The organism is Leptotrichia sp. OH3620_COT-345, from assembly GCF_003932895.1.
Lineage (GTDB): Bacteria > Fusobacteriota > Fusobacteriia > Fusobacteriales > Leptotrichiaceae > Pseudoleptotrichia.
The window spans coordinates 57,672-115,342 of sequence record NZ_RQYW01000005.1; the positions used below are offsets into that span (position 1 = coordinate 57,672).

Here is a 57,671-nt window from a genome sequence, read left to right on the forward strand (position 1 = left end):
GAGTCAGGTGAACCGTTAGAAGCAAAAACTGAAGTGACAGAAGCTGTAGAAGCAAATTAATTAAAAATAAAAAACATGAATAAATTATTAGGAGGATAGAAATAATGGCATTTAATAAAGAACAATTTATAGAAGATTTAAAAAGCATGTCTGTACTTGAATTAAAAGAAGTAGTAGAGGCAATCGAAGAAACGTTTGGAGTTTCTGCACAACCTGTAGCTGTCGCGGGAGGAGCTGCAGCAGGAGGAGCAGGAGCTGCTGAAGAAAAAACAGAATTTGATGTAATTCTTGTATCTGCAGGAGCTGCGAAACTTGCAGTTATTAAAGAAGTAAGAGGAATAACTGGATTAGGTCTGAAAGAAGCTAAAGAATTAGTTGAAGCCGGAGGAAAAGCAGTGAAAGAAGGGGTTTCCAAAGATGAAGCTGAAGCTTTAAAAGCACAGCTTGAAGGTGCAGGAGCAACTATAGAATTAAAATAGCAATAAACAATTTATAGTAAAGACACTCTTCTTAGAGAGAGTGTCTTTTTCCACTATAAAATTGAGTAGATTACCATAAAAGGCGGAAAGCCTTTGTTTATAAGTTGTTAAGATGTCGGAATTTATTCTTTGTTGTATTAATTTTTAAGTTAAAATTAAATTAATTCGAGGATATGTTCTTTAATATAGGGAGGAATTTTTTAAATGAACAAACTTATTGAAAGATATAGTTTTGGGAAAATAATAGATAGAGGAGAAATGCCTCATTTTTTGGAATTTCAAATAAACTCTTATGAAGATTTTTTACAAGCTAAAGTAATACCGCAAAAAAGAGAAAATAAAGGCTTAGAGGGAATTTTCAATGAAATTTTTCCAATTGAATCAAGTAACGGTTTATTAAAACTGGAGTATTTATGGTATGAAATACATGATAACGACGAACCTCTGAATGACGAACTGGAATGTAAAAAAAGAGGAAAAACATATTCAGGACAGTTAAAAGTAAGACTAAAACTGACAAATAAAAGAACTCAGGAAATACAGGAAACATTAGTACATTTTGGAGATATACCGTTAATGACTGAGCAAGCTACATTTGTGATTAACGGAGCTGAAAGAGTCGTTGTTTCACAATTACATAGATCGCCGGGTGTCACTTTTAATAAAGAGTTAAATATTCAAACTGGTAAAGATGTGTTTATTGGGAAAATAATTCCGTATAAAGGAACATGGCTGGAGTTTGAAACTGATAAAAACGATATTTTAAATGTAAAAATTGATAGAAGAAAGAAAGTATTAGCTACAGTGTTTTTAAAAGCTGTGGATTTTTTCAATGATAATGCGGAAATAATGGATGAATTTTTTGAAGTGAAGGAAATAGAATTGACTCCTCTTTATAAAAAATATAAAGGTGAGGAGCTTGAAGATATACTTAGAAGCAAGCTTGAAGGAAGCTTTAATAAGGAAGACATTTTAGATGAAGAAACCGGGGAATTTATTTCTGAAGCTGAAGAACTTATAGATAGTGTAGTTGTTGAAAAATTGATTGAAAATAAAGTCGAAAAAATAAAAATGTGGGAAGTAAAACCTGAAGACAGAGTAATAGCTAATTCACTAATACATGATAGCACAAAGACTAATGATGAGGCAGTTATAGAAGTATTCAGAAAATTGAGACCGGGAGATTTGGTAACTGTAGAAAGTGCCAGATCACTTGTAAAACAGATGTTCTTTAATCCTCAAAGATATGATTTGGCAAACGTGGGAAGATATAAAATAAACAAGCGCCTTAAACTTGACTTACCCGAAGATGAAATAGTACTGACGAAAGAGGATGTACTTCAGACAATAAATTATGTAAGAAACCTTGCAAACGGAGAAGGATATACAGATGATATTGACAATCTTTCCAACAGAAGGGTGAGAGGAGTTGGAGAATTGCTCTCTATACAGGTTAAGGGTGGAATGATGAAAATGGCTAAAATGGTTAAGGAAAAAATGACTATTCAGGACATTACGACTCTAACACCTCAAAGTTTGCTAAACACAAAACCTTTAAATGCTCTAATTCTTGAATTTTTTGGAAGCGGACAATTGTCTCAATTTATGGATCAATCGAATCCTCTTGCCGAACTGACACATAAAAGAAGAATATCAGCATTGGGACCAGGGGGACTTTCAAGAGAAAGAGCGGGATTTGAAGTTCGTGACGTTCACAATTCACACTATGGAAGAATTTGTCCTATAGAAACACCGGAAGGACCAAACATAGGTCTTATAGGGTCTCTTTCCACATATGGGAAAGTGAATAAATACGGATTTATAGAAACTCCGTTTGTAAAAATAGAAAATGGAAAAGCAAATTTTAATGACATAGAATATTTAGGTGCGGATGAAGAAGAAGGGCTTTTTATTGCACAGGCTGATACACTTATTGATGAGGACGGGAATTTTTTGACTGATGAAGTTGTATGTAGATATGGTGAAGAAATAGTTCATATTGAAAAATCAAAGGTAGATCTTCTGGATGTTTCGCCTAAGCAGCTTGTATCAGTATCGGCAGGATTAATACCATTTCTTGAACATGATGATGCCAACAGGGCACTAATGGGATCAAATATGCAACGACAGGCTGTGCCTCTATTAAAAACCGAAGCACCTTATGTAGGAACGGGGCTTGAAAGAAAAGTGGCAATAGATTCGGGAGCGGTAATAACTTCAAAAGCTACAGGAAAAGTTACATATGTCGATGCAAATAAAATTATAGTGACTGATAAAACGGGTAAAGAATATACTCACAGATTACTGAACTTTGAAAAGTCAAATCAATCAATGTGTTTACATCAAAAGCCTATTACTGATGTAGGTGTAAAAGTAAAAAAAGGTGATATTATTGCAGACGGACCTTCAACAGCCGGAGGAGATTTGGCTCTCGGAAAAAATATACTTTTGGCATTTATGCCTTGGGAAGGGTATAATTTCGAGGATGCGATTTTAATATCTGAAAGACTGAGAAAAGATGATGTATTTACGTCACTCCACATAGAAGAATTTGATATTGAAGCGAGAACTACAAAACTTGGAGATGAAGAAATAACAAGGGAAATTCCTAACGTTTCTGAAGAAGCATTGAGAAACCTTGACGAAAATGGAATAATAAGAATAGGTGCTCATGTAACTCCTGATGATATTCTTGTGGGAAAAGTAACACCTAAAGGTGAAAGTGAACCTCCTGCAGAAGAAAAACTTTTAAGGGCTATTTTCGGAGAAAAGGCAAAAGATGTTAGAGATACATCATTAAGATTGCCTCACGGAGTAAAAGGAACAGTTGTAGATGTCCTTGAATTATCTAAAGAAAATGGAGATGATTTAAAGGCAGGAGTAAATAAACTTGTAAGAGTATATATAGCAGAAAAAAGAAAAATAATGGTTGGAGATAAAATGTCCGGACGTCATGGAAATAAAGGGGTTGTTTCAAGAGTATTGCCTATCGAAGATATGCCGCATTTGGAAAATGGAACTCCGATAGATGTATGTATAAATCCTCTTGGAGTACCGTCACGTATGAATATAGGGCAGGTATTGGAAGTGCATTTGGGGCTTGCCATAGGAGATATTGATAAATATGTAGCGACACCTGTATTTGACGGAGCGGGAGAAGAAGATGTGAAAGACTATCTGGAAGAAGCGGGATACAGCCGAACGGGTAAAGTAAAGCTTATAGACGGAAGAACGGGAGAACCTTTTGATAATCCCGTAACAGTTGGAAGAATGTATATGCTGAAACTTCATCACCTTGTTGAAGATAAAATGCATGCAAGAGCAATAGGACCTTATTCACTGGTAACTCAACAACCTTTGGGAGGAAAAGCACAGTTTGGAGGACAAAGATTGGGAGAAATGGAAGTATGGGCTCTTGAGGCATACGGAGCTTCAAATATACTTCAGGAAATGCTTACTGTAAAATCTGACGATATAAGCGGAAGAACAAAAACATATGAAGCAATAGTAAAAGGACAATCGATGCCTGAAGCCGATGCACCTGAATCATTTAAAGTATTAATAAAGGAATTTCAGTCTTTAGGACTTGATGTAACTCTTTACGATAAAGAAGGAGAAGCAATAGAACTGGATAAAAATACAGAACTGTAATTGCATTTAGGATAGAAATTGTAAATTTTAAAATTGATTTATAAGGTATATTAAAGTTTAAATTAGTATAAATTATAACTGAAATATTTTAAAAATAATTCGGAGAAAAATGAAAAGACGGATATTAATTTATGCAGATGAAGGAACAAGTGAAATCGGTGTTTCTTCTCTGCTTACGGCATGTAAAACTAAATTGGGACTGGAAGCAAAGAGAGTCAGTTCAGAAGATATAAAAAACGGAATTTTAAAAACAACAGATATATTTGTAATCCCGGGAGGAGCAGACATACCTTACTGTAAAAAATTGAACGGTGAAGGAAATCGGAAAATAATCGAGTATGTAGATGCAGGAGGTCTATATATAGGTATTTGTGCAGGAGCTTATTATGCTTGCCGAAGAATAAATTTCAAAGGTGAGGAGTATACTATTAAAGGTGAAAGGGAACTCGGATTTTTTCAAGGAACTGCAAAAGGTTCTCTGGCTTCATTGACAAATGGGAATTATTTTAATGAAAAAAGCAATTCCAAGAAAATGGTTTCATTAAAATTCAAAGGAAAATCTGAAATATATAAAAACGAAGTGTATTATTATCATGGCGGACCTACATTTATTCCGGATAAGGAAGGGAAAATTGATAATAAATATAGCGAGAGAAATTATCAAATAATAGCCCGATTCAGAAATGGAATGCCTGCAATAATAGCAGGTACAAAAGGTAAAGGAAAATATTTTTTATCAAGTATACATTTCGAATTACAGAAAAATATCTATGAGGAACTGGTTGTAAAAAAAACAGGTAAAGCTGACTATCCCATAGAAAAAGAAATATGCAAATATATGAAGAGTAACTACGGAGACAGAATTTGGGAAGAAATAAGAAAAATAATCTGATAAAAATTTAAAAATTATCAATTTTATAAAAAATATATCGAAAACATACTGTAAATAACAAATTCAAAATTATAAATTATTTAAAATTTACAAAAATTATTCAAACTTTAAAGATATAGTTTTGCCGTTTTTAATTAAAAAACGGAAAATAAAGAATTGAGGAGGCTCTTATTAATGAGTATAAGAGATTTTGACAGTATTCAAATCAAATTGGCATCACCTGAGAAAATTTTGGAATGGTCTTATGGTGAAATAACAAAAGCCGAAACAATAAACTATAGAACTTTGAAACCTGAAATGGATGGACTGTTCTGTGAAAGAATATTCGGACCGTCAAAGGACTATGAATGTTCATGTGGAAAATACAAAAGAATGAGATACAAAGGAATGACTTGTGAAAAATGCGGTGTTGAAGTTACAACTTCAAAAGTGAGAAGAGAAAGAATGGGTCACATCAAACTTGCTACACCTATTGCACATATATGGTACTCCAAGGGAACTCCAAACAAAATGAGCCTTTTATTGGGTATAAGTACAAAAGAGCTTGAATCGGTTCTCTATTTTTCAAGATATATTGTAACGGACAAAGGAGATACTGAACTTGAAAAAGGTCAAATATTGACTGACAGAGAATATAAGATGTATGAAAGTCAGTATAAAAACGGATTTACTGCAAAAATGGGAGCAGAAGGTATATTAAAACTTCTTGAAGAAATAAATTTACAGGAACTTGAAAAAGAACTTGAAAAAGAAATGGAAATTGTAAATTCTTCCCAAAAAAGAAAGAAAATAATAAAGAGATTAAAAATAGTAAGAGATTTAATACTGGCAGAAAACAGACCTGAATGGATGATTTTAACAGTTCTACCGGTTATACCTGCAGACTTGAGACCCATGGTACAGCTTGATGGAGGAAGATTTGCAACATCAGATTTGAATGATTTGTACAGAAGAGTTATAAATAGAAATATAAGATTAAAGAAACTGATGTCCATTAAAGCACCTGAAATAGTAATAAAAAATGAGAAAAGAATGCTTCAGGAAGCTGTTGATGCACTCATAGATAACGGGAGAAGAGGAAAACCTGTAGTTACACAAAATAATAGAGAGTTGAAATCACTTTCAGATATGCTTAAAGGAAAACAGGGAAGATTTAGACAGAATCTTTTGGGAAAAAGGGTGGATTATTCAGGAAGATCGGTTATAGTAGTGGGACCTAACTTGAAAATGAATCAATGTGGACTTCCTAAAAAGATGGCACTTGAGCTTTATAAGCCATTTTTAATGAGAGAACTTGTTAAAAGAGAATTGGCCACAAATATAAAAACTGCAAAGAAAATGGTTGAAGAAGAAGATGAAAATGTATGGGAACTCATAGAAGAAATTATAAAAAATCATCCTGTACTTTTAAATCGAGCTCCGACACTTCACAGACTTTCAATACAGGCATTTGAACCTACATTGATTGAAGGAAAAGCCATAAGACTCCATCCTTTAGTATGTTCTGCATTCAATGCTGACTTTGATGGTGATCAGATGGCGGTTCACCTTGTATTGTCCAATGAAGCGCAAATGGAAGCCAAACTTCTGATGCTTGCTACAAACAATATACTTGCTCCGTCAAGCGGGAAACCTATTGCCGTGCCGTCACAGGATATGGTTATGGGGTGTTACTATATGACAAAAGAAAGAAAAGGGGAAAAAGGGGAAGGAAAATCATTTTCCAATAAAAATCAGCTAATTACCGCATATCAGAGTAAACAGGTAGACACTCATGCTCTGGTTAAAGTAAGAATAGACGGGGAAATTATAGAAACAACTCCCGGAAGACTTATATTCAATACAATGCTTCCGAAAGAAGTAAGAGATTATTCAAAAACTTTCGGAAAAGGAGAACTTGGGAAGCTGATAGCCGATTTATATAAAAAGTTTGGGTTTGAAAAAACATCTGAGCTAATAGATAAAATTAAAAACTTCGGATTCCATCATGGAACTCTTGCAGGAATTACAGTAGGAATAGAAGACCTTGAGATACCTGAATCCAAAAAGGGAATTTTGGAACAGGCAGAAAAAGATGTTGCTGAAGTTGAGGAACAGTACAAATCGGGAGAAATCATAGATGCTGAAAGATACAGAAGAACAGTCGCCATATGGTCTGAAGCGGTAGATAAGGTTACTCACGAAATGATGGACAACCTTGATGAATTTAACCCTGTGTATATGATGGCAAATTCAGGAGCCAGAGGTTCAGTAGCTCAGATGAGACAGCTCGGAGGGATGAGAGGACTTATGGCGGATACTCAAGGACGAATAATAGAAATACCTATAAAAGCCAACTTCAGGGAAGGACTGAATATACTGGAATTTTTCATGTCATCTCACGGAGCGAGAAAAGGTCTGGCAGATACAGCATTAAGAACTGCCGATTCGGGATATCTTACAAGAAGACTTGTAGATATTTCTCACGAAGTTATAGTAAATCATGATGATTGCGGATGTGAAGAGGGTATTCTAGTTTCGGATCTGATTGATGCAGGGAATGTTATTGAAAGATTAAGCGAAAGAATATATGGAAGAACTCTAGCAGAAGATCTTGTACATGAAGGTGAAGTTATAGCGGAAAGAAATACAATGATAATGGAAGATCTTATTAAGAAAATAGAAGAGCTTGAAATAAGAGAAGTAAAAATAAGAACACCGTTGACATGTAAGCTGGAAAAAGGAGTATGTAAAAAATGTTACGGCCTTGATTTATCTAATCATAAGGAAATTCTTAAAGGAGAAGCGGTAGGAGTTATTGCCGCTCAGTCAATAGGAGAACCGGGAACGCAGCTTACAATGCGTACTTTCCATACAGGAGGAGTTGCAACTGCGGCGGCAGTACAATCTAATTATAAAGCTGATGTGTCAGGAAAAGTAAAACTGAAAGATATTACAACCCTTGAAAATGAAAAAGGAGTAGAAGTGGTAGTATCTCAGACAGGAAGAATAATAATAGGAAAACATAGATATGAAATACCGTCAGGAGCTGTTTTAAAAGTGAAAGATGGAGAAAATGTGAAAAAAGGTCAAATTTTAGTGGAATTTGATCCGTATCAGGTTCCTATAATTACATCTGAAGCAGGAAAAATAGAATTCAGAGATATTTATGTAAGAGAAAATATAGATGTGAAATACGGAGTTACAGAAAGAATTGCTATAAAACCTGTAGAAAGTAACGATGTAAACCCGAGAATAATAATATATAATAAAAATAAGAAAGTTGCTGAATACAACATACCTTACGGAGCGTATCTTATGGTAAAAGAAGGAGATAGTGTAAAAAAGGGTCAAATAATAACAAAAATACTTAAAACGGGAGAAGGAAATAAAGATATTACAGGAGGTCTGCCAAGAGTACAGGAATTATTTGAAGCAAGAAATCCTAAAGGAAAAGCGACTTTATCCGAAGTATCGGGACGTGTTATTTTTTCTGACAAGAAGAAAAAAGGGATGAGACTTATTACAATAGAAGATCCTGAAAACGGGAAAGTAATAAAAGAATACACTGTTCCCGTAGGAGAGCATCTTGTAGTGACAAATGAAATGCTGATTGAGAAAGGAGCAAAAATAACGGACGGTCCTGTATCTCCTCACGATATACTTAAAATAAAAGGTCTCGTTGCAGCCCAGCAATTTATCCTTGAATCAGTACAACAGGTATATAGAGAGCAAGGCGTACCTATAAATGATAAACATATAGAAATAATAGTAAAACAGATGTTTCAGAAAGTAAAAATAAAAGAAGCGGGAGATTCCCTTTTTCTTGAAGATGAATTAATTGACAAAAAAATTGTGGAAAGAGAAAATGAAACTTTGGTTTCTAAAGGGAAAAATCCTGCAACTTATGAACCTGTGATACAGGGGATAACTAAAGCCGCTGTAAATACGGAAAGCTTTATTTCCGCAGCTTCTTTCCAAGAAACAACAAAAGTTCTTGCAAATGCTGCAATTGAAGGAAAGATAGATAGACTTGAAGGGATGAAAGAAAACGTAATTATCGGTAAGAGAATGCCGGGAGGAACAGGCTTTAAAGATTATAAACATATTAAAGTGGAACTGAAAAATGGAGATTCCGGTAACATTGATATTGAAAATATTAGAGAAGAAAAAAATGGAAATATTTCAAATGCGGAAATTATAGAGGAATAATATGAAAACTTTAAATATAGGATTTAATAATTTTGTTATTGATGAACATGTTATAAGTATAATTGTTCCTGATACAGCACCGGCTAGAAGATTGAGAGAAGATGCCAAAAACCGTGATTCTCTTATAGATGCCACAGCAGGAAGAAAAACAAGGGCAATAATAATAATGGATAACGGTTTTGTCATCTTATCTGCAGTAAATGTTGATACATTGATCCAGAGAATAGAGCAGAATAATAAATAATGTTTGTCAGAGGCGGTTCAAGTTATGAAAAAAGGTAAACTTATTATAGTGTCGGGACCAAGCGGTTCGGGCAAATCTACAGTAACGAAAATAGTAAAAGACAGACTGAATGTTCCTTTGTCGGTTTCGGCAACTACAAGAAAACCGAGAACGGGAGAAATTAATGGAAAAGATTATTTTTTCCTGACAGAAGAGGAATTTAAGAAAAAAATTGAAAATGATGAATTTTATGAATATGCTAACGTTCACGGAAATTATTACGGTACATTAAAAGAAACTGTACAAGAAAATCTTAATAAAGGTCTTGATGTAATATTGGAAATAGATGTTCAGGGTGCATTGATTGCGAAAGAAAAAAAGAAAGATGCGGTTCTTGTATTTTTTAAGACAAAAGATATACACGTATTGGAAGACAGACTCAGAAAACGTAAAACAGATTCTGAAGAAATTATAAAAGTAAGGTTGAAAAATGCCTTGAAAGAATTGAAATATGAAAGCAGATATGATTTTACTATAATAAATGAAGATATAGAAAATTCCTGCCAGGAACTTATTGACATAATTAATAGATAAAATGGAGGAAAAAATGAAAAAAGATAAAATAACTATTGATGATTTGCTGACAAAAATACCTAATAAATATGAACTTGCAATAGTTGCAGGTAAAGTTGCAAAAGAAGAGTTTATAAAGGGTCATGATAAATTTAAAATAATGGATAATGTATTCCGTGATATTATGGATGATGAAATTGAAGTGAAAAAATAAATAAATTTGAATTAAAGACATTGACTATTAAAAAATATAAAATATACTTATAGTGAAAAGTTTAATGTTTGGGAGATCTTAAATGTATAAAGATACCGAAATACAGAAACTTATAGATAATTTGGATATAGTTCAAGTTATCGGGGAATACGTCACATTAAAAAAAACAGGTGCAAATTATAAGGGGTTATCTCCTTTTAAAGAAGAAAGAACGCCTTCATTTGTAGTAAGTCCCACAAAAAATATATTTAAAGACTTCAGTACTAATATAGGAGGAAATGTAATTTCTTTCTATATGAAAATTAATAATATCAGTTTCTATGAAGCAATAGAAGAGTTGTCCAGAAAATATAACATTTCATTAAATAAAATAAATAACGATCGAAAAAAAGAAGACCATGATTTTCGTTATTATGAAATAATGAAAGAAGCTCATCTATTTTTCAAGAAGAATATATTCGATTCTGATAAAGCCATGGAATATATGAATAATCGAGACTTTTCCAAAGAAGAGATACAAAAATTTGAAATAGGATTTTCACCTGATTCATGGGACAGCTTATTTACTTACCTTAAAGAAAAAGGGTATAATGAAAAGGAACTTTTAGAATTGGGATTAATACGGAAAAATGATAAAGGGAATGTATTTGATTATTTCAGGAATAGAATAATATTCCCTATTTACAACAATATGATGAAATTAACAGGATTCGGAGGAAGGACTATAGAAAATAGTTCAGACATTCCTAAATATCTTAATTCTCCTGATTCAAAAATATTCAAAAAAGGAAAGGAACTTTTTGGATTATATAATAGGGGAGAAAATATAAAGAAAAAGGGACTTGCTATTTTAATGGAAGGTTATCTCGATGTATTAACTGCTCAAAAAAACGGTTTCATAAATTCTGTTGCTAGCCTTGGTACGGCGTTTACTCAAGAACAGGCACAGCTATTAAAAAAATATACGAATAATGTTATAATAGCCTATGATAATGATAACGCAGGAAAAGAAGCAGTAATAAAAGCAGGAAATATACTTAAAAAATACGATTTTAATGTGAGATGTCTTCAAATTGAAGGAGAAGTAAAAGATCCTGATGAATATTTAAGGAAATATGGTAGAAAAAATTTTCTTGAAATACTGAAAACATCAAAAAATATTTTTGAGTTTCTATATGATTATTTTTCAGAAAATCTTAACCTAAATGACATATCAGGAAAAAAAGAAATCATTAAAAAATTTAAGGAATTTTTTTCAAATATAACCAATAAAACCGAAAGCAATTTATATTTGAATAAACTGTCCATAGAATTAAGTGTGGATAGGGAAATTCTTTCAGAGGAACTTTCCGGTAATCTGTTAAAAAAATATAGATATAAAAATTCAGCATTAAAAAGAAAAAAGGAAACAGTCATGACAAAGCTTCCTAAAGAGGAAAAATACGATAAACTTGAAAAGGAAACTTTGAAATTTATGCTGAAATATAAAAATGACAGCGGATTAAAAAGTAAAATATATTGTGAACAGTTTGAAAAAAAAATTTTTTCAAATATTATTTATGGAGAAATTTTTGAAAAATTAAAGGAAATAGAATTTAATATAGGAAGTTTGAATAATTTGATGTTGGAAGAAGAAGAAAAAGAACTTATAACAACGCTTAAATTACAAGCAGAAATTGAAATGTTTAATGAAGAAAGACAATATAAAGATATTTTCGTGGGATGGTTTTTGAGGGAAGTTGATTTCATGAAAGAAATTATTGAAAAAAAAGATAAATCTTATATAGTACTCCAACGATTAAAATCCGAATTAAAAACAATTCATAACATTAATGAAATTGAAGAAATGTATAAAGAATTTAAATTGATAAGGAGATCAGATTATGTCTGAGAAAAAAGAAAATCTAAAAAATAGTCTCGCAAATTTAATAAAACAGGCAAGAGAAAAAAAAGTAGTCAGCTATGAAGAGATTAATTCAATCTTATCGGTCGGATTTTCAACACAGAAAATAGATCAGTTAATAAAAAAACTTCAAGATGACGGAGTAAACATTGTCGATACCTTAAAGGAGAAGGAAGAGCTTGTAAAAGTTTTAGAAATTCCTGAAAATTCTCAAAAAATTGGAGTTATAGCTCTTGAAGATACTGAAGATGAATTTATTGAAAGTGAAATAGATGATTCTGAAGTTGATAAATTATTACAGACTGATTTACTTAAAATAGCTGAAAGTATGGACGTAGATGAGCCTATAAAAATGTATTTAAGAGAAATAGGACAGATACCTCTGCTCAGTTATGAAGAAGAGATAGAATATGCTCAGAGAGTTCTTAACGGGGACGAAGAAGCGAAACAGAAGTTAATTGAATCTAACCTTAGGCTTGTTGTAAGTATTGCTAAAAAGCATACAAATAGAGGTCTTAAAATGTTGGATCTCATACAAGAAGGAAATATGGGACTGATGAAGGCTGTAGAAAAATTTGAATATGAAAAAGGATTCAAGTTTTCAACATATGCTACATGGTGGATAAGACAGGCAATTACTCGTGCTATAGCTGATCAGGGAAGGACTATAAGAATTCCTGTACATATGATAGAAACAATAAATAAAATAAAAAAAGAAAGCAGGATTATTTTACAGGAAACAGGGAAAGAGCCTACTGCCGAAGAATTGGCTAAAAAACTTGAAATACCTGTAGATAAAGTAAAAAATATACTTGAAATGAATCAAGATCCCATATCTCTTGAAACTCCTGTAGGAAGTGAAGAAGACAGTGAACTTGGAGATTTTGTAGAAGACGATAAATTTTTAAATCCTTATGATGCAACAACACGTGTATTACTTAAAGAACAACTTGATGAAATTTTAAAAACTTTAAATGAAAGAGAAGAAATGGTTCTCAGATATAGATATGGTTTAGATGACGGTTCTCAGAAAACATTGGAGGAAGTAGGGAAAATATTTAATGTTACAAGGGAACGTATCAGACAGATTGAAGTAAAGGCATTAAGAAAATTAAGACATCCAAGCAGAAGAAAAAAATTGGAAGATTATAGGAGCTGAGTATTTACAAGGCTCCTTTAATAATAAGCGTTTTTAAATTATAACATAGGACAAGGGGAGAAAATGTTAAGAAGAATAATAGATGATATAAAGAAAAAGGGAAATTTCAGTTTTGAAAAAATAATAGAAGATAATAATTTGTCAGATGATGATTTTTTTGAGATATTAAAGTATATTTATGTCGAAAACATACCGGAAATAAGAACTTCTGTTGATAATAATGATTTTATAGTTCTGGAAAATGAAAATTTCTATATTGAGGAAAAAGACATTATAAAGTCATATTTGGAAGATATAAAAGAAAAATATAAAAAATGTAATAAATCAGAAAATAAAAAAGAAAACAGTAAAATTGAAAATGAGGAATTAATAGACAAATATCTGAAGGTAGCTGTAAAAGAAAGTCTACTTTATTCAAAATTCGGATTTTCCTTTTTAGACACTGTACAGGAAGCTACTTTGGGTATAATGTCGGGAATTAATTATTATGATAGGATAATGGAAATATCAAAAGAACCTGAATTTTTTGTGAAAAATTTTGCAGTAAAGTATATTCTTGAATTTCAGAAAAATTTATTGAAAGATATAAAAGCTTCAGAGCTTTCATATATTCTTTATCTAAAAGTAAAAGCAGATAGAGAAACAGGAAAAAATATAGAAGAAATAAGCAGGCAAATGAATGTGACTTCCGAATATATAGAAGATTTAGAAAGACTTTTTGATGGGATAAAACCTGAAGAATTGATAGGAAATGAAGAAATTCTTGAAAAAGCTGATAAAATAACACAGATGTATATACTTGAAAATATTCCTAAAAAATTAAATTATTTAGATGAAAAAATTCTTGTTATGTCTTATGGATTGGAAGATAAAGTATATAATGAAAAAGAAATAGCAAAAATTCTTAATATTTCAACTCATAATGTAAATATATTAAAAGAAAAAGCGATAAACAAACTATCTATAGATTTACTGAAAAATGAATTTACAAGAAATACTGAAGAAAAAGATTATATAATAAATTAAAAGGAGAAAGTCCGATGAAATTAAGAAAAATAATGGGAGAATTGTTCTCAATATATAATCCGAAAGTTGCTGAAGAGTGGGACAATGTCGGCTTGCTACTGGGAAATGAAAATTCTGAAATAAATAAAATAATGGTATGTCTTGATATTACTGAAAAAGCTATAAATGAAGCAATAAGCAGAAAAGTGGACCTTATAATTTCTCATCACCCGTTTATATTTTCAGGGATAAAAAGAATAACTGATGAAACGGAATTGGGAAGGAAAATATTGAAATTGGCTGAAAATAGGATAGCAGTTTATTCTATACATACAAATGCTGATTTCGCCATAAACGGATTAAATGACTTTGTTATGGATAAACTTAAATTAGATGGAGAAATGTATATATTCAATGAATTTGAATTTGATGATTACAATTATATAAAAAATAAAAATGAAAAAATAAAGTGTGGTTCGGTAAGAATAAAAGTTCTTAACAATGAAATGGAATTAGTAGATTTGATTGAGCAAATAAAGACAAATCTCGGTCTTGATTATGTGAGATATGCGGGGGAAAATAGAAATATTCGGAAAATAGGTCTTGTAACAGGAGGAGGAAGTTCTTTTCTGAAAGATATAAAAAAAGATATTGATGTTTTTTTGACAGGAGATTTGAGACATCATGAAGCACTTGACACAATTGAAGAAGGAGGGATACTTGTTGATATAGGTCATTATGAAAGTGAGTATCTTTTTGTTGATCTTATGGAACTTCAATTATCAAAATTTTTTGAAGGTGAAATAATAAAATATTTTGGAGAAGTAGTTTTTAAATTAGGGTAAAATTGGAATTTTTTTCGTGAGGGCTCACACCTTCCAGCTATCAACTATAAAATTTTTTAAATCTCAAAAATAATCATTATACTTAAAAAAAACAGAAAATTCAATGTGTTCAGACAATTATTTTTTTAATCGGTATAATTCATATTTTTTCAGAAAAAATTTCGGATGTCGGGGGATTAACAAAGAGTAACATAATTTATAGTTAAAATTGAAAATCTTATATGAGAATACAGGATTTTCTTTTTTATATTTTTACAAAAAAGTTTACAAAAGATTTGTTAGAGTTTTTTCAAAAAGTATCAAAAATAGGTTTATAAGTTTGAAAAAAATTTTAAAATAATAAAAAATAAAGGAGTAGCTAACCCGGAAAAAATTTTTAAAAGTTATGATTACTTATAAATAATTTTAAAAAATTTGGAGGTAAAATAAAAGTTTTATTACAAATATTAACAGTATCAACAAGTGTATCAAATATTTTAAAAATAACTGTAGATATACCAAAGCATATTTCAGAATTCTATGGGAAGCAACGAATAAAAACAGAAATTGTAAAGGATAAAGGCTGAAATGAAATAGAAAAATGTAAACTAAAAATGAAAAGCAGTGAATAAATGGGAATATTACAAAGGAAATAATTTTAATAAAACTAAAGAGTATAAAAAATAAAAAAACGGCAAAATGAAAAAAGAACACATAAAAAATGGAAAAATATAGAAATAAATTTTACAATATTATAGATAATAAAAGTAGAGGTAAGATAATGACTAAAAGAAGAATTTTAATATTATTAACAGTAATTTTACTTTTAAATTCATGTGTAGCTGTGGTTGCAGGAGCTGCAGGAGGTGCAGTAGGCTATTATTGCGGAACTACATCAAAATGTGATGGAAAATAAAAATATAATTTAGTATTTATTTTCATCTCAAAAAATGATAAAATAACGAAGGTTTCGGAGTCAATCGCCTGATTTATTTTAGGAGGAAAGTCCGGACTTCATAGGGTAAAAGAGGCAGCTAACGGCTGCTGGGAGAAATCCTAAGGAAAGTGCCACAGAAATAAACCGCTCGTAATGAGTAAGGGTGAAAAGGCGGTGTAAGAGACCCCCGGTAATTTAAGAAATTAAGTTAGCCAAGGTAAACCCCTCTTGAAGCAAGAATAAATAGAAAGCAGTATAGAAGCGACCCGTTTCTGCTTATAGGGTAATTCGCTGAAATCGTGAAGTGATTCACGGTTTAGATAAATGATTGATAAAAACAGAATCCGGCTTATCCCGAAACCTTTTTAAATTAACTGTTCTAAATAAATTTATATTTATTTAAAAACAGTTTTTTTATATCTCCAGATTTTGATTATATAATATTTTACGAGAGTCAAAAGGAAATAAAAAAGAATATTAAAAAATAAATTTATTGTATTATGTTTTTATAATGAATATTAAAAAAATTAATTTAATTGATAATACTTATCATATATTTGAAAATAGAATTGATAAAGGATAGAAATATCGTCGAAATAAAATTTACAATTTAAATTATTTAGTAGAAAAAATCAGCTAAAAATGTTACAATTACAATAAATAAATTAAATTAAGAGGCGAATATGGAAAAAACTTCAAAAAACAGTAGCCCGGAATATAATAAAATACTAAACAAAGTCAAAAAAGTAAAAATAATAAAGAATAAATTTGTGAAGGAAGAGTTGTTGACAGAGTTTTATATTTACATGAAAAAGAATAAAATAATAGAAGTTGTAGACGTGAAAAACGCAGATTTGATAGTATCTTTTGGAGGTGACGGAACTATTCTCATTGCAGCTAAAGAAACAATAAAAAAAGATATTCCCATATTAGCTGTAAATATGGGAACAGTAGGGTATATGGCAGAAATAAAACCTGAAAATGCTGTGGAAATGCTTGAAAAATATGAAAGAAGTCAATGCATAATTGATGAAAGGGCATTTCTTGAGATAGAATACAACGATAATATTTTTTACGCACTAAACGAACTGTTAATAATAAAAGGAGGCCTTGTTTCACATTTAATCAATGTGGAAGTATATTCAAATAGTATTTTGGTAAATAAATATCGAGCAGATGGTGTTATAGTAGCAACGCCTACAGGTTCTACAGCATATTCACTTTCAGCCGGAGGCTCAATAGTACATCCAAGCCTGAATGCAGTGTCTATCACACCTCTGCTTCCTCAAAGTCTTACCGCAAGACCGATTATAGTCGATGGAAAAGATAAATTGAGCTTTAAAGTATACACGAGGGATAATGATGCACATTTGAATATAGATGGAAGCCAATGTTTTCATATAAAACCTTCAGATAAGATAAATGCCGTTTTATCTCAAAAAAGGGTAAAAATTATAAGAACTGAAAATAGCGATTATTACAATATATTGAGGGAAAAATTGAAGTGGGGGAAAACCCTTTAAAACAAAGTGGGATTAATAGAAAAGGTGAGAGGAAAATGCTAAGAGAATTAAGACTGAATAATTTAGCAATAATAAAGAATCTTGATTTGGAATTCAACGAAAATTTAATAGCTCTTACAGGAGAAACCGGAGCCGGAAAGTCAATTATATTAGATGGAATTTCTTTGCTTATAGGTGAAAGAAATCAGGCAGATATGATAAGGACAGGGGAAGAGAGCCTTCTAGCAGAGGGAGTTTTTGATTTGAACCAAAATCAAATAAAAAGGCTGAATAGGCTTGGATTTGACATAGAAGATAACGAACTTATAATTTCAAGATATTTTGATAGAAATTCAAAATCAAAAGTAATTGTAAACGGAATAAGAATGACAGTTTCAAAGTTGAAAGAACTTATGGGGAATATTCTTGATTTAGTAGGGCAGCATGAGCATCAGTTTCTTTTAAATAAAAATTTTCATATGAATTTGCTTGACAAATTTTTAGGGAAAGAAGGTATAGAGCTAGCAAAAAAAATGAAAGAAAATGTTTCTGATTTAAAAAAACTGAAAAATAAAATAGAAGAAATTGAAACGGAAAAAGAAAAAATAAGTGAAAAAAAAGATATACTGGAATTTCAGTTTAATGAAATCAATAATCTTAATTTAAAGGTAAATGAGGATAATGAGTTAGAAGCCGAATATAAAGTACTATTCAATGCAGGAAAAATAGGTGAGAAATTGGAAGACTCTCTACAAAGGCTGAAAGAAGGGGAGTATTCGATTTTAAATTCTTTGGGAAAAATAAAGAAAAATTTTGAACAGCTTTCAAGTATATCAGAAACATATACTGAACTGAAAGAAAAAGTTGAAAGTATTATATATGATGTAGAAGATATTTCTTATACTATTGAAGATTTTACAAGGGAAACACAAACGGATGATGCAAGATTGGAAAAAGTTGTTGAAAGAATAGATCGGATTAATAAACTCAAGCTGAAATACGGAGCCACAATAGAAGAAATACTTACCTATAAAGATAATATTGCAAAAAAGCTGTCACTTATAAATTTTGAAAATGATGAACTTGAACAACTTAAAAAAGAAAAAAAGGAAAAAACACAGGAATACTTTGTATACAGCGGAAAATTGAGCGGATTGAGAAAAAATATAGCTGAGAAACTTGAAGATACTATAAATAAACAGCTGAAAGATTTAAATATGGAAAATGCACAGTTTAAAGTGACTTTTTCTGAAAAAAGAGTTATAAGCTCCAGAGGGACTGATGATGTGGAATTTATGATGACTACAAATCCGGGGGAAAGTTTTAAATCACTTTCAAAAATTGCTTCAGGAGGTGAAGTTTCACGAATAATGCTTGCGTTAAAAACTGTATTTTCAACTGTTGATAATATATCAGTTCTGATATTTGATGAAATAGATACAGGAATTTCAGGAGAAACAGTAAGAAAAGTAGCTGAAAAACTGAAAGAACTTTCCAAAAATGTACAGGTAATATGTGTTACACATTCACCTCAAATTGCCGCAAAGGCAAATCAACAGTTTTTCATAAAAAAACAAATTGAAAATAATTTGACCGAAACGAAAGTCTATGAATTGAATACGGAAGAACGTATAAAGGAAATAGCAAGAATAATATCAGGGGATAATATAACCGAGACTTCTATTAATCATGCCAAAGAGATTATGGAGCTGTAATGAAAAATAATAATAAAATAATTATTGATGAAATGAAAATAAAACAGGAAAAGGAAACTAAAAGGGAAAATAGAGTTGAACGCCGAAATAGTTTACTTATAAAGGAATTTTTAGATTATTTATACTTTGAAAAGGGAAGCTCTAAGAATACAGTTGCAGGATACGAAAGAGATTTGAAACTTTTTTTTTCCTATGTAGAAAAAACCGCTACAGATATAAAAGAAGATGACATTTACAAATATATAGAAGAAATCGGAAAAGAGCTAAAAAGAAATTCAGTTCTTAGAAAAATAGCTTCAATCAGGACATTTTATAAATTTTGTTACTTGAATAAAATAATGAGAGAAGATCCGGCGGGAATGATAAAAAGTCTTAAAAGGGAAAAAAGGCTTCCTGAAGTTTTAAGTTTAAAAGAAGTAAAAATGATAATAGATAATTTTAATCATACCGCTGAAGGAATAAGGGATCGGCTTATTATAAAGTTTTTAATAGCGACAGGAGCAAGAATTTCCGAAATACTCAATCTTGAAATAAAAGATGTGGAAAATCAAGGGTATGAATTTATAAAAGTTCTTGGAAAAGGTTCAAAATATAGGATAATTCCTATCTATGACAATCTGGAAAAAGAAATAAAGGATTATCTTCTTAATTACAGACCGAAATTGAAAAATATAGAAAAAAATTTTAAACTTTTTCCTAATATAAGAAGGGAAAATTTCTGGAAGAGATTAAAAAAAGCTTCTAAAAATGCAGGAATAGAAAAAAATGTATATCCACATATATTTAGACATTCGGTAGCGACAGTTCTTTTAAGTAACGGAGCTGATATAAGGATTGTTCAGGAAATTTTAGGACATTCAAATATAAGTACGACTGAAATTTATACTCATGTGGAGAAATCTGCTCTAAAAGAAATTTACAATAAAATCAAAATTGGAGACAAGTAGTTGAATTACTTTACTGAATAATAAACAGGAGGAGAAATGGCAGTAGAAAAAAAACAGGAAAATAAAAAGAACATAATGCCGTTAATACTTATATTACTATGGGGATGTGTTTTTTTACTTATGAAATCCAATATAATTAAAATATATGTAGGGACTTTTATACTGACTTTACTGTATATATATCTGAATTTCAATTTAATAAATATTTATTTTTTAAGTAAAAGAACTACATTTAAAATATATGTCTTTATGCTTCTTGATTTAATTTATTTTTTGAGAGGTTCGTTTAATTTGTTTTCCATTATGATATATTTAATATCAATGACAGTTTTAGTATTTCTTATAATGAAAGATGAAGGAAAAAACGAATTGTCAAAGATATATCAATTTGCAGGCTTTTATACAGTGCTTAAAGTAATATTTATTTTAATGCTTGTATTTTTGTAGTATTTATGGACAATTTTATCCTGACGGAAAAAATTCAAGTAAAGGAGAATTCAAAAAAGTATTTGAAAATTTTACGTTTTATGATAAAATTTCTATTATGGACGGAGAAAAAATGAAAAGTGACAATAATGAAGCAAATGTCGAACTTATTAAGCATATTGAAAAATTTAAAGATAGAGTAAGAGAAGTTAAACTTGAGAAAAATGTGTTTTTAGGTGAATATAAAGAGAGAGTACTTGGGGCACTGACAAGAGAACAGGTAAAAGAAAAAGGAATATATCCTGAAATAGAGAAAATTTTAGAAAATAAAGAAGCTGAAAAAATGATAATTTCCAGAGAAATAGATTTTAATGATATAAAAAAATATATAAGCCTGGCTAAAAAAAAGAATATTTCTTATAAAATGATAGACGGATTACTTTATACGGGAGAAATAGGGTTAGTTATTGCATCAAGTGATGCTTTAAGTAAACCTCTTGAAAATCCTGTTATTAAAACAAAAAAAGAAAAATTTGAAGAAAAGAAATTATCGGAAATTTACTATCAGTCAATGGGAAGTAAAATATGCGATTTTCATAAAGAAATAATTGATAAAGAACTTCCCGAATATAAACATGGTTATGAAAAAATAGGAATTATGGACAGCCTTTTTGGGACAAAATGTCCAATTTGTGAAAAATTAGGAGGAAAAAAACGTGGTTGACGGATTTAAAATTAAAGGAAAAACACCATTAAACGGCATAATAAAAGTAAGTGGAGCTAAAAATGCAGCTCTTCCCATAATAATAGCAACACTTGTAGCTAAAGGAGAATATACTTTAAAAAATGTACCTAATCTGAGAGATATAAGAATATTGATGAAACTGCTTGAAGATTTGGGAATGGAAACTGAAAAAATAGACGATACTACATATAAAATAACAAACAGTGGATTTAAAAGAAATGAAGCAAGTTATGAAATAGTAAAACAGATGAGAGCTTCTTTTTTAGTTATGGGACCTATGATTGCAAATCTTGAAGAATCTGTAGTTTCCCTTCCGGGAGGATGTGCAATAGGTTCGAGACCTGTAGATCTGCACTTAAAAGGGTTTGAAGCATTAGGAGCTGAAATAACGAGAGTCCATGGATATATTCACGCCAAATCGGATAAATTAAAAGGAGCTGTAATACCGTTAGGATTCCCCAGTGTAGGGGCCACACAAAATCTTATGATGGCAGCTGTAAAAATTCCGGGAAAAACTATCATATCCAATGCTGCAAGAGAGCCGGAAATTGTGGACTTGGGGAATTTTCTTATTAAAATGGGAGCAAAAATAACAGGACTTGGAACAACGAATATTGAAATTGAAGGAGTAGAAGAACTACATGCAGTGGAGTATTCTATAATGCCTGATAGAATTGAAGCAGGAACTTATGTTATTGCTTCACTTATTACCGAAGGAGACTTAAAAATTGAAAATATAAATCTGGAAGATTTAGGAGTATTCAAATCTGAATTGGAAGCAATGGGAGTTGAATTTCAATATAACGGAAACACTTTAACTGTAATAGGAAATCTTAAGGAACTTAAACCTTCTAAAATAAGAACAATGCCTCATCCCGGATTTCCTACTGACATGCAGCCTCAGATGATGTTACTACAGACATTGATAAACGGAGCAAGTTCAATGGAAGAAACGGTATTTGAAAATAGATTTATGCATGTTCCTGAATTTAACAGAATGGGAGCGGATATTTCCATAAGACATGGAGTAGCTATGATAAACGGGGGAGTACCTTTAACAGGAGCTGAAGTAATGTCGTCAGATTTAAGAGCGGGGGCTGCACTTGTGCTGGCAGGACTAGTTGCAGATGGAGAAACGGTGGTAAACAGAGTCTATCATATTGATCGTGGATATGATAAGCTTGAGGAGAAACTCAATGCCGTAGGTGCCGAGATTAAAAGGGTTAAGCTTGAGATATAATTTCAAAATTTATTTTGATAATCATTTGATATAGAAAATCAATAATTTTAGATAATGAAGGAATGATTTTCATATTTTATAGATTCCAAATATCCGGTATTTTTACAATTTTAATGGTGTGTAAATCTAAAATATAAGATTTATTACATTAGAAAGAGATCTCGGAGATTTTTCAAGCTTAAACAAATAGTAAAAAAACTTGAAAATAAAGATGTCGGAGTAAAGAGATTTACTCCGGATAAAAAATTACGGATGGATAATCAAATAATTTGATATAAACGGATTGTCATGTTTATAATATATATAAGTATATAAAAAAGAGTGAATAATCCTGTTATATTTGGTAGTAATTACAATATGGAACCTGTATGAAATAAATTTTTACAAAGAAAAATAATAATTTTATTTGTAAGATCTTATAAAAAATATCCAGTATTAAAAATTAATAATATTAAATTGATTTTAAAAAGAGGTGTAAGCCTCTTTTTTTAAATTGATATTTGTCTTATTTTGAATATTATTTATCTTTGTAAAAGACATAAAAAATTTTATATATTAAAAAAATAATATTTTTATATTTGATTAATATATGTGGCTTTATAATTAATATGATTTTCTTAAATTTGCTTAAGATATGTCTAAAAACTGCCAAAATGAAAAATTTTAAGGGATATTTTTAAAAAATAAATAATAAAATATTAATTTTATTATGATTCTGTTAATTTAAAAAGTAAAAAATTTAAAATATAGTAAATTTTAAGTTTTCAGACATACTTTAAGAAATAAGAATAATTAAAATAAGATATCATAATTGTGTTAAACGAATTACTGAATGGTACATAATAATTTTTATCTATTTAAAAAATTATATAACTATTTACATAATTAAATGAAAATAAAAATTTAAAATATAAGTAAATATTCAAAAATTGAAAAAATAATATTATAATAAAATAAAATTTAAAAATTAAGATAAGAAAATATATTAAAAACAAAAGGAGACAGAATTGCAGATAATAGGAAGAGGAATGCAATTTTTATTAACAGGAATATGTTTGTTAATAAAAATTATTATAAATGTTTTTTGGAAATTGTATATTTTTGTAATTGGAATATTATTATTTTTTACAGTGTTAATGAATATTAACAGTTGGAAATTATTTTGGGAATTTTTATTTTTAGGATTTCAAGTGCTTGTAGCAGGGTTTCTGACAGATTTTGTAAATAGTTGGACAGGAAAAATTTTTGGTAATATATTAAATGAAGAAGAGGAAGATAAAGATATTTTTGAAAAATATAAGAAACAATTTTTTTATCAAAATAAAAGAAGTGAATATAATTCAGAACAGTCAAATTATTCGAGTTCCGGATATTCAAATTATTCAGGGTATTCTGAATATAAAGAAAATAAATATGAAAATTATTCAAAAGCTCGGGATGATATTGTAAAAAAATATGAAGAATATTTAGAATATTTCGGAATAAATACGAAAATGAAAATAACATTGAAGATAATAAAAAAAGCATATAAAACAAAAATTAAAGAAGTACATCCTGATAAAAATCCTGGAAAAGACACTACCGAAGAAACTGTAAAAGTAAACGAAATAAAAGAATTCCTGGATATAAATTTGGAATATTATTTAATGAAAAGAGGTTTTTAAGTGGTTATAAAAAACTTTAAATATGTAAAATTGGCCTTAATATGTCCTTATATAATAATATTCCTATGGGAAGTATATATTTACTATCTTTATCAAAGTCCTGATTCATCTGTTATGGTAATTCCTTTTGTAGGTTTGTTAATAATGTTTAAAAGATCTTAGGACTTGGAGAGATAATAATGAAAAGAGAACTTTATCGAAGAATAGTCAAATTACCTATTTCCAAATTTAATATAATGAACTGGAATGTTAATAAAAATATCGGGATATCATTTGTTGATTTTGAAGGAAATACATTCTGGTTTTGCGGAACACGGACTGATTTTGAAATGCATATACTTTCATTGAAAAATATATATAGTAGGGAATATAATGATTACATTATATTTAAAGATATAATTAATAATAACAGTTATGTAGTTTATAAGTATACTGAGTAAATAAAAATATTTATCTAATATAAATAAAAAATCTTGATTTTTCAAAAAATAGAGATACAGTTTATTAAGATATAAAAAATATATATAAATATATATCTAAAAAGAAACTTGCTCATAAATTTTGGAAAAATTATTTGAATAATAATTAAAAATGACGGATAAATTATTAATTTGATTAATATTAAAGATAATAATCGAAAATAAAACTGTAAAAATTTAAAATGCTTTTCTATAATTAAAATGGAAAGGTATTTTTTATTATATTATGAAATGTCGATTATAATAAAAAATATTATAACTATTAGTATTGTTTTCTGTTAGAAGTCCTTTCAAAAATATATATTATATGCTGTATTAATTTGATAATGATTAAAATAAAACAAAATAAACAGAAATTTTACAAAAAAATCATAAAATTATATTCCAAAAAAAATATTTTTTTTGAAAAGTTAAAAAATAAAATATATGATATAATAAATAATAATAATATATTTTTTAGAAATTAAAAAAAGTTAAAAAAGTTAATGAAAAAAAACAAACTTTTTTTTGAAAAGTTAAAAAAGTTGGGTATATTTGTTATAGAAGAGGATGATTGAAATGCAGGAAGAAAAAAAAGCAAAAGTCAGGAAGTTGAATAAAACTGATTATCAGATACTTGAGAAGACAATGAAAAATTCCAAAATTTCCAGAACGGACTTATCAGAACAGTTGGAACTTACTCCCGCAGCAATTTCAAAAGCAATAAAAAAACTAATTTCTCATAATCTTATAGAAGAACATCACAATTTAAACTCTACAGGAGGAAGACCAAGAACAGTCTTAAGAATAAACAGAAAATATAAGAAAATTATAGGTATTAATCTGGGAGTAGGATTTATAAGTATAGCAGTTAGTTATCTGAATGGTGAGATACTGCAAATCGGCGAAAGGAAATTTGCTTTTAAAACTCAGGAAAAAGTACTTGATTTATTAGATGAGGAAATATCAAATATTATTGAAAAATTCAGTATAGATTCCATTGCCGGGATAGGTCTTGCAACTCATGGTCTTGTAGATAGGAAAAAAGGAACGGTAATATTTTCCCCGCATTTCAAATGGAGGAAACTGGAAATTCGTAAAAGACTTGAAAACAAGTATAATATTCCGGTTGTAGTTGAAAATGATGTAAGAGCCATGTTGACAGCAGAGCATATGTATGGGCGTGCAGGAAAAATGAAAAATTTTATGCTCTTATATATAAGAAACGGTGTAGGTTCTGCTATTTTCCTAAATGGGAAAATATTTGAAGGAAGCAATTATGGAGCCGGTGAAATAGGGCATTTTATTGTAAAGGAAAATTCGACCGTACAATGTCGATGTGGAAAATATGGCTGTCTGGAAACTGAATATTCGGAGCAGGCACTTATAAACAGGACAATTTGGGAATTGGAAAAAAGAGAAAGCAGGGAAATAAAAGGAAAATTAACTATAGATCATGTGTATACTAAATTTAAAAATAAAGAAGAACCCTATTTTTCCATAGTAAAAGAAGCAGCATATGAAACGGGAAAAGTTGTCGGTAATATTTTGAATGTATTGGATATTAACGATGTAGTAGTTTCAGGAGATACGGTAATGGCTGAAAAACTGTTTCTTGATAATTTTAAAAAAGGTGTGGACAGGATGATACTTGAAGAATTCAATAAAAGAATCAGAATTGTTCCATCGGGACTTAGTGATATGATAGGCATTTATGGGGCGGTATCATTGATTACAAGTAATCTGTTTACAGGAGAAAAGCTCCTTAAAATAAAAAAAGAAAATGAAGTTCCCGAAAGTTTTACAGATATGGAAAAATTTTATTAAACTAAGGTTATAAAAAAAATTATTTTATAGAGGTGAAAAGGATGAAAAAAATTTTATTGGTTATGTTGGGAATGTTTATGTTACTGGCATGCGGAGGAGAGAAAGAAGAAGCGAAAGGAGGTCAAGTAGAGGGAGGTAAGAAAATTAAAATTGGGGTTACTATTTACAAGTATGATGATAATTTTATGGCAACATTGAGAAAAGATCTTGAAGCATTTGCCAAAGAGGACGCCAATGTGGAATTGATTATGAATGATTCTCAAAATAATCAGGCAACACAAAATGAACAGGTAGATACAATGATAGCAAAAGGTGTAAATGTATTGGCAATCAATCTGGTAGATCCTGCAGCGGGACAGACTATAATTGATAAAGCTAAAGCTGCCAATGTACCGGTTATATTTTTTAATAAGGATCCGGGAACTGCTGCATTACAATCATATGAAAAAGCTTATTATGTAGGAACTAAACCTGAAGAATCAGGAGTAATTCAGGGACAGTTAATTGAAAAAAACTGGAAAGCCGATCCGAAAGAAGACCTGAACGGTGATGGAATTATTCAATATGTACTTTTGAAAGGAGAACCCGGACATCCTGATGCTGAAGCAAGAACAACATATGTAATAAAAGAATTAAATGATAAAGGTGTTAAAACAGAAAAATTAAATGAAGATACAGGAATGTGGGATGCAGCTCAGGCAAAAGATAAAATGGACGCATGGCTTTCAGGACCTAATGCTTCAAAAATAGAAGTAGTTATTTCAAATAATGATGGAATGGCACTTGGAGCATTGGAAGCATTGAAAGCTCATCAGAAACAGTTGCCTATTTATGGAGTTGACGCTTTAGCGGAAGCATTGACACTGATTGAATCAGGGGAATTAAAAGGAACTGTGTTGAATGATGGTAAAAATCAGGCTAAAGCAGTTCTTGAGCTGGCAAAAAATTTAGGAAACGGAAAAGATCCTCTTGAAGGAACATCATGGAAATTTGAAGAAAAATCAGTTAGAATCCCTTATGTAGGTGTAGACAAAGACAACTTGGCAGAATTCAAAAAATAATTGGAGTAAATAAAAATTAATGATACCGCTGATGAGCTCTTTGCAGACTTATTTGCGGTATCTTTTTAAAAAGAGGTGAAAAATGAAAAGTTCTGATAAAAAACATGAGTATGTTCTCAGAATGGAAGGTATAAGTAAGGAATTTCCCGGAGTAAAAGCATTGGACAAAGTCAATTTAAAAATAAGACCAAATAGTGTTCATGCATTAATGGGAGAAAACGGAGCGGGGAAGTCTACACTTATGAAATGTTTGTTCGGAATATACAAAAAAGATACAGGGGCAATTTATCTTGAAGGGGAAAAAATAGAGTTCAGAAATTCTAAAGAAGCACTTGAAAAAGGTGTATCAATGGTACATCAAGAATTAAATCAAGTTGTACAAAGAAATGTAATGGACAATATATGGTTAGGAAGATATCCGAAAAAAGGACTATTCATAGATGAAGAAAAAATGTACAAAGATACAAAGGAAATATTTGACAGACTTGAAATAAAGATAGATCCGAGAACTAAGGTAAGCAATCTTTCAGTATCTCAAATGCAGATGCTGGAAATTGCCAAAGCAGTTTCTTATGATTCAAAAGTACTTATACTTGATGAACCGACTTCATCATTGACTGAGAATGAAGTAAAACATCTGTTTCATATAATAAAAAAATTACAGGGAAGTGGTATAGGAATAGTATATATTTCCCATAAAATGGAAGAAATTACTGAAATATGTGATGAGATAACAATATTAAGAGACGGTCAATGGGTTACAACAGAAAAAGTAAAGGATCTTACAACTGATGAGATTATTAACCTTATGGTCGGAAGAGATTTGACAAGCAGATTTCCCGATAAGAACAATATTCCCTCCGATGTAATAATGGAAGTGGAAAATCTGACTGCCAAAAGGAAAAATTCAATTGAAAATGTTTCATTTACTTTGCATAAAGGAGAAATTTTAGGAATAGCCGGACTTGTAGGTTCTAAAAGAACAGATATAGTTGAAACCGTGTTTGGGGTAATGGAAAAAAAATCCGGAATGATAAAAATACACGGTAAGGAAGTGAATATAACCAGTCCGAAAGAAGCTACAAAAAACGGACTTGCACTTATTACCGAAGAAAGACGTTCTACCGGAATATTTTCAATGTTGGACATAAAATTTAATTCAATAATTTCAAATACAAAAAGTTATAAATCGAAAATAGGGTTGCTTGATGACAAAAGAATACAAAAAGATACAGGTTGGGTTATAGAAAGTATGAGAGTGAAGACACCGTCTCAGAAAACTCATATAGGAAGTCTTTCAGGCGGAAATCAGCAGAAAGTAATAATAGGAAGATGGCTTCTGACGGAGCCTGAAATACTTCTTATGGATGAGCCTACAAGGGGGATAGATGTCGGAGCGAAATTTGAAATATACCAGTTAATGGTAAATCTGGCAAAAAAAGATAAAGGAATTATTATGATTTCATCGGAAATGCCGGAACTTCTGGGAGTTACCGACAGAATTTTGGTGATGAGTAATGGTAAAGTGGCGGGAATAGTCAAGACATCTGAAACAACTCAGGAAGAAATATTGAAATTAACGGCAAAGTATTTATAGGAGGAAAAAATGACGGAAAAAATATTGAGCAAGGATAAGAAAAGTATAAATCCAAAAGAAATAATAATGAATGGAGGGATATATCTCGTTTTAGTGTTACTTTTAATTATGATAATAGTAAAAGATCCATCATTTTTAAGTTTGAGAAATTTTCAGAATATTCTTACACAGTCATCGGTAAGAATAATAATAGCATTGGGAGTGGCAGGAATTATAGTAACTCAAGGAACGGACCTTTCAGTAGGAAGACAGGTCGGAATGGCTGCATTGCTTTCAGCTACATTATTACAGGCAGTAACTAATCCGAACAAAGTTTTTAAAGGACTTGCAACTTTACCTATACCTCTCGTTATACTTATAGTAATAATTTTAGGAGCAATATTTGGACTGGTGAATGGTCTTATAGTTGCAAAACTTAATGTTGTACCTTTTGTTACGACAATGGGGACAATGGTTATAGTGTATGGGATAAATTCTCTTTATTTTGATTATGTAGGTGCTTCACCTGTTGCCGGATTTTCTCCGAAATATTCTGAAGTTGCACAGGGATATTTGTTCAAAATAGGTCAGCTAAGTCCTTCAAAACTTATATTGTATGCTGTAGTAGCGATAATATTTATGTGGATATTGTGGAATAAGACAGTGTTCGGAAAAAATCTGTTTGCAGTAGGAGGAAACCCTGAAGCGGCAAGAGTTTCAGGAGTAAATGTGGCAAGAACACTTATAACAGTGTATATATTATCAGGAATTATGTATGCACTTGGAGGATTTCTTGAAGCGGCGCGTATAGGTTCTGCTACAAACAATCTCGGATTTATGTATGAAATGGATGCTATTGCCGCATGTGTAGTAGGAGGAGTTTCTTTTAGCGGGGGAGTAGGAAAAATTTCGGGAGTAGTTGCGGGAGTTATTATATTTACTCTTATAAATTATGGATTGACTTATGTTGAAGTAAGTCCATACTGGCAATATATTATAAAAGGAATAATAATTATAGTGGCAGTTGCAATAGATGTATTGAAATATAAGAAAAATAAATAATTGAAATATGTGAGGGCTGTTATTGCCCTCGTATTTCGCTATATATGAAATTTTGATTTTATTTTAATAATAATAGTGAGATAAATAAAATAAAAATTTAATTTTTCAGGAGGAAACAACAATGTCTGATTTAAAGAGAAAATTTTTGAAAGTATTTGGAGAAACACATGAAAAGGAATTTTTCTCTCCGGGAAGAGTAAATTTAATCGGAGAGCATACAGACTATAATGGAGGGAATGTATTTCCCTGTGCTATAGACAGAGGAACTTATGCCTTTGTAAAATTAAGGAATGATAATAACTTTAGAATGTATTCTGAAAATTTTGAGAAATTAGGTGTAATAGAATTCAGTTTGGATAAACTTGAAAATGAAAAAGAACATAACTGGGCTAATTATCCTAAAGGAGTTATAAAAATGTTTACGGAAGCAGGGTATGAAATAAATAGAGGATTTGATATACTGTTTTACGGAAATATACCTAACGGTGCAGGACTTTCATCGTCAGCTTCTATTGAAATACTTACCGGAATAGTATTAAAAAATTTATTTAATCTGAATATAGATATGATAGAAATGGTAAAATTATGTCAAAAAACAGAAAACTTATTTATCGGAGTGAATTCAGGAATAATGGATCAATTTGCAGTGGGAATGGGTAAAAAAGATCATGCAATTTTACTTGACTGTAATACATTAAAATATGAATATGTACCTGTTATACTTAAAGATGAAGTAATAGTAATATCGAATACTAATAAAAGAAGAGGTCTTGCAGATTCAAAATATAACGAAAGACGTGAAGAATGTGAACAGGCATTGAAAGATTTACAGAAAAAACTTAATATAAAAGCATTGGGAGAACTGTCAACTGAAGTTTTTGAAGTAAATAAAAAATTAATAGAAAATGAAGTAAACAGAAAAAGAGCGAAACATGCAGTTTATGAAAATCAGAGAACTTTAAAAGCTCAACAGGAATTATCAAAAGGAAATTTGGAAGAATTCGGAAAATTAATGAACCGGTCTCACGAATCACTCAGAGATGATTATGAAGTTACGGGAAAGGAACTTGATACATTAGTGGAATTGGCATGGAAACAGGATGGAGTAATAGGTTCAAGAATGACAGGTGCAGGATTTGGAGGATGTACCGTAAGTATAGTGAAAAAAGATAAAGTCGATGAATTTATAAATAATGTGGGAAAAGAATATAAAGAAAAAATAGGATATGATGCTGATTTTTATATTGTAAAAGTAAGTGAAGGACCGAGAATGTTATGATAAGTGTAGAAAAAAAACTGTTTGGAATATATAAAGGGGAAAAAATATTTAGATATGAGTTGAAAAACAGCAACGGATTTCAAGTGAATATCTTAAATTTAGGAGGGATTATAACGGGAATATATGTGAAAGACAAAAAAGGAAACATTAAAAATACAGTATTAGGTTATCAAGAGATTGAAAAATATATCGGAAATTCGGCATATCCCGGTGCTATAATAGGAAGAACTGCAGGAAGAATAAAAAATGGAGAATTTTCGATTGACGGAGTAAAATACAGTTTGGGAAAAAATGACGGTAAAAATTCTTTGCATGGAGGGAAAGAGGGTCTTAATGACAAAATTTACAATGTAAAGGAATTAGGTAACGGGATAGAACTGTCTTATATAAGTCCTCATATGGAAGAAGGGTATCCGGGTACGGTAGAATTTAAAATTTTATATTTAATAAATGAAAATAACGGATTATCTCTTGAATATAATGCCGTTTCAGACAGGAAAACTTATATTAATCTGACTAATCATACATATTTTAATTTGTCCGGAAATCTTGAAAAAAATGGAGATGAGCAGATATTAAAAATAAAAGCGGATAATGTATGTGAATTAGGTTCAGGGCTTATACCTACAGGAAATTTTATCAGTGTTGAAAACACCGTGTTTGACTTTAGAGAAGGATTGAAAATAAAGGATGGTATAGAAAAGGGACATTCCCAGTTTAAAATAACAAGGGCATATGATCATCCTTTCATTTTGAATTATAGTGGAGTCGAGAATGAACCTCAAATTATACTTTACTCTGAGTATAGCGGCATAGAAATGGAAATCAGGACAACTGAAAGATCGGTAGTAATATATACAGGAAATTATCTTGATGATGTTTCTGAATTTCAGGAAGAAAAAGGACAGAATAGGCGTTATCTTGGAGTAACGATAGAAACACAGGATTTTCCTGACGGAATAAATATAAAAAACTTCAATGTAAAACCTCTTAAAGCAGGAGAAAAATATTATAGTAAAACTACATATAAATTTAATATAGTTTAGTATTAAAAAAGTCCAAAATATTGTGAGTTATATGAAAAGATTGCTATTATATTGAAGATAAAAAATAGAAATTCAATAAATAAAAATGATATTTACTTTTATAAAAGAAATTTGCAGATAAGAATATATGAAATTGAGAGTCAATATTTTATTAATTTCAAAAAATAGAAAGATATATAAAATTTATATACTTTTATAATTCTTAAAATATTTAAAGTAGTTTGGACAGTAATATATTCCAAGAGAATTGATTTTTACAGCAACAAATCAAAAAATAGAAAAGGAGTCATTAAAATGAATGTACTTGTAGTAGGAGGAGCCGGATATATAGGATCACATACTGTAAATCTGCTTAAGAAAAATGGTTACACTCCGATAATTTATGATAATTTATCAAAAGGTTATGAAAATGTGGCTGAAATATTAAATGTCAAAATTATAAAAGGAGATCTCGGAGACAGGGAAAAACTGAAACAGGTTTTTGAAGAGGAAAAAATAGATGCAGTTATGCATTTTGCAGCATTTATAGAAGTAGGAGAATCTGTACAGAAACCGTCTGAATATTATGACAATAATGTAGTAAAAGTTATAAAATTACTGGATCAGATGGTAGAGTCAGGAGTGAAATATTTTATATTCAGCTCTACAGCTGCAACTTTCGGTGAGCCTCAAAAGGAAAAAATAGATGAAACTCATATTCAATTACCTATAAATCCTTATGGAAAAACAAAATTGGTAGTGGAAAAAATACTTGAAGACTATGACACGGCTTATGAACTTAAAAGTACAGTACTTAGGTATTTCAATGCAAGCGGGTGTGATAAAGATGGGTTGATAGGAGAAAGTCATATACCTGAAACTCATTTAATCCCTCTCATATTACATGCGGCAAGCGGTAAAAGGGAAAGCATAAAAATATTCGGAAATGATTATAATACTAAAGATGGTACATGTGTAAGAGATTTTGTACATGTATATGATTTGGCAAAAGCACATATTCTGGGAATGGAAAAAATGTTTAAGGAAAACAGAAGTTTGAACTATAATCTCGGAAGCGGAGAAGGATATACAGTAAAAGAAGTTATTAACAAAGTCAGAGAAGTTACAGGAAAAGACTTTAAAGTGGAAGAAGTAGAAAAAAGAGCGGGAGATCCTGCGATTTTAATAGCTGATTCCACAAAAGCCGAAAAAGAGTTGGGTTGGAAACCTGAATATAATCTTGAGGAAATTATAAAATCAGCATGGAAATGGGAAACAGATAAAAAATATTAATTAAAACAGACAGGATGTAGATAATATGGACATATATTCAGAAATAGAAAAGCTTATGGAATATTCCATAAAAAACGGATTTGTAAATGAAGACGACAAAATACTCGTAAGAAATCAGGTATCTGAAGCACTGGAACTAGATACTTTCAGAGAATTTTCAGAAGAGGAAGCTGAGAACATAAGAAAAGAAGCTGAAAATACAGTGTATCCTTGTGAAATATTGGACAATTTGGTGAAATGGGCAGGAGAAAACGGAAAACTGAAAAGTGATACCGTTACTTTTCAGGATTTGATGAATTCAAAAATAATGGGTTGTATAGTCCCGAGAACATCCGAAATACGTAAAGAATTTTGGGATAAATATGATAATTACGGAATAGATAAGGCAACTGAGTATTTTTATGAATTATCAAGAAAAAGTAATTATATAAGAATGGACAGAATATCTAAAAATATTCACTGGACTTATGAAAATGAATATGGAGACCTTGAAATAACAATTAACCTTTCGAAACCTGAAAAAGATCCGAGAGATATTGCAATGGCAAAGGACAGAATTTCCACAAATTATCCCAAAGGACTTCTAGATAAGGAAAATGAAGGATATATGGGAAGAGTAGATCATCCGGGAAGGCAAAATCACAGGACGGTTAAGTTGGATCTGCTGAATGAAAAATGGTATTTTCAGTATTCTCCTTATATCTATTATAATGAGCATTCCATAGTGTTTTCACATGAACACAGACCTATGAAAATAAATAAGTCTACATTTGAAAGACTTTTGGAATTTGTGAAAATGTTTCCTCATTATTTTATCGGTTCAAATGCTGATTTACCAATTGTAGGAGGGTCAATACTTTCCCACGACCATTTTCAGGCAGGAAGGCATATTTTTCCGATGGAAAAAGCAAAAATAAAAGAAAAGATATTTTTTACGGGGTATGAAGATGTAAATGCAGGAATTGTAAATTGGCCTATGTCTGTCATAAGATTGTGCGGAGAAAAAAACAGGCTTGTAGAATTGGCAGATAAAATTTTAAAAAAATGGATAGAATATAATGCCGAAAAACTTGATATATATGCTTATACAAAAGGAGAACGACATAATACGATTACACCCATAGCAAGATTTAAAGACGGAAAATACGAGCTTGATTTAGTTTTGAGAAATAATCTTACAAATAAAAATCATCCTTTAGGTATTTTTCATCCTCATGATGAGCATCATAATATTAAAAAAGAAAATATCGGATTAATAGAAGTAATGGGACTTGCCATATTGCCGGGAAGATTAATGGAAGAAACCGGACAGATAAAAGAAATACTTTTAAAAGTAAGAAGTTCCGAAGAATTTAAAAATAACAGAAGTTATAAATCCTGTTATGAAGAAATGAATAAAAGTGAGCTATTAAAAAAACACACAGAATGGCTGAAATACTACCTTGAAAAAGATAAAATAAAATATATGGTTGAAGAAGATGTTGAAATATTTATAAAAAACGCCATAGGAGAAACTTTTTCAAAAGTTTTGGAAAATTGTGGAGTATTTAAGAATAATGAAGACGGAGAAAAAGGATTTAGAAAATTTATAAAAAAAGTAAATGAGTATGAAGTTTAAAGAAAAGTTTGAAATAAAAAATTACAAAAAAGCAAAACTGTAAAAAGGAAATTATGAAGGAAGTTTTAAATAAAAAAGTTCCAATTTTAAATCAATATTATTGTATAAAAGACCTTTAGGTGAAATTACGCATAAGGGTCTTTTTTTGTTGAAATTTTGGATTTAATATTAAGAGTAGGAGTGAAAATATAAAAAAACTAAGTTATATTATTTTCGTTCAATTTATAAGATATATTTTTTATTTTATTATTTTTTCCTTTTAGAAATCAATATTTATACCATTTTTTAATTCTTTTGAATATTTTAATTGTTAAATAAATATTAAATTTAAAAATGCTTTATATTCTTAAAAATATCATGTATAATAAATAAAAAAGGGAGATTGTAAAATTATGGGAAATAATAATAACACAAACATTGAAAAAACTAATAAAAAGAAAATAATGGAAAAGTATGATGCACATACAGCAAACGAAAAAGGAATATTCCATTATGGAGAAAAGGAATACTTAAAAGCTGAAGAATATTATCTTTTAGCTATTGAAAAAGGAAGTGATGAAGCATTATATAATTTAGGTCTTCTTTATCATCATACAGGAAAGATTGAGAAAGCCGAGGAGTATTATAAAAAATCAGCTGAAAAAGGTAATGCTGATGCAATTAACAGTTTGGGAATGATAAGAAAAGCCCAAGGAAAATATGAAGAAGCCGAAAAATATTATCTTGAAGCAATGGGAAAAGGAGATGGATTTGCAGCTTACAATTTGGGGAATTTATATGAAATCCTTGAAAATTATGAAGAAGCGGAAAATTATTATTTAAAAGCCCTTGAAATTGAAAATAAAAATACTCCTGCTGTAATGAATAACTTGGCTTTTATGTATTACAGACAGGGGAAAAAAGAAGAGGCCGAAAAAATGTTCATAAAAGCTGTAGGAAAGAATCATACAGGGGCAATGAACAATCTTGGATATTTATATTTGAATGACGGAAATTATGAAAAAGCTGAAAAATATTGTCATAAAGCCTTAAAAATGGGAAGTGATGATGCTCTGTATAATCTTGGAGTCTTATCTGAAATTTTAGGAAAATATGAAGAAGCTTTAAAATGGTATGAAAAAGCTGTAGAAAAAGGCATAAAACAGGCAGAAGAAAGAATAGAACTTATAAATAAATGGGAGAAAAATAATGTTGTACTTTGAAAATGATTATGCAGAAGGGGCTCATGAGAAAGTACTGAATGCACTTTTAAAAACCAATAATGAAAAACATTCAGGTTACGGGAGAGATGCATATAGTTTGAAAGCAAAAGAAAAAATAAAAAAAATGTGTGGTCGTGACGATATAGATATATATTTTCTCACAGGGGGAACTCAGACTAATTTGATTGTAATAGGTTCCCTTTTAAAATCTTATGAAGGAGTAATAGCTGTCGAAACAGGACATGTGAATGTTCATGAGGCGGGAGCTGTGGAACTGACAGGTCATAAAGTTCTGACATTGCCTCAGCATAACGGGAAAATAAATATTAATGAACTGAAAAAATACATAGAAATTTTCTATAATAATAAAAATAAGGAACATATGGTTTATCCGGGAATGGTTTATATTTCCCATCCAACAGAATACGGAACATTGTATACAAAAAAAGAACTAAAAGAAATTTCGGAAATATGCCGAAAATATGAAATGCCGTTATTTTTAGATGGTGCAAGATTGGGATATGGCTTGGTAGTTGAAAATACTGATGTAGATTTGCCTTTTTTAACTGAAATTTGTGATGTGTTTTATATAGGTGGAACCAAAGTAGGAGCATTATGCGGAGAAACAGTGGTTTTTACTAAAAATAATACACCGAAGAATTTTACCACAATTATTAAACAGTATGGAGCATTGCTGGCAAAAGGTCGATTATTGGGAATCCAGTTTGATACTTTGTTTACTGACGGACTTTATTTAAAAATAAGTAGAAATGCCATTGAAACAGCTGAAATTTTGAAAAGAGGTCTAAAAGAAAAAGGCTACAGATTTTATATTGATTCTCCTACAAACCAGCAGTTTATAATATTAAAAAATGAAAAAATAAAAGCACTGGAAAAAGAAGTAATATTCAGTTTTTGGAAAAAATATGATGAAAATCATACTATTGTCAGATTTGTAACAAGTTGGTCAACTTCAAAAAAAGATGTGGAAAAATTAATCAAATTATTATAAAATAGAAATCAAAATAAAAATTAACGAAGAAAAATGGAAATACGGCAATATCTCAAAAATCTAAATAAAAACGGAGGATTTAAAAATGAAATATAAACTTATAGGGACTGATATGGACGGAACTCTTTTAAATGATAATCATGAACTTACAGAGGGAAATATAAAAGCTATAGTTGATATACAGAAAAAGGGAGTTAAATTTGTTCTTGCAAGCGGAAGACCCAGTTTTGCAATGCTAAATTATGCAAAACAACTGGAAATGGACAAATATAATGGATATATAATTGCATTTAACGGAGGACAGCTTATAGATATGTCCAATGGAAAAGTTATTTTTCATGAAGGATTGGATAAGAACGATATAGAAAAAATATATGAAGTTTCTGAAGAAACAGGAATTCCAATGGTGCTATATGCAGGAGATACTCTTTATTCAAATAAAAATACTGAGCTTGTACAATTTGAAGTAAGTCAATGCGGCATGAAATTTTATGAGTTTAAGAGTATAGATGAACTTTTCGGTCTGGGAATAAAAGAAACTACAAAATGTATGTTTATAGATGAATCGCAAAATATTCTGAAAGTCGAAGAATATATGAAGTCAAAGTATGGAAAAGACTATTTTATTGCAATTTCCGCTCCAATATTTCTTGAGATTGCCAATAAAAATGTTGATAAAGGAAAAACGATGAAAAAGCTTGGGGAAATAACCGGGATATCTTTAAATGAGATGATAGCCGTAGGAGACGGAAATAATGATGTTCCAATGCTTGCCGTTGTGGAAATGCCTGTAGCGGTTTCCAATGCTAACTCAAGAATAAAGGAAATGTCTAAATTTGAAAGTTCGGATAATAATAATGATGCTTTAAAAATTGTAATAGAACATTTTTTTAAATAGTTTAACAGAATTTGTCAAAAAAGTTGAGAAAAATATAGAATATAAAGTGCTATGTAAAGTAAATGATAATCTAATAAATAATGAAATAAGTTATAGAAAAGAACTATAAAAATGTTCAAAGCAAATTTATCAAAAAAGGAGAATTGAAGAATTTTTCAAAAATATGGTTTGAACCTAAGAAAAATCGTAAAAAATCCACTATAGTTTTTTAGATGCAGAGATTCAGGATTCGTTGTTTGATTATCCAAACCGGAAACTAAGGGATATGTTAAATCAGAAAGTAATTAATAAAAATGACATTGAAAAATTCTAAAACATCTATTTTGAAATAAATTTTTACATCAATTTGCCAATAAAGGAAAATGAATTTATGAACTGTATCGGAGAGAAATAGAATCTTTTAAATATCCTTTTAATATATGAAAATTCAATGCTGACAAAGTTACTTTAAAATGCTTTAAAAGAAAAAATCATAAGTTTATCGGATTTTGAAATGACTGATGATACAATAGTTGAAAAAGTAGAAAGTCTTCATAAAAAAAACTTGGAAAAAATTTTTTATAAATTTTCAATTTTTGAAAGTTTGAGAACAAATTAAATATAAAAAACAGATATATAAATCCATATATTTCAATTGAATAAATAATATAAAGATGATTTAAACTTGAGAGATATATAAAATATATTGTAAAATCAGCATAAGGCGATATTATAACAAAGAAAATTTATTAAAAACACAGTTTGATAATTATTCAAAATTGTGATAAAATACATTGAAAATAAAAAAACAGATTATATAAAATGGAGGAAAAATAATGAGAAAAGTCATAGTTGCGGGAAACTGGAAAATGAATAAAACAGTAAAAGAAGCTGCAAAATTTTTATCTGAGTTAAAAGCTTTGACAACAGATGTAAAAAATGCCGAAATAGTTATAGGAACTCCTTTTACTGCATTGGAAACGGCAGTTAGAGAAACAGAAGGGAGTAATATAAAAATTGCTGCACAGAATATGAATGCAAATGACAGCGGGGCATATACAGGAGAAATTTCACCTCTGATGTTAAGAGATTTAGGAGTGGAATATGTAATATTGGGGCATTCTGAAAGAAGGGAATACTACGGAGAAACTGACGAAATAGTAAATGAAAAAGTAAAAGCTGCTTTAAAACATAATTTAAAGCCTATTTTATGCATAGGTGAAAAACTGGAAGAAAGAGAAAACGGAATCACTGAAAAAATAGTAAAAGAACAGACAGAAAAAGGTTTAGCAGGAGTTTCTGAAGAAGATATGTCTAGTGTTGTCATAGCTTATGAGCCTGTATGGGCAATCGGAACAGGAAAAACCGCTACACCTGAGCAGGCACAGGAAGTACATGCATTTATAAGAAAGCTTCTGACTGATATGTATGGATCTGAAGTTGCTGAAAAAGTAACTGTGCAGTATGGAGGTTCAATGAAAGCGGATAACGCATTGGAACTCATTTCTCAAAAAGATATAGATGGAGGACTGGTTGGAGGAGCGAGCCTTGAAGCTTCAAGTTTTGCAGAAATAGTAAAAGCCGGGAATTCTATATAAAATTATGTGAAACTTTATAATTGTTAAATTTAATGTAGGAGGATTAATGTTAGAAAATTTTTTAGTAGTGGCTCTCGTAATTTTGGCTGTAATTATGATAGGAGTAATTTTACTTCAGCCTGATAGAAGTCAGGGATTGGCTAAGAACTCCAATGTCCTTGATCAGGAAAAAGAAGGAATAGAAAAATTTACTGAAATTATAGCAACGGCTTTTTTAGTAGTTGCAGTTTTATTTCAAATAGTAAGATAAAATTTAATTTTTAAACTTTGTATATTTTGACTAAGCGTCCATCTTTCATAATAAAGGAGTGGACGTTTTAATTTTTTAATAAAATTTGATAAAAATAATAATTTTGGCATTTTTAAGTATTTATATTTACAGTTATAGAACTCTTTTTGAGTTATAAGAAAGTTCCTAAAAAATATTTCAGATTTTGAGATGAATAATAGTAAACTTTTTGTATAATTTTTTATTTTGAATATAGTGAAGTAAAACGGAGTCATATTAAAAATTTCAAATATCTGTTTACGGTAGAAAGAAAATCACAAAGTAGAAAATTTTTCTTGAAAAAGCTGACTGATGTACTCATGTTATTTTTAGAGGATATAAAATGAAATATAGAAAAATTATTTTGAAATTAATCTGAATTGTAGAAAATGTTAATTAAAATAATTTATATTAAGTAAGAAAAATAATATAAATCTATTAGAAACTAATATTTGATATAAATACAAATAATAAAGCACAATAAACATTTCAAATATAAAGCATGAAAATATATTGTAATATGGATATTTTCATCAGTATATGATATTATATCGGTAGAAGTGAAAAGTTAGGCAATATTAAAAAATAAACATAAAATTAGTCAGGAGAGAGAAAAATTGCATAAAGAATTTGCAGAAATTTACGATGTTTTTATGAAACATGTAGATTATAAAGGATGGTATAAGTTTTTAAAAAGTTATATGAAAAATAAAGGAGAAGTTCTTGATTTAGGATGCGGAACGGGAGAATTTATTTACAGGTTTCTGAAAGACGGATTTTCAGTGACAGGAGTAGACATATCGGCAGATATGCTAAAAATTGCAGAAGAGAAAATAAAAAGTAAAAATATAAAGATTAGCAGTTATAAGCTTATAAAAGATAATATAGTAAGTTACAGCCATATAAAAAAAGTTGATTATGTTATATGTAACTTTGATACTGTCAACTATCTCGAAAATAAAAAGGAATTTGAAAAGTTTATTGATAAATCAGCCGAAAATTTGAAAAAAGGAGGGTATCTTATATTTGATGCTGTAACTGAAGAAATATTTGAAGAAATATTTGAAAATGGAATATTTTTAGATGAAGAGCCTGAATATACAAGTATATGGAGATATGAAAAATTAAGTTTCGAAAAGTATTTTGTGGAAATAGATCTTTTTATAAAGCAAAAGGAAGAAGAAAATTTATTCAGGAAATATAATGAACAGCATAATAAATTTATCTATGATCCTCAATGGATAGTGAAAACTGTACAAAGTAAAGGATTTGAAATTTTTGATGTAGCAAAAAATCCTGATTTTGGAGAAAGCAGAATATTTTTTATATTTAAAAAACTCTAAAAATCATACTAAAATAGAGGTGAAAATATGACTGAAAAATTTGAAAGTGAAAAAAGCGAAACGAATAAAAAATCTGAAAAGCTTTATGAATTGGAGAAAAGATTGGGAAGGCATAATAAAGAAAAAGAATTAAAGAAAAAAAAAGATAGAATATTGTTAAAATATTTTTTAATTGCTACAAATATGATTTATACTTTGGCGGGTTCTGTCCTTCTTATGCTCGGGCTCTATCTTTTAATGGAAAAATATATTTTTAAAAGGCAACAGCCTATTGTACTGATTCTATTTCTGGTAACAGGGGCATTTGCAGGATATTGGACATTAGTAAAACAGGTTACGGGTATTAAGTAAGAAAAATTAAAATAGGAGAAGAAATGTTTGGAAATATACCTGAATCAATAAAAGAATCTTATGTAATTTCATTATTTTTAACGATAATATCTCTGATTTCGGGAATGTTTTTAAAAAGACCGGAATTGTATGTCGGTTTTTTTTCAGGTTCGATAATTTCAATGATAAATGTATATTTAATAATAATCGGAGCATATAAAACAATAAATCAAGGATATACAGGACAATTCAGAGGCATGTTTGAATATTTAAAAAGAATTTTAATTTATTGTGGAGGAATGTATGCGGTTATATTTATAAGTCGGAAATTTTATCCTGATTATGTAATAAATAATATAGTTGCAACAGGAGCGGGATTTTTAAATTTAAAAATTTCATTATACATAAATCGTATAATATTAAAGTTTGCAAAAAAGCAATGATTGGAGTATAATAGAATTTGGAATTTAAACACATATATTTATATTTTATAAACATAAGGAGGATAGAGGATAAAATGGGAAAAGGAAAAAAAATAACAGTTTCATTGATTATATTATTTTTGATGATACTTATTGTTAATTTGATATTATCATTAATTTCAACTTTTCTTCCTATAAAATTTGTAATGCCTGAAAGCCTTATTGAAGCACCGAAATATTATAATTTTTTCATAGGAAATATGAAAATTCCTATTAGTCAGACAGTGCTGAATACTTGGGTAATTATGGCTCTAATGGCATTTATAATAAAAAAGGGGACAGATAAACTAAGTGTGACAAACCCGGGGAAATTGCAGATTATTCTTGAAGAATATTATCATTTTATAGAAAATATGTTTTTGGGAACATTCGGAAAATACAAGAAAAAATTTATACCATTTTTTTCAGCATTATTCGCATTTATACTTTTTTCAAATTTAAGCCTGTTTTTGTTTCCATTTATCATAACAATATCAAAAGGAGAGCATGGAGGATACTATATTAAGCCTTTTTTCAGAACCCCTACGGCAGATCCGAATACAACAATAGGGTTATCTCTTGTAGTAGTAGTGCTTTTTATATCTATAGCCATAAAAAAGGGTGGAATTACAGGATATGTAAAAAGTCTGATGCACCCTGCATGGTTTATGCTTCCTGTAAACATAGTAGGAGAGCTTTCAAAACCTTTAAACACTTCGATGAGGTTATTTGGTAATATGTTTGCAGGTCTTGTAATCGGAGGTCTTTTATACAGTCTTGTAGGAAGAGGGATAATACAGTCCGCAACAAGAAATATATTACATGGACAGTTTTCATTCTCAGTAGGCTGGGCAGGAATATTGCAGTTATATTTTGACGGTTTTGTAGGACTGATACAGGCATTTGTATTTACAGTACTTTCATCAGTATATGTAAGTGAAGTTTTAGGCGAGGAAATTGAAGAAGAATAGAAAATATAAAAAATTTATAAATTAATAAAATAGATATTAAAATTTTAGGAGGCAAGAAATGGAAGGATTAGTACAGGCGGCAGCATTATTAGGTGCCGGAATAGCAGCAATAGGGGGTATAGGTGCAGGACTTGGACAGGGTATGGCGACAGCATATGCAGTAGAAGCGGTATCAAGACAGCCCGAAGCGAAACAGGATATTATGCAGACACTTATTATAGGGTTGGCAATTACTGAATCAACCGGAATTTATGCTTTAGTAATATCTTTTCTGCTAATATTCTTAAAAGGTTAAATTTATAAGTTTTTAAAATCATCTGAAGGAGCGGAAATAGAATATGTCGGAAGGATCAAATTTAATTAATATAGATTTTACAATGGCAATCCAAATAGTAAATTTTTTAATACTTATATATATTTTTTGGAAAGGATTTGCCAAAAAAATCGGAAAAGTAATAGAAGAAAGAAAAGCGTTGGCTTTATCAGAAATGGAAATAGTAGATCAGGAGAGAGAAAAATTGGAAGAACAGAAAAAAATTTCTGAAAAACTGAAGAAAGAATCCAAAAGAAGAGCCAATGAGATTTTAATCAAGGCTGAAAGACAGGCTGATGAAAGAAAAGATCAGATTATATCAGCTGCTATGATGAACAGAGAAAGAATGATGATGAAAGCTGAAGCCGATATTGAAAAAATGAGACAAAATGCAAAGTTTGAACTTCAAAAAGAAGTAGGAGAAATAGCTGTAGAGCTTGCAGAAAAGATTATAAAAGAAAATATAAAAGATAAAGAAGATCGGATAATTGACAATTTCATTGATAAAATAGGAGATTAATATTTATGGACAAAAAGGGAATTGCTAAAAGATATGCTTCAGCTATTTATGATGTAGGAAAGGCTTCGGATAACATAGGAGAAATCCGTGAAGTTCTGAATCTTCTGATGGAAAAGTATGAAGAAGAGGAAGAATTTAGAAAATTTTTATCTGATCCTGTTGTTAAAATAGAGGAAAAAGAAGATTTTTTGAAAAAGTCCTTTGATTTTGTAAGTAAAAAAGCATTAAGAATAGTCAACTATATTGTGAGAAAAGGAAGGTTGCCTTTAATTTCTCATATAAAAGAAGAATTTTTAAAAATTTATTATGCTGAAAATGACAAACTACCTGTAACTGCAACGTTTACAAAAGAACTTTCGGAAAATCAGAAAGAGAAGTTAATAAAAAAACTGGAAAGCAAATACGGGAAAAAAGTGGTTTTAAATCTCAAAGTTGATAAAAGCCTCATTGGAGGAGGAATTGTCAAAATACGGAATGAAGTAATAAACGGTTCTATAAAATATCAGATTGAAGATTTGAAAAAAATGTTCTAAAAATTGGAGGTGCTTTTTCTTGAGAATTAAACCGGAAGAAGTAAGTAAAATAATTCGTAAAGAAATTGAAAATTATAATACGGTTCTCGATATTTCCAATATAGGAACTGTACTGGAAGTAGGAGACGGAATAGCGAGAATATACGGACTGGGCAATGTAATGTCAGGAGAATTGCTTGAGTTTGAAAACGGGGCAACTGGAATGGCACTGAATCTTGAAGAAAATAATGTAGGTGCCGTAATTTTCGGAGAAACAAGGGGGATAAAAGAAGGAAGTGCAGTAAAAGGAACTGGGACAATAGCCGGTGTTCCTGTAGGAAAGGAAATTCTCGGAAGAGTAGTGAATGCACTTGGAGAGCCTGTAGACGGAAAAGGGTCTATTGATGCTGAAAAACATATGAATGTTGAAAGAAAGGCTTATGGAATTATTGACAGGAAACCTGTAAACGAGCCTCTTCAGACAGGAATAAAAGCCATAGACGGAATGGTGCCTATCGGAAAAGGTCAGCGTGAACTTATAATAGGGGATAGACAGACAGGGAAAACGGCAATCGCCATAGACTCGATAATTAATCAGAAAACGACGGGAGTTTATTGTATATACGTAGCAATCGGGCAGAAAAGATCTACAGTAGCTCAGATATATAAAAAGCTTGAAGAGGAAGGGGCAATGGAATATACGGCAATAGTTGCAGCAACAGCTTCTGAAGCGGCACCTCTCCAGTATCTGGCACCTTATGCCGGAGTAGCAATGGCGGAGTATTTTATGGAGCAGGGAAAACATGTGCTTATTGTATATGATGACTTGTCGAAGCATGCAGTAGCCTATAGGGAAATGTCTTTGTTACTTAGAAGACCTCCGGGAAGAGAAGCATATCCGGGAGATGTATTTTATCTTCATTCAAGACTTCTTGAAAGAGCTGCAAAATTAAGTGATGAACTGGGGGGAGGCTCGATAACGGCTCTTCCTATTGTAGAAACCAAAGGGGGGGATATATCGGCATACATTCCTACAAATGTTATTTCCATAACTGACGGACAGATATTTCTCGAAACGGATTTATTTAATTCAGGTTTCAGACCGGCTATAAACCCCGGAGTATCAGTTTCAAGGGTAGGGGGAAGTGCTCAGATAAAGGCGATGAAGCAGGTTTCTTCAAAAGTAAAAATAGAGCTTGCACAATATAATGAACTTCTTGCTTTTGCACAATTCGGTTCGGACCTTGATAAAGCTACGAGAGATCAGCTGAATAGAGGAGCGAAAATAATGGAAGTGCTGAAACAGAAACAGTACAACCCTTATAAAGTTGAAGAAGAAGTAGTGTCTTTCTACTGTGTTACAAATGGATATTTTGATGATATTTCTACTGAAAAAGTATCTGTTTTTGAACATGATCTTATTGAAAGTTTGAGGACTAATAGCGAAATTTTAAATATAATAAGGGATGAAGAAAAATTAACCGATGAAGTAAAAAATAAACTTGATGAATATATAGTAAATTACAAACAGGACTATGTATGGTAAGTAGGTGTATTATATGGCTGCGAATATGAAAGAAATAAAAGAAAGAATTGACAGTGTTAAAAATACGGGTCAGATTACAAATGCAATGAATATAGTTTCATCTACAAAATTTAAGAAATTTCAGGAACTCACTTTAAGATCCAGAAGTTACTCAGATACTCTTGATATAGCTTTTGACAATCTTGTTGCAAGTTTAAAAGGAAAAAAACATATTATATTTGATGGAAAATTTGAAGTGAGAAGAATAGGTATTGTAATAATGACATCAGACAGGGGACTTTGCGGAAGCTTTAATTCAAATATGCTGAGAAGAATGGAAGAAATGATAAAAAGTTTTCAGAAAGATGGAAAAGAAGTCAGTATAGTGTCTATCGGGAAAAAAGCAAGAGACTACTGTAAAATCAGGAATATATCAGTAGATAGTGAATATATTCAGTTGATTCCTGAAACTATGTTTGAAAAAGCAAAGAAAATAAGTGAAGATATTGTACAGTTTTATCTGAATGACTTTTATGATGAAGTATATCTGTTGTATTCAAAATTTATTTCGGCAATTGAATATAATATTCAAGTAAAAAAAATACTTCCAATAGAAAAAAAGGAAGGACTTCCTACAAAGGAATATATATTTGAACCGTCTGAGGACGAAGTATTAAGGGCATTTATTCCTAAAGTATTAAATATAGAGCTATATCAGGCTTTGCTTGAAAGTGCGGCAAGTGAGCACTCAGCAAGAATGTCCGCAATGAAAAAAGCAAATGACAATGCAGATGATATGATAAAGAAACTGACAGTTCAGTATAATAGGGAAAGACAAGGTCAAATTACTCAGGAATTGTCGGAAATTGTCGGAGGATCGGAAGCTCTGAAGTAAACAAAGGAGGCTAAAAATTGGAAAATAAAGGGATACTGGTTCAGGTAATAGGACCTGTAGTAGATGTAAAGTTTTCGGATAAATTGCCGGATATATATAATGCGTTGATAATTCATAATGAAAATAATGAGAAAATAGTTGCAGAAGTTCATTCTCATATAGGAAATGGAATTGTAAGAGCAATAGCAATGTCAGGAACGGATGGTCTTAAAAGAGGACTAAAAGTAATTGATACAGGAAAGCCTATTGAAGTGCCTGTAGGAAGAAAAACTCTCGGAAGAATATTTAATGTTCTTGGAGAAACAGTTGACGGAGGAGATATAATAATTCCTGATGTAACGGATTCGATACATAAAGAAGCACCGTCATTTGAAAGTCAAGGAACGGATTCGGAAATTCTTGAAACGGGAATAAAAGTGGTAGATTTACTGGCTCCTTATTTAAAAGGAGGAAAAATAGGTCTTTTTGGAGGAGCAGGAGTAGGAAAAACAGTGTTAATACAGGAACTTATAAATAATATTGCTAAGGGACACGGAGGTTTGTCAGTATTTGCAGGTGTTGGAGAAAGAACAAGAGAAGGTCGTGATTTATATAATGAAATGAAAGAAAGCGGAGTTCTGAATAAAACAGCATTAGTATACGGGCAAATGAATGAGCCGCCGGGAGCAAGATTAAGAGTTGCACTGACTGCATTGACAATGGCGGAATATTTCAGAGATAAAGAAGGTCAAAATGTTCTTCTATTTATTGATAATATATTCAGGTTTACCCAAGCCGGAGCCGAAGTTTCCGCCCTTTTGGGGAGAATGCCTTCAGCAGTGGGATATCAACCGAATCTAGCAACAGAAATGGGAGCATTACAAGAAAGGATTACTTCTACAAGTTCAGGCTCTATAACATCCGTTCAAGCTGTTTATGTTCCGGCGGATGATTTGACCGATCCTGCTCCTGCTACGACATTTGCCCATCTTGATGCTACTACGGTACTGTCAAGACAGATAGCATCTTTAGGTATATATCCTGCTGTAGATCCGCTTGATTCCACATCAAGGATACTGGAACCTGAAATAGTGGGAAATGAACATTATAAAGTTGCAAGGGAAACTCAGAGAGTTTTACAGAGATATAAAGAACTACAGGATATCATAGCAATATTAGGAATGGATGAGCTGTCTGACGAAGATAAACTTGTAGTAAATAGAGCCAGAAAAATACAGAGATTTTTTTCGCAACCTTTTTCAGTTGCTGAACAGTTCACAGGAATGAAAGGAAAATATGTACCTTTAAGAGAAACTATAAGAGGATTTAAGGAAATTTTGGAAGGAATACATGATGAATTGCCTGAACAGGCATTCTTATATGTAGGAACTATTGATGAAGCAGTTGCCAAAGCGAGAGAATTGTTAAGAGAATAATTTATTAGGAGATGGGAAATGGCTACAGAATTTATTTTAAAAGCAGTTACACCTGAAGGTCTTGTATTTGAAAAGCCTGTAACATTTGTAAAAGTGAAAACTGAAAATGGAGATGTGGGAATTCTTGCTAAACATGCTAATTTTGTTTCTTCACTGGGAGCAGGAGAAATGATAGTCAGGGAAAAAGAAAATATTGAAACCACGTATTATCTTGAAGGAGGATTTCTCGAGGTAAGGCAAGATAAAGTAGTAATTTTAGGAGAAGATATGATGGAAGCTACAACAGCCGAAGCGGTAAAACTCGCAAAAAAAACTGCAATTGAACTTGCAAAACAGCATAAATTAAGAGAAGATCAAGATATTCTCGGGACAAAGAAACGTATACAGGAAAATTTAACTAGGAAATAATTGTAATTCATCAGTATTTAAAATATACATAAATTTTAAGCAGTTGAAAAATGTATAAAAATATAATAAAAAACGGAGGCCGTGTATGAAGTATTTGGATGAAATGACAAAAGAGGAACTTATTGATTGTGCTAAGAAAGAAAAAATTTTTTTGGGGCTGACATTTAATAGAGAAAAAATTATGACAAAACTTGAAAAAAAAGGATATAAGCGTAATTATTTCCTAAATGAAAATGCAAAAAAATCTGATAATTCTGACAATAAGGAAAAAGAAATTATTACAGGAGAAAAAAAATCTGTAGTTAATAACGATATGTCAGTGATATCGAATAAAAAGGAAAATATAGCTGAAAATACGAAAAATTCCCCTAATGTTGAAAATTCCTATAATCAAGGCAAGGAACAGGAAGAAAAAAACATAATTCAAATAATGGAAGAAGCGGAAATTTTTTCAGAAGCCTCTTTTATTTACAGAAGCAGAAGTTATTACAGAAATTATCCTAATAAAAAATTAATGAAAAGCTTGAGAAAAAAATATAGAAAATATAGAAATGATCTTCAAAAAGAAATAGACTTTATATATAAAGGGATAAATGAAGAAGAAATTAAGAAAAGAGAAAAAGAAACTGAAATTAACAGATCCAAATTTGCTAAAGGTGCTGAATATGAAGGACAATCAAGCCCCGAGGATATTTATTTTGATAAAGCTCCTTTACCTGCTGCATATTTTGTAGATGAAGTAGTTTTAATGCCCAAAAATCCCACTACACTTTATATTTATTGGGAAATAAGAGACGATACTTTTGAAAAGCTGGCTGAAAATCCTGATATAGTAGATAATATAGTAATAAAACTTTTCAAAGACGGTAGTGAATATAGAAAAATAATAAGACATGAAAGAATAGGCTCCCATTATATAGGAGAAGTCGATACTGATCAGAATTATGAAGTATTTATCGGATATGAAGATAGATACGGAAATTTTTCAGAAGTTGCTCATTCTACTCGGGCAATATCCCCATCTGATAAACTGTCCGACAATATGGAACTGGTTTGGGGAACTGTCAGAGAAGATAAAAATACAAATCAAATAATAAAATATGTAAACAGTCCGATTCCTACTGAAGAAAACAGAGAATTTATAGAACTTATAAAAAATCCTGAAAATGACGAGGAATTTACGGTAGAAATACTCGAAAGACTCTTAAAAATAGGTTCTTCAGAAAATGTAACAGAAAAAGGGGCCAAAAGGACTTCTCCTGACAAACTTATAATGACAGGTGTCGGAAGTTCATAAAATATTTTATTCCGATTTGTAATTAAAAATATTTGAATAAAAGTTTTTTAACGGAAAAATTATTAATTCAAGTATTAAGAAAGTTTGTTGTAAGACACGATGTTTAGATAATAAAATGATTTTGTAAATAAAAGAAATTAAAAATAAAAAGGAGCTGTTAAATTTTTATGATAACAGCTTCTTTTACTATTTATGTAAAATGTATGTACAATAATTTTGAAAAATAATTTAACACTGAAAATGAGGTGAAAAAGTTGATAACCTTAAGAAATTCTAAGTTGCATTAACTTTTTATTTTTTGAATTTTCTCTTTTTAATAATTGAAGTAATTAAGAAAAATATACTCATAGTTACAAATGAAGAAAATAGAACTAAAAGAATACTGCTAAGTACAAGATTATCAAAGTCTATACTTTCATTTCCAAATTTTCCGTATTTATTTAAAAACTTTGACGGATTTGTATATTTTATATTTTTTCCGAATTTCTGTTCAATTTCTTTTTCAGTAAGGTTTAAATGCTCATCAGCATAACTGTCTTTTTTTATGTAAAAGTACCCTTTACATTTTTTATTATTTTCTCCTATAATATATCCCACATAGTAATCATTAATTATTGTAATTTTAGAGATGGAATAACAGTTAATATCATTTTCTTTTAGGTGAGTAGACTTTTTATCTTCTTTCATTTTTTTTAATTTTACATTTTTTAAAATAATGTCGGAATCATCGGTTTTAAGAGGATCTTTTCTTTCAAAAGCGTATGTTTTATTTGCTCTCAGGTATTCATTTTTTCTGTAACTGTCTCCTATAAATCCGAATAAAAAATAAAAAACTCCAATGATAAAGCCTATTATGGAAGAAAGTAGAAAAATTAAAGTAAAGTTATCAATTTTCTTTTTCATCTTGTCATCTCCGATATTTTTTTGTAGCCATGTTTTGTAGAAAATTTGATGCTTCTTTTTCATTTTTAAATACTCTATCAACAATAATTTTTTGTTTATATCCGTCAGACATACTATAAGGTATTCCTGTTTCTTTTGAAGTTGGAAATCTATTTTTAATATTATAAGGTTCTTTAAATTCATCATATAATTTATATTTTTTTATAATCTTTAAATGTACACCATCTTTTTTTATCTGTTTTTATTAATGTCCGACTACGTAAAGTTGATGTTCTTAATGTTATAGGAAGTCCTCCGGAATCAGCCATATTTCTAATTCCCCCATCAGAAAAATTTGGATGAAAACTTTCATTGTTTATTTTTATATTTTCAGAATTTTTAAAACCATTTTTTTTAAAATATTTAGCTGCCGTAAAATAAATTAAAGTATCTAAATCTTTCATTGCTTTTTTATATTCTTTTGAATTTATAAGATTTATCCTTCAGGATCTATTTTATCAATTCTTAATTCTCCTCTTTTTTGTAATTTGTTTTCAATTCTTGAAGTATCTTCCTCTTTTTTTAAATATTTATTTTGAATTTCTAAAGGTAAAAAATAAAATCCGAAGTATATTGATTTAATTCCGATATCTTTTATTTGGGATAAGAATTTCAATTGGTTTCTTAGCTTTTCACTATTAATTGGATAATTTTTATTTTCTATATCTTTTATAATTCGATTTCTTGAACTATTGATATTATTATGTATTCTTTCTTTTGGATATGAGGTAGAGTTATTTGATCTTATTATTTTGGGATTTATTGTTATAAGTTTATTATTTAAAAGACTATTTCCTTCATAGTCAGGAGTTTTTTAAATAGATATTTTTCTACTTTTATTAATAATATTTTCAGATTTTTTCATTTTATCAAGTGTTTCAAGTAAATCATTAAAAGCTTTACTTTTTATATCATTAGGCATATAGTTTCTCTTTTTTTATTTAAAACATTATTTTTATTATACATTAAATTTTGAAAATTTTCAACATATTCGGAAATAAGACTGATAAAAATATTTGAAGTATTGGAAAAGTTGATATAATAAAAAATATATTATATATTAAAGTAGCATCATTTTATTATAAATCATTTTTCTAAGCATTTTATAAGATTTACAAAAGTGTAAACAAAGTGGCTAATTCTATAATAAATAGAATGTAAAAAGAATAGGAGTAATTATGAAAATAATTATTTACGGTGCCGGAGTAATGGCAACTTACGTAAAAGAAGCGATTATAAATTCAGGGAATGAATTTACAGGCTTTGTAGATCCTTTAGGAAATGGAGATTTTGAAACTTTAAAAAATATAAATGAAGATTATGATGGAATTATAGACTTTTCACATTTCAGTTTACTTGACGAGATATTGGAGACAGCTATCGAAAAGAAAGTTCCTGTTATTATTGCGACAACGGGGCATACAAAGGAACAGACGAAAAAAATTGCAGAGGCGGCGGAAAAAATACCGATAATAAAAGCTACAAACACGTCAGTAGGAGTAGCAGTGCTGAATGAAATTACAGCTTATGCGACAAGACTGTTAAAAGGATTTGATATAGAAATTATTGAAAAACATCATAACAGAAAACTGGATGCACCAAGCGGAACTGCAAATACACTTCTTGAAATTATAAATCAAAATACAAATGATGAATACGAAATTGTTTATGGAAGAGAAGGTCAGAAAAAAAGAACTGGAGAAGAAATAGGTGTTCATTCAATAAGAGCAGGTAATATTGTCGGAGAACATACGGTAATTTATTCAAAAAATGATGAAATAATAGAAATAAAACATGAAGCATTGTCCAGAAAAATATTTGCTGACGGTGCTGTGAAAGCAATATTATATTTAAAGAAAAAAAAGTCGGGAATGTATAATATGAAAGACGTACTTAGTATAAAATAAAGGAAAATATAATAAAAAATATATGAAAGAATAAATAATGGAGGATAAAATAATGACAGAACTTGAAAAATCAAAAGCAATAATACAATTTATATCTGAATCTGAAAAAACAACTCCTGTGGAACTTTATACTGATGATGAAATAAAAGATGCAGGTTCTTGTAGAGTAATAGGGAAAGATCATCTGAAGCTGGTTGTAGGAGATTGGAAAGATGTGGAAAAAGTCATTGAAAACAATAATCTGAAAAATTATTACTTGAAAAATGACAGAAGAAATTCCGGAGTACCTATGCTTGATATAAAAAATATAAATGCAAGAATAGAGCCGGGAGCAATAATAAGAGACAAAGTTTCAATTGGAGATAGAGCGGTCATTATGATGGGGGCAGTTATAAATATTGGAGCTGAAATAGGTGAAGGTACAATGATAGATATGAATGCAGTACTTGGAGGAAGAGCAAAAGTAGGGAAGAATTGTCATATCGGAGCGGGAACTGTACTTGCAGGAGTTATTGAACCGCCTTCGGCAGATCCTGTAATCATCGAAGATAATGTGGTAATAGGAGCTAATGTTGTTGTCTTGGAAGGGGTGAAAATAGGTAAAGGTGCTGTAGTAGCAGCAGGGGCTGTAGTAACAGAAAATGTTCCTGAAAAAGTGGTAGTAGCGGGAATGCCTGCTAAAATTATAAAAAATGTTGATGATAAAACAGCTTCAAAAACTGAAATTGTTGAAGATTTGAGAAAGTGATCAAAAATTTAGAAAGCAAAAAAATTAGGAGGATAAAATGAAAAAAATATTACTGGTATTAGGAATTTTAAGCATAAGTGCATTAGGCTTTGCCGATGCAAAATCTGATTTTGAAAATGCACAAAAACTGGCAGGTCAGAAAAAAATAAATGAAGCTGTAAAGGTATTGGAGGGAGTAGCAAGTTCAACGGACAAAGCGTATTCAGTAAAAGCTAATTTTCAGTTGGGAGCATATTATTTACAGAATAATAACAGAGTAAATGCAAAAAAATATTTATCAGCAGCCTGGAAAGATCCAAATTATGTAGTTGAAGAAACTTTAGAAGCGGCAAGACTTCTTTATTTGATTTCCCTTCAGGAAAAAAATATGAAGGAAGCCGAAAAATATATAACATGGGCTGATGAAAAGACAAACGGAAAAGATATAGATACAGTATCAAGTCTTATTATATTCTATTTTGACAATAATATGCAGTCGAAAGGTCAGGCAAGATATGCAGCTGCAAATAAATCAGGAGACAAGGAATTTATATCTGAAATGAATTTCAATATAGGACAGTATTATTTGGGGAAAAATAATAAAACTGCTGCGAAAAAATATTTACAGGATTCATATAACCAGTCGCCGAATGCAGTATTACCTGCAGGATATTTGTTATCTCAAATAGCACTTTCAGAAAAGAACAATGCAGGGGCTGAAAAAATTCTCCTTGAAATGAATACTAAAACAGGTAATAAAAATGCTGAAATACTTGGAATGTTGGGGTCATTCTATTTACAAACAAACAATCTTGTAAAGGCCGAAGATTATTTGAAAAAATCTGCAACAGTTGACAGAAATAATACGGATGCAAGATTATTATTATTGGCATTGTATGAATCAAAAAATGATGCTGCAAAAGCAACTGCAACGTATAATGAAATAAAAGGAACAAAAGGTGTAAATGCAAAAACATTGAATAAAGAATTGGGAGTATATTTTGCTCAGTTCGGAAATGGTGCAATGGCTGAAAAATACCTGAAAAAATCCATAAATGAAGATAAAGATAATGAAGCGAAAGTAGTATTGGGACAGGTTTACTTCGGAATGGGGAAAAAAGCTGAAGCTGTAGCTATATTAAAAGAAGCTGTAAATAATAAAGTAAAAGGTGCAGCAGAAGTTCTGAAACAAGTTGAATCTGCAAAATAAACAAAAACGGAATAAAATAAGAAAAATAAAAGGGCGTTTTGCTCTTTTTATTTTTGAGAAATTTTGTTATAATATAAAAAAGACAGGAGGTGAAAAATTAATTGAGGTTTTATCAGTTTAATTGAGCTTAGAGTTGATTGGAAAATGAATTATGCTTTATAATAAAAAAATTAATTGTAAATAAAAAATTAAGGAGAAAAAATGGCAAGAAAAAAAGCGGTAGAAGAAAAAGAAGATAAGGGACAATCTGAAAAAGAGAGAGTACTGAATTTGGCACTTACCCAGATACAGAAAGAATTTGGAGAGGGTTCTATAATGAAGCTCGGAGAAAATCAGAAAATGAATGTAAAAACTATATCTACAGGGAGTATAAACTTGGATATGGCTCTTGGCATAGGAGGAGTTCCGAGAGGAAGGATTATAGAAGTTTATGGAGCGGAATCATCAGGAAAGACAACACTGGCACTGCACATAATAGCTGAAGCACAGAAAGAAGGTGGAATAGCTGCGTTTATTGATGCGGAACATGCTCTTGATCCTGTGTATGCAAAGGCATTAGGAGTAAATATTGATGAACTTTTAATTTCTCAACCCGATACGGGAGAACAGGCACTTGAAATAGCTGATATGCTTGTAAGAAGTGGAGCTATGGATGTAATAGTAGTGGATTCCGTTGCGGCACTTGTTCCAAAAGCTGAAATTGAAGGAGAAATGGGAGATCAGCAAATGGGATTACAGGCAAGACTTATGTCTAAAGCACTTAGAAAGCTGACAGCAAATATATCAAAATCAAATACGGTAATGGTATTTATAAACCAGATTAGGGAAAAGATAGGAGGATTTTCTTTTACTCCCGGACCTCAGACTACTACTTCAGGAGGAAGAGCATTAAAATTCTTTTCTACAGTAAGAATGGAAGTTAAAAGAATAGGTTCTATAAAACAGGGAGATGATGTTATTGGAAATGAAGTTTTAGTAAAAGTGACTAAAAATAAAGTAGCACCTCCTTTTAAAGAAGCAAGATTCAATGTAATGTATGGAATAGGAATTTCAAGAATAGCTGAGATACTCGATGCTGCCTTGGAGCTGGGACTGGCTTCAAAAAGCGGGGCATGGTTCAGTTATGGTGATGAAAGACTGGGGCAAGGAAGAGTAAATGTAGAAAAAATGCTTCAGGAAAATAAAGAATTATATGATAAAATAGAAAGCGAAGTTCTTGCAGCTATAAGACCTAAAAATGATGAAAATGAAGTTGTAAGTGAAAATACTAAAGAAGAGGAAGTAAAGCCTAAAAAAGCAACTACTAAAAAAAATTCCAAAATGACTGAAGAAGAAATGGAAATTGAATAATGATAATAGAAAAGATTCAGAAGAACAAATTATATCTGTCTAATGGAGAAATAATGGATATTACTCCTTTAATAAGACAGAAATACGGATTAAAAACTAACAACAATATTGAAAGCCTCTATGACGATATTTCATACGAGGCTTCTCTTGAAAAAGGAATATTTCTTCTTTCTTTAAAAGACAGAACCGAAAAAGAGATGCAAATGAAGTTGAATGAAAAATATTCAAATCATAAAATGGTTGCAAAAGCAGTTATGAAATTATCTGAATTAGGTTATATAGATGACTTGAATTATGCGATTTCTTATATAAATACCAGAAAATATGGTGTACAAAGAATAGTTTATAATCTTTCCCAAAAAGGGATAAAAAAGGAAAAAATAGAAGAAGCGTATGAAATTATTCAACAGGAAACAGGGAAAAATATTGAAGATGAAAAACTTGAAAAGGCAATTATGAAAAATATAAAAAAAGAAGAACATAAATTAATACAATATCTTGTAAGACAGGGATTTGAACCGAGAAAAATATTTCAGAAAATAAAAAAGTATAAAGAGAATAGGGAATTTGAAAATTATGATGAATAGAAAGGAAGAGGAATAGAATGAGGACAATATTTTATCATTTTATATTAGCAGGAACATTCATATATGGAACTTTTGTTCATTACTGGTATCTTTTATTAAATAAAGGAGAAAAAAGATATAAGTATGTATGTAAAGTTGGAAAAAACTGGGGTAAAAACATTATTTGGGCTTCCGGAAGTAAAGTAAAACTGATTTATAAAAATCAAAGTGAAGAAGATATAAAAAAAATAAAAGAAACAGGAGAAGCTGTAATTCTTATTTCTAACCATCAAAGTAATGTAGATATTCCTACACTTTTAGGATATTTTCCTTTGAATTTTTCATTTATTGCTAAGAAAGAAATGAAGAAATGGCCGTTGATAGGCCGATGGATGAGATCCTTTGATTGTATTTTTCTTGATAGAAAAAATCCCCGTCAAGGAATGAAAGATATGAAAGAAGCTATTCACAAAATACAAAATGGACATTCTTACGTCATTTTTCCTGAAGGAAGCAGAAGTTCCGATGGGGAA

General features: G+C 30.2%; 55 protein-coding genes and 1 other RNA gene (2 of these 56 cut by a window edge). 53 read left to right on the forward strand and 3 right to left on the reverse strand.

Going from position 1 to position 57,671, the window contains the following annotated elements:
* The 47 genes from rplJ to EII29_RS04550 all read left to right on the forward strand — a co-directional run.
* Positions 1–60, forward strand: the final stretch of a protein-coding gene (gene rplJ / locus EII29_RS04325; protein ID WP_125236312.1) for a 50S ribosomal protein L10. 483 nt of this gene lie to the left of the window's left edge; 60 of the gene's 543 nt are visible here — the last part of the coding sequence; its start codon lies beyond the left edge, outside the window; it ends in the stop codon at positions 58–60.
* Positions 61–104: 44 nt separating this feature from the next.
* Complete coding sequence (rplL, locus tag EII29_RS04330) at positions 105–479, forward strand: 50S ribosomal protein L7/L12 (RefSeq protein ID WP_125236313.1); 375 nt, start codon at positions 105–107, stop codon at positions 477–479.
* A gap of 204 nt (positions 480–683) precedes the next feature.
* A complete protein-coding gene (rpoB, locus tag EII29_RS04335) occupies positions 684–4,130 on the forward strand; it encodes a DNA-directed RNA polymerase subunit beta (protein ID WP_125236314.1) in 3,447 nt (1,148 codons plus the stop codon).
* 109 nt (positions 4,131–4,239) lie between these two features.
* Positions 4,240–5,022 (forward strand): BPL-N domain-containing protein, encoded by a 783-nt coding sequence (locus EII29_RS04340; RefSeq protein ID WP_125236315.1) that lies wholly within the window; start codon positions 4,240–4,242, stop codon positions 5,020–5,022.
* Between the two features lie 174 nt (positions 5,023–5,196).
* Positions 5,197–9,213, forward strand: coding sequence for a DNA-directed RNA polymerase subunit beta' (rpoC, locus tag EII29_RS04345; RefSeq protein WP_125236316.1), 4,017 nt, complete (start codon positions 5,197–5,199; stop codon positions 9,211–9,213).
* 1 nt (position 9,214) lies between these two features.
* Complete coding sequence (locus EII29_RS04350; RefSeq protein WP_125236317.1) at positions 9,215–9,457, forward strand: extracellular matrix/biofilm biosynthesis regulator RemA family protein; 243 nt, start codon at positions 9,215–9,217, stop codon at positions 9,455–9,457.
* 24 nt (positions 9,458–9,481) lie between these two features.
* Positions 9,482–10,030, forward strand: a complete 549-nt coding sequence (gene gmk, locus EII29_RS04355) for a guanylate kinase (RefSeq protein WP_125236318.1) — start codon at positions 9,482–9,484, stop codon at positions 10,028–10,030.
* 13 nt (positions 10,031–10,043) lie between these two features.
* Positions 10,044–10,223 carry a DNA-directed RNA polymerase subunit omega gene (rpoZ, locus tag EII29_RS04360; RefSeq protein ID WP_006807166.1) on the forward strand — a complete coding sequence of 60 codons (180 nt, stop codon included), beginning with the start codon at positions 10,044–10,046 and terminating at the stop codon, positions 10,221–10,223.
* 82 nt (positions 10,224–10,305) lie between these two features.
* Positions 10,306–12,114 carry a DNA primase gene (gene dnaG, locus EII29_RS04365; RefSeq protein ID WP_125236319.1) on the forward strand — a complete coding sequence of 603 codons (1,809 nt, stop codon included), beginning with the start codon at positions 10,306–10,308 and terminating at the stop codon, positions 12,112–12,114.
* Positions 12,107–13,285 (forward strand): RNA polymerase sigma factor RpoD, encoded by a 1,179-nt coding sequence (gene rpoD / locus EII29_RS04370; protein ID WP_125236320.1) that lies wholly within the window; start codon positions 12,107–12,109, stop codon positions 13,283–13,285. The genes dnaG and rpoD overlap by 8 nt, the downstream gene beginning before the upstream one ends.
* A 63-nt stretch (positions 13,286–13,348) precedes the next feature.
* On the forward strand, positions 13,349–14,311 hold the full coding sequence (locus EII29_RS04375; RefSeq protein WP_125236321.1) for an RNA polymerase subunit sigma: 963 nt from the start codon (positions 13,349–13,351) through the stop codon (positions 14,309–14,311).
* Between the two features lie 14 nt (positions 14,312–14,325).
* Positions 14,326–15,135 carry a Nif3-like dinuclear metal center hexameric protein gene (locus tag EII29_RS04380; protein ID WP_125236322.1) on the forward strand — a complete coding sequence of 270 codons (810 nt, stop codon included), beginning with the start codon at positions 14,326–14,328 and terminating at the stop codon, positions 15,133–15,135.
* Between the two features lie 760 nt (positions 15,136–15,895).
* Positions 15,896–16,030 (forward strand): hypothetical protein, encoded by a 135-nt coding sequence (locus EII29_RS13020; RefSeq protein WP_255411014.1) that lies wholly within the window; start codon positions 15,896–15,898, stop codon positions 16,028–16,030.
* Between the two features lie 48 nt (positions 16,031–16,078).
* Positions 16,079–16,419: RNase P RNA component class A (gene rnpB, locus EII29_RS04385), an RNA gene on the forward strand.
* 315 nt (positions 16,420–16,734) lie between these two features.
* Positions 16,735–17,574: an NAD(+)/NADH kinase gene (locus EII29_RS04390; RefSeq protein WP_125236323.1), complete on the forward strand. Its 840-nt coding sequence runs from the start codon at positions 16,735–16,737 to the stop codon at positions 17,572–17,574.
* A 35-nt stretch (positions 17,575–17,609) separates the two neighbouring features.
* Positions 17,610–19,268, forward strand: coding sequence for a DNA repair protein RecN (gene recN, locus EII29_RS04395; protein WP_125236324.1), 1,659 nt, complete (start codon positions 17,610–17,612; stop codon positions 19,266–19,268).
* On the forward strand, positions 19,268–20,215 hold the full coding sequence (gene xerA / locus EII29_RS04400; RefSeq protein WP_125236325.1) for a site-specific tyrosine recombinase/integron integrase: 948 nt from the start codon (positions 19,268–19,270) through the stop codon (positions 20,213–20,215). Before recN ends, xerA begins: the two co-directional genes overlap by 1 nt.
* Before the next feature lie 36 nt (positions 20,216–20,251).
* Positions 20,252–20,662 (forward strand): phospholipid phosphatase, encoded by a 411-nt coding sequence (locus EII29_RS04405; protein WP_125236326.1) that lies wholly within the window; start codon positions 20,252–20,254, stop codon positions 20,660–20,662.
* Positions 20,663–20,774: 112 nt separating this feature from the next.
* Positions 20,775–21,365 (forward strand): DUF1694 domain-containing protein, encoded by a 591-nt coding sequence (locus EII29_RS04410; RefSeq protein ID WP_125236327.1) that lies wholly within the window; start codon positions 20,775–20,777, stop codon positions 21,363–21,365.
* On the forward strand, positions 21,358–22,626 hold the full coding sequence (gene murA / locus EII29_RS04415) for a UDP-N-acetylglucosamine 1-carboxyvinyltransferase (RefSeq protein ID WP_125236328.1): 1,269 nt from the start codon (positions 21,358–21,360) through the stop codon (positions 22,624–22,626). Before EII29_RS04410 ends, murA begins: the two co-directional genes overlap by 8 nt.
* Positions 22,627–23,633: 1,007 nt before the next feature.
* Positions 23,634–24,290 carry a J domain-containing protein gene (locus EII29_RS04420; RefSeq protein ID WP_125236329.1) on the forward strand — a complete coding sequence of 219 codons (657 nt, stop codon included), beginning with the start codon at positions 23,634–23,636 and terminating at the stop codon, positions 24,288–24,290.
* A 179-nt stretch (positions 24,291–24,469) separates the two neighbouring features.
* Complete coding sequence (locus tag EII29_RS04425; protein ID WP_125236330.1) at positions 24,470–24,730, forward strand: hypothetical protein; 261 nt, start codon at positions 24,470–24,472, stop codon at positions 24,728–24,730.
* 597 nt (positions 24,731–25,327) lie between these two features.
* The gene (locus tag EII29_RS04430) at positions 25,328–26,575 is read left to right on the forward strand and encodes an ROK family transcriptional regulator (protein ID WP_125236331.1); all 1,248 of its coding nucleotides are present in this window, start codon (positions 25,328–25,330) and stop codon (positions 26,573–26,575) included.
* A gap of 41 nt (positions 26,576–26,616) precedes the next feature.
* Complete coding sequence (mglB, locus tag EII29_RS04435) at positions 26,617–27,636, forward strand: galactose/glucose ABC transporter substrate-binding protein MglB (protein ID WP_125236332.1); 1,020 nt, start codon at positions 26,617–26,619, stop codon at positions 27,634–27,636.
* A gap of 82 nt (positions 27,637–27,718) precedes the next feature.
* Positions 27,719–29,233: a galactose/methyl galactoside ABC transporter ATP-binding protein MglA gene (mglA, locus tag EII29_RS04440; RefSeq protein ID WP_125236333.1), complete on the forward strand. Its 1,515-nt coding sequence runs from the start codon at positions 27,719–27,721 to the stop codon at positions 29,231–29,233.
* 9 nt (positions 29,234–29,242) lie between these two features.
* Complete coding sequence (mglC, locus tag EII29_RS04445) at positions 29,243–30,274, forward strand: galactose/methyl galactoside ABC transporter permease MglC (protein WP_125236334.1); 1,032 nt, start codon at positions 29,243–29,245, stop codon at positions 30,272–30,274.
* A 121-nt stretch (positions 30,275–30,395) separates the two neighbouring features.
* Positions 30,396–31,553, forward strand: a complete 1,158-nt coding sequence (locus tag EII29_RS04450) for a galactokinase (RefSeq protein ID WP_125236335.1) — start codon at positions 30,396–30,398, stop codon at positions 31,551–31,553.
* Positions 31,550–32,599 carry an aldose epimerase family protein gene (locus EII29_RS04455; RefSeq protein ID WP_125236336.1) on the forward strand — a complete coding sequence of 350 codons (1,050 nt, stop codon included), beginning with the start codon at positions 31,550–31,552 and terminating at the stop codon, positions 32,597–32,599. The genes EII29_RS04450 and EII29_RS04455 overlap by 4 nt, the downstream gene beginning before the upstream one ends.
* A gap of 294 nt (positions 32,600–32,893) precedes the next feature.
* Positions 32,894–33,871 carry a UDP-glucose 4-epimerase GalE gene (gene galE, locus EII29_RS04460; RefSeq protein ID WP_125236337.1) on the forward strand — a complete coding sequence of 326 codons (978 nt, stop codon included), beginning with the start codon at positions 32,894–32,896 and terminating at the stop codon, positions 33,869–33,871.
* 25 nt (positions 33,872–33,896) lie between these two features.
* Positions 33,897–35,489 (forward strand): UDP-glucose--hexose-1-phosphate uridylyltransferase, encoded by a 1,593-nt coding sequence (locus tag EII29_RS04465; protein WP_125236338.1) that lies wholly within the window; start codon positions 33,897–33,899, stop codon positions 35,487–35,489.
* Positions 35,490–35,881: 392 nt separating this feature from the next.
* Positions 35,882–36,691: a lipopolysaccharide assembly protein LapB gene (locus EII29_RS04470; RefSeq protein ID WP_125236339.1), complete on the forward strand. Its 810-nt coding sequence runs from the start codon at positions 35,882–35,884 to the stop codon at positions 36,689–36,691.
* Positions 36,678–37,703 (forward strand): low specificity L-threonine aldolase, encoded by a 1,026-nt coding sequence (locus tag EII29_RS04475; RefSeq protein ID WP_125236340.1) that lies wholly within the window; start codon positions 36,678–36,680, stop codon positions 37,701–37,703. Before EII29_RS04470 ends, EII29_RS04475 begins: the two co-directional genes overlap by 14 nt.
* Before the next feature lie 85 nt (positions 37,704–37,788).
* A complete protein-coding gene (locus EII29_RS04480) occupies positions 37,789–38,601 on the forward strand; it encodes a Cof-type HAD-IIB family hydrolase (RefSeq protein WP_125236341.1) in 813 nt (270 codons plus the stop codon).
* Between the two features lie 815 nt (positions 38,602–39,416).
* Positions 39,417–40,178 (forward strand): triose-phosphate isomerase, encoded by a 762-nt coding sequence (gene tpiA / locus EII29_RS04485; protein WP_125236342.1) that lies wholly within the window; start codon positions 39,417–39,419, stop codon positions 40,176–40,178.
* Between the two features lie 46 nt (positions 40,179–40,224).
* Positions 40,225–40,428: a preprotein translocase subunit SecG gene (locus tag EII29_RS04490; RefSeq protein ID WP_125236343.1), complete on the forward strand. Its 204-nt coding sequence runs from the start codon at positions 40,225–40,227 to the stop codon at positions 40,426–40,428.
* Positions 40,429–41,063: 635 nt separating this feature from the next.
* Entirely contained in the window at positions 41,064–41,789 is a 726-nt protein-coding gene (locus tag EII29_RS04495; RefSeq protein WP_125236344.1) for a class I SAM-dependent methyltransferase, read from the forward strand.
* Between the two features lie 27 nt (positions 41,790–41,816).
* A complete protein-coding gene (locus tag EII29_RS04500) occupies positions 41,817–42,140 on the forward strand; it encodes an AtpZ/AtpI family protein (protein WP_125236345.1) in 324 nt (107 codons plus the stop codon).
* A gap of 23 nt (positions 42,141–42,163) precedes the next feature.
* Entirely contained in the window at positions 42,164–42,562 is a 399-nt protein-coding gene (locus tag EII29_RS04505; protein ID WP_125236346.1) for a hypothetical protein, read from the forward strand.
* Positions 42,563–42,636: 74 nt separating this feature from the next.
* Positions 42,637–43,551 (forward strand): F0F1 ATP synthase subunit A, encoded by a 915-nt coding sequence (gene atpB / locus EII29_RS04510; RefSeq protein WP_125236347.1) that lies wholly within the window; start codon positions 42,637–42,639, stop codon positions 43,549–43,551.
* A 58-nt stretch (positions 43,552–43,609) separates the two neighbouring features.
* Positions 43,610–43,846, forward strand: a complete 237-nt coding sequence (gene atpE, locus EII29_RS04515) for an ATP synthase F0 subunit C (protein WP_006807556.1) — start codon at positions 43,610–43,612, stop codon at positions 43,844–43,846.
* A 43-nt stretch (positions 43,847–43,889) separates the two neighbouring features.
* Positions 43,890–44,384 (forward strand): F0F1 ATP synthase subunit B, encoded by a 495-nt coding sequence (atpF, locus tag EII29_RS04520; RefSeq protein ID WP_125236348.1) that lies wholly within the window; start codon positions 43,890–43,892, stop codon positions 44,382–44,384.
* Between the two features lie 5 nt (positions 44,385–44,389).
* Positions 44,390–44,917 carry an ATP synthase F1 subunit delta gene (gene atpH / locus EII29_RS04525; protein ID WP_125236349.1) on the forward strand — a complete coding sequence of 176 codons (528 nt, stop codon included), beginning with the start codon at positions 44,390–44,392 and terminating at the stop codon, positions 44,915–44,917.
* A gap of 19 nt (positions 44,918–44,936) precedes the next feature.
* Positions 44,937–46,442 (forward strand): F0F1 ATP synthase subunit alpha, encoded by a 1,506-nt coding sequence (gene atpA / locus EII29_RS04530; RefSeq protein ID WP_125236350.1) that lies wholly within the window; start codon positions 44,937–44,939, stop codon positions 46,440–46,442.
* Positions 46,443–46,455: 13 nt separating this feature from the next.
* Positions 46,456–47,316, forward strand: coding sequence for an ATP synthase F1 subunit gamma (atpG, locus tag EII29_RS04535; protein WP_125236351.1), 861 nt, complete (start codon positions 46,456–46,458; stop codon positions 47,314–47,316).
* 17 nt (positions 47,317–47,333) lie between these two features.
* Positions 47,334–48,731, forward strand: coding sequence for a F0F1 ATP synthase subunit beta (gene atpD, locus EII29_RS04540; protein ID WP_125236352.1), 1,398 nt, complete (start codon positions 47,334–47,336; stop codon positions 48,729–48,731).
* Between the two features lie 18 nt (positions 48,732–48,749).
* The gene (atpC, locus tag EII29_RS04545; protein ID WP_125236353.1) at positions 48,750–49,139 is read left to right on the forward strand and encodes an ATP synthase F1 subunit epsilon; all 390 of its coding nucleotides are present in this window, start codon (positions 48,750–48,752) and stop codon (positions 49,137–49,139) included.
* Positions 49,140–49,224: 85 nt separating this feature from the next.
* Positions 49,225–50,436, forward strand: coding sequence for a DUF4912 domain-containing protein (locus EII29_RS04550; RefSeq protein WP_125236354.1), 1,212 nt, complete (start codon positions 49,225–49,227; stop codon positions 50,434–50,436).
* Between the two features lie 291 nt (positions 50,437–50,727).
* Here the strand turns inward: EII29_RS04550 and EII29_RS04555 are convergent, their stop codons facing one another.
* The 3 genes from EII29_RS04555 to EII29_RS04565 form a co-directional block, all read right to left on the reverse strand.
* Positions 50,728–51,339, reverse strand: coding sequence for a hypothetical protein (locus EII29_RS04555; protein WP_125236355.1), 612 nt, complete (start codon positions 51,337–51,339; stop codon positions 50,728–50,730).
* A 191-nt stretch (positions 51,340–51,530) separates the two neighbouring features.
* Positions 51,531–51,782 (reverse strand): hypothetical protein, encoded by a 252-nt coding sequence (locus EII29_RS04560; protein WP_125236356.1) that lies wholly within the window; start codon positions 51,780–51,782, stop codon positions 51,531–51,533.
* A 32-nt stretch (positions 51,783–51,814) separates the two neighbouring features.
* Positions 51,815–51,994, reverse strand: coding sequence for a hypothetical protein (locus EII29_RS04565; RefSeq protein WP_125236357.1), 180 nt, complete (start codon positions 51,992–51,994; stop codon positions 51,815–51,817).
* A gap of 562 nt (positions 51,995–52,556) precedes the next feature.
* Here EII29_RS04565 and dapB point away from each other — a divergent pair.
* The 6 genes from dapB to EII29_RS04595 all read left to right on the forward strand — a co-directional run.
* Positions 52,557–53,285 carry a 4-hydroxy-tetrahydrodipicolinate reductase gene (gene dapB / locus EII29_RS04570; RefSeq protein ID WP_125236358.1) on the forward strand — a complete coding sequence of 243 codons (729 nt, stop codon included), beginning with the start codon at positions 52,557–52,559 and terminating at the stop codon, positions 53,283–53,285.
* 52 nt (positions 53,286–53,337) lie between these two features.
* Positions 53,338–54,033 (forward strand): 2,3,4,5-tetrahydropyridine-2,6-dicarboxylate N-acetyltransferase, encoded by a 696-nt coding sequence (dapD, locus tag EII29_RS04575; protein ID WP_125236359.1) that lies wholly within the window; start codon positions 53,338–53,340, stop codon positions 54,031–54,033.
* Between the two features lie 37 nt (positions 54,034–54,070).
* Positions 54,071–55,222, forward strand: coding sequence for a lipopolysaccharide assembly protein LapB (locus tag EII29_RS04580; RefSeq protein WP_125236360.1), 1,152 nt, complete (start codon positions 54,071–54,073; stop codon positions 55,220–55,222).
* Positions 55,223–55,423: 201 nt separating this feature from the next.
* Positions 55,424–56,572 carry a recombinase RecA gene (gene recA / locus EII29_RS04585; protein ID WP_125236361.1) on the forward strand — a complete coding sequence of 383 codons (1,149 nt, stop codon included), beginning with the start codon at positions 55,424–55,426 and terminating at the stop codon, positions 56,570–56,572.
* Positions 56,572–57,159, forward strand: coding sequence for a regulatory protein RecX (locus tag EII29_RS04590; protein WP_125236362.1), 588 nt, complete (start codon positions 56,572–56,574; stop codon positions 57,157–57,159). Before recA ends, EII29_RS04590 begins: the two co-directional genes overlap by 1 nt.
* Before the next feature lie 17 nt (positions 57,160–57,176).
* Positions 57,177–57,671: the 5' portion of a 1-acyl-sn-glycerol-3-phosphate acyltransferase gene (locus tag EII29_RS04595; RefSeq protein WP_125236363.1), read on the forward strand. Its footprint extends 261 nt past the window's final position; 495 of the gene's 756 nt are visible here — the first part of the coding sequence; the start codon lies at positions 57,177–57,179; its stop codon lies off the right edge, out of view.

What these genes read in the sequence shown, in the direction of transcription:
- EII29_RS04480 (WP_125236341.1), top strand. Translation starts at nt 37,789, where the DNA reads ATGAAATATAAACTTATAGGGACTGATATGGACGGAACTCTTTTAAAT.
- recN (WP_125236324.1), top strand. Translation starts at nt 17,610, where the DNA reads ATGCTAAGAGAATTAAGACTGAATAATTTAGCAATAATAAAGAATCTT.
- EII29_RS04340 (WP_125236315.1), top strand. Translation starts at nt 4,240, where the DNA reads ATGAAAAGACGGATATTAATTTATGCAGATGAAGGAACAAGTGAAATC.
- EII29_RS04410 (WP_125236327.1), top strand. Translation starts at nt 20,775, where the DNA reads ATGAAAAGTGACAATAATGAAGCAAATGTCGAACTTATTAAGCATATT.
- atpG (WP_125236351.1), top strand. Translation starts at nt 46,456, where the DNA reads ATGGCTGCGAATATGAAAGAAATAAAAGAAAGAATTGACAGTGTTAAA.
- EII29_RS04500 (WP_125236345.1), top strand. Translation starts at nt 41,817, where the DNA reads ATGACTGAAAAATTTGAAAGTGAAAAAAGCGAAACGAATAAAAAATCT.
- EII29_RS04350 (WP_125236317.1), top strand. Translation starts at nt 9,215, where the DNA reads ATGAAAACTTTAAATATAGGATTTAATAATTTTGTTATTGATGAACAT.
- EII29_RS04380 (WP_125236322.1), top strand. Translation starts at nt 14,326, where the DNA reads ATGAAATTAAGAAAAATAATGGGAGAATTGTTCTCAATATATAATCCG.
- EII29_RS04390 (WP_125236323.1), top strand. Translation starts at nt 16,735, where the DNA reads ATGGAAAAAACTTCAAAAAACAGTAGCCCGGAATATAATAAAATACTA.
- xerA (WP_125236325.1), top strand. Translation starts at nt 19,268, where the DNA reads ATGAAAAATAATAATAAAATAATTATTGATGAAATGAAAATAAAACAG.
- EII29_RS04450 (WP_125236335.1), top strand. Translation starts at nt 30,396, where the DNA reads ATGTCTGATTTAAAGAGAAAATTTTTGAAAGTATTTGGAGAAACACAT.
- recA (WP_125236361.1), top strand. Translation starts at nt 55,424, where the DNA reads ATGGCAAGAAAAAAAGCGGTAGAAGAAAAAGAAGATAAGGGACAATCT.
- rpoC (WP_125236316.1), top strand. Translation starts at nt 5,197, where the DNA reads ATGAGTATAAGAGATTTTGACAGTATTCAAATCAAATTGGCATCACCT.
- mglC (WP_125236334.1), top strand. Translation starts at nt 29,243, where the DNA reads ATGACGGAAAAAATATTGAGCAAGGATAAGAAAAGTATAAATCCAAAA.
- EII29_RS04505 (WP_125236346.1), top strand. Translation starts at nt 42,164, where the DNA reads ATGTTTGGAAATATACCTGAATCAATAAAAGAATCTTATGTAATTTCA.
- EII29_RS04470 (WP_125236339.1), top strand. Translation starts at nt 35,882, where the DNA reads ATGGGAAATAATAATAACACAAACATTGAAAAAACTAATAAAAAGAAA.
- rpoZ (WP_006807166.1), top strand. Translation starts at nt 10,044, where the DNA reads ATGAAAAAAGATAAAATAACTATTGATGATTTGCTGACAAAAATACCT.
- EII29_RS04550 (WP_125236354.1), top strand. Translation starts at nt 49,225, where the DNA reads ATGAAGTATTTGGATGAAATGACAAAAGAGGAACTTATTGATTGTGCT.
- EII29_RS04590 (WP_125236362.1), top strand. Translation starts at nt 56,572, where the DNA reads ATGATAATAGAAAAGATTCAGAAGAACAAATTATATCTGTCTAATGGA.
- EII29_RS04475 (WP_125236340.1), top strand. Translation starts at nt 36,678, where the DNA reads ATGTTGTACTTTGAAAATGATTATGCAGAAGGGGCTCATGAGAAAGTA.
- atpC (WP_125236353.1), top strand. Translation starts at nt 48,750, where the DNA reads ATGGCTACAGAATTTATTTTAAAAGCAGTTACACCTGAAGGTCTTGTA.
- galE (WP_125236337.1), top strand. Translation starts at nt 32,894, where the DNA reads ATGAATGTACTTGTAGTAGGAGGAGCCGGATATATAGGATCACATACT.
- rplL (WP_125236313.1), top strand. Translation starts at nt 105, where the DNA reads ATGGCATTTAATAAAGAACAATTTATAGAAGATTTAAAAAGCATGTCT.
- mglA (WP_125236333.1), top strand. Translation starts at nt 27,719, where the DNA reads ATGAAAAGTTCTGATAAAAAACATGAGTATGTTCTCAGAATGGAAGGT.
- tpiA (WP_125236342.1), top strand. Translation starts at nt 39,417, where the DNA reads ATGAGAAAAGTCATAGTTGCGGGAAACTGGAAAATGAATAAAACAGTA.
- EII29_RS04560 (WP_125236356.1), bottom strand. Translation starts at nt 51,782, where the DNA reads ATGAAAGATTTAGATACTTTAATTTATTTTACGGCAGCTAAATATTTT.
- atpB (WP_125236347.1), top strand. Translation starts at nt 42,637, where the DNA reads ATGGGAAAAGGAAAAAAAATAACAGTTTCATTGATTATATTATTTTTG.
- EII29_RS04430 (WP_125236331.1), top strand. Translation starts at nt 25,328, where the DNA reads ATGCAGGAAGAAAAAAAAGCAAAAGTCAGGAAGTTGAATAAAACTGAT.
- dapB (WP_125236358.1), top strand. Translation starts at nt 52,557, where the DNA reads ATGAAAATAATTATTTACGGTGCCGGAGTAATGGCAACTTACGTAAAA.
- dapD (WP_125236359.1), top strand. Translation starts at nt 53,338, where the DNA reads ATGACAGAACTTGAAAAATCAAAAGCAATAATACAATTTATATCTGAA.
- mglB (WP_125236332.1), top strand. Translation starts at nt 26,617, where the DNA reads ATGAAAAAAATTTTATTGGTTATGTTGGGAATGTTTATGTTACTGGCA.
- atpH (WP_125236349.1), top strand. Translation starts at nt 44,390, where the DNA reads ATGGACAAAAAGGGAATTGCTAAAAGATATGCTTCAGCTATTTATGAT.
- EII29_RS04555 (WP_125236355.1), bottom strand. Translation starts at nt 51,339, where the DNA reads ATGAAAAAGAAAATTGATAACTTTACTTTAATTTTTCTACTTTCTTCC.
- EII29_RS04465 (WP_125236338.1), top strand. Translation starts at nt 33,897, where the DNA reads ATGGACATATATTCAGAAATAGAAAAGCTTATGGAATATTCCATAAAA.
- EII29_RS04580 (WP_125236360.1), top strand. Translation starts at nt 54,071, where the DNA reads ATGAAAAAAATATTACTGGTATTAGGAATTTTAAGCATAAGTGCATTA.
- EII29_RS04455 (WP_125236336.1), top strand. Translation starts at nt 31,550, where the DNA reads ATGATAAGTGTAGAAAAAAAACTGTTTGGAATATATAAAGGGGAAAAA.
- rpoB (WP_125236314.1), top strand. Translation starts at nt 684, where the DNA reads ATGAACAAACTTATTGAAAGATATAGTTTTGGGAAAATAATAGATAGA.
- atpE (WP_006807556.1), top strand. Translation starts at nt 43,610, where the DNA reads ATGGAAGGATTAGTACAGGCGGCAGCATTATTAGGTGCCGGAATAGCA.
- EII29_RS04425 (WP_125236330.1), top strand. Translation starts at nt 24,470, where the DNA reads ATGAAAAGAGAACTTTATCGAAGAATAGTCAAATTACCTATTTCCAAA.
- EII29_RS04405 (WP_125236326.1), top strand. Translation starts at nt 20,252, where the DNA reads ATGGCAGTAGAAAAAAAACAGGAAAATAAAAAGAACATAATGCCGTTA.
- atpF (WP_125236348.1), top strand. Translation starts at nt 43,890, where the DNA reads ATGTCGGAAGGATCAAATTTAATTAATATAGATTTTACAATGGCAATC.
- dnaG (WP_125236319.1), top strand. Translation starts at nt 10,306, where the DNA reads ATGTATAAAGATACCGAAATACAGAAACTTATAGATAATTTGGATATA.
- EII29_RS04375 (WP_125236321.1), top strand. Translation starts at nt 13,349, where the DNA reads ATGTTAAGAAGAATAATAGATGATATAAAGAAAAAGGGAAATTTCAGT.
- EII29_RS13020 (WP_255411014.1), top strand. Translation starts at nt 15,896, where the DNA reads ATGACTAAAAGAAGAATTTTAATATTATTAACAGTAATTTTACTTTTA.
- rpoD (WP_125236320.1), top strand. Translation starts at nt 12,107, where the DNA reads ATGTCTGAGAAAAAAGAAAATCTAAAAAATAGTCTCGCAAATTTAATA.
- gmk (WP_125236318.1), top strand. Translation starts at nt 9,482, where the DNA reads ATGAAAAAAGGTAAACTTATTATAGTGTCGGGACCAAGCGGTTCGGGC.
- EII29_RS04490 (WP_125236343.1), top strand. Translation starts at nt 40,225, where the DNA reads ATGTTAGAAAATTTTTTAGTAGTGGCTCTCGTAATTTTGGCTGTAATT.